General features: G+C 47.0%; 71 protein-coding genes and 1 tRNA gene (1 of these 72 cut by a window edge). 63 read left to right on the top strand and 9 right to left on the bottom strand.

The window, feature by feature from the left end:
- Positions 1–81 precede the first annotated feature (81 nt).
- Genes WHS43_06735 through pyrF form a run of 19 tightly spaced genes read left to right on the top strand, consistent with a single transcriptional unit; the run spans position 82 to position 14800 of the window.
- The gene (locus tag WHS43_06735) at positions 82–459 is read left to right on the top strand and encodes a hypothetical protein (protein ID MEJ5339334.1); all 378 of its coding nucleotides are present in this window, start codon (positions 82–84) and stop codon (positions 457–459) included.
- A gap of 3 nt (positions 460–462) precedes the next feature.
- On the top strand, positions 463–1590 hold the full coding sequence (gene tgt / locus WHS43_06740) for a tRNA guanosine(34) transglycosylase Tgt (GenBank protein MEJ5339335.1): 1128 nt from the start codon (positions 463–465) through the stop codon (positions 1588–1590).
- Positions 1541–3340 carry a hypothetical protein gene (locus tag WHS43_06745; protein MEJ5339336.1) on the top strand — a complete coding sequence of 600 codons (1800 nt, stop codon included), beginning with the start codon at positions 1541–1543 and terminating at the stop codon, positions 3338–3340. Before tgt ends, WHS43_06745 begins: the two co-directional genes overlap by 50 nt.
- Positions 3341–3345: 5 nt before the next feature.
- Positions 3346–3717 (top strand): flagellar basal body rod protein FlgB, encoded by a 372-nt coding sequence (gene flgB / locus WHS43_06750; protein MEJ5339337.1) that lies wholly within the window; start codon positions 3346–3348, stop codon positions 3715–3717.
- Complete coding sequence (gene flgC / locus WHS43_06755; GenBank protein ID MEJ5339338.1) at positions 3714–4127, top strand: flagellar basal body rod protein FlgC; 414 nt, start codon at positions 3714–3716, stop codon at positions 4125–4127. Before flgB ends, flgC begins: the two co-directional genes overlap by 4 nt.
- Positions 4118–4399, top strand: a complete 282-nt coding sequence (fliE, locus tag WHS43_06760; GenBank protein MEJ5339339.1) for a flagellar hook-basal body complex protein FliE — start codon at positions 4118–4120, stop codon at positions 4397–4399. Before flgC ends, fliE begins: the two co-directional genes overlap by 10 nt.
- Before the next feature lie 3 nt (positions 4400–4402).
- Positions 4403–5908, top strand: a complete 1506-nt coding sequence (gene fliF, locus WHS43_06765; protein ID MEJ5339340.1) for a flagellar basal-body MS-ring/collar protein FliF — start codon at positions 4403–4405, stop codon at positions 5906–5908.
- Positions 5909–5910: 2 nt separating this feature from the next.
- A complete protein-coding gene (locus WHS43_06770) occupies positions 5911–6870 on the top strand; it encodes a FliM/FliN family flagellar motor switch protein (protein ID MEJ5339341.1) in 960 nt (319 codons plus the stop codon).
- A 1-nt stretch (position 6871) separates the two neighbouring features.
- Positions 6872–7249 carry a flagellar motor switch protein FliN gene (gene fliN, locus WHS43_06775; protein MEJ5339342.1) on the top strand — a complete coding sequence of 126 codons (378 nt, stop codon included), beginning with the start codon at positions 6872–6874 and terminating at the stop codon, positions 7247–7249.
- Positions 7250–7272: 23 nt separating this feature from the next.
- Positions 7273–7827, top strand: coding sequence for a protein phosphatase CheZ (locus tag WHS43_06780; GenBank protein MEJ5339343.1), 555 nt, complete (start codon positions 7273–7275; stop codon positions 7825–7827).
- Between the two features lie 10 nt (positions 7828–7837).
- Entirely contained in the window at positions 7838–8227 is a 390-nt protein-coding gene (locus WHS43_06785; protein ID MEJ5339344.1) for a chemotaxis response regulator CheY, read from the top strand.
- 3 nt (positions 8228–8230) lie between these two features.
- Positions 8231–9154 (top strand): methyl-accepting chemotaxis protein, encoded by a 924-nt coding sequence (locus tag WHS43_06790; protein ID MEJ5339345.1) that lies wholly within the window; start codon positions 8231–8233, stop codon positions 9152–9154.
- Positions 9154–9939, top strand: a complete 786-nt coding sequence (locus WHS43_06795) for a protein-glutamate O-methyltransferase CheR (protein ID MEJ5339346.1) — start codon at positions 9154–9156, stop codon at positions 9937–9939. Before WHS43_06790 ends, WHS43_06795 begins: the two co-directional genes overlap by 1 nt.
- Complete coding sequence (gene cheB / locus WHS43_06800) at positions 9936–10967, top strand: chemotaxis-specific protein-glutamate methyltransferase CheB (protein MEJ5339347.1); 1032 nt, start codon at positions 9936–9938, stop codon at positions 10965–10967. The genes WHS43_06795 and cheB overlap by 4 nt, the downstream gene beginning before the upstream one ends.
- Positions 10968–11468, top strand: coding sequence for a thioredoxin family protein (locus WHS43_06805; protein ID MEJ5339348.1), 501 nt, complete (start codon positions 10968–10970; stop codon positions 11466–11468).
- The gene (locus WHS43_06810) at positions 11465–12667 is read left to right on the top strand and encodes a TolC family protein (GenBank protein MEJ5339349.1); all 1203 of its coding nucleotides are present in this window, start codon (positions 11465–11467) and stop codon (positions 12665–12667) included. The genes WHS43_06805 and WHS43_06810 overlap by 4 nt, the downstream gene beginning before the upstream one ends.
- 23 nt (positions 12668–12690) lie before the next feature.
- The gene (locus WHS43_06815; protein ID MEJ5339350.1) at positions 12691–13527 is read left to right on the top strand and encodes a cytochrome c biogenesis protein CcdA; all 837 of its coding nucleotides are present in this window, start codon (positions 12691–12693) and stop codon (positions 13525–13527) included.
- A complete protein-coding gene (hisH, locus tag WHS43_06820) occupies positions 13528–14136 on the top strand; it encodes an imidazole glycerol phosphate synthase subunit HisH (protein ID MEJ5339351.1) in 609 nt (202 codons plus the stop codon).
- A complete protein-coding gene (pyrF, locus tag WHS43_06825) occupies positions 14129–14800 on the top strand; it encodes an orotidine-5'-phosphate decarboxylase (protein ID MEJ5339352.1) in 672 nt (223 codons plus the stop codon). The genes hisH and pyrF overlap by 8 nt, the downstream gene beginning before the upstream one ends.
- A 2-nt stretch (positions 14801–14802) precedes the next feature.
- Here pyrF and queC read toward each other — a convergent pair whose 3' ends face one another.
- Positions 14803–15456: a 7-cyano-7-deazaguanine synthase QueC gene (gene queC, locus WHS43_06830; protein ID MEJ5339353.1), complete on the bottom strand. Its 654-nt coding sequence runs from the start codon at positions 15454–15456 to the stop codon at positions 14803–14805.
- A gap of 7 nt (positions 15457–15463) precedes the next feature.
- Positions 15464–15547, bottom strand: a tRNA-Leu gene (locus WHS43_06835).
- Positions 15548–15926: 379 nt separating this feature from the next.
- On the opposite strand from WHS43_06835, the gene WHS43_06840 reads away from it, so the two are divergent.
- Genes WHS43_06840 through WHS43_06975 form a run of 28 tightly spaced genes read left to right on the top strand, consistent with a single transcriptional unit; the run spans position 15927 to position 32664 of the window.
- Entirely contained in the window at positions 15927–16931 is a 1005-nt protein-coding gene (locus tag WHS43_06840; GenBank protein MEJ5339354.1) for a hypothetical protein, read from the top strand.
- Positions 16928–18313 carry a helix-turn-helix domain-containing protein gene (locus WHS43_06845; protein MEJ5339355.1) on the top strand — a complete coding sequence of 462 codons (1386 nt, stop codon included), beginning with the start codon at positions 16928–16930 and terminating at the stop codon, positions 18311–18313. The genes WHS43_06840 and WHS43_06845 overlap by 4 nt, the downstream gene beginning before the upstream one ends.
- Before the next feature lie 3 nt (positions 18314–18316).
- Positions 18317–19006 carry an ATP-binding protein gene (locus WHS43_06850; GenBank protein ID MEJ5339356.1) on the top strand — a complete coding sequence of 230 codons (690 nt, stop codon included), beginning with the start codon at positions 18317–18319 and terminating at the stop codon, positions 19004–19006.
- A 2-nt stretch (positions 19007–19008) separates the two neighbouring features.
- Entirely contained in the window at positions 19009–19554 is a 546-nt protein-coding gene (locus WHS43_06855) for a hypothetical protein (GenBank protein MEJ5339357.1), read from the top strand.
- Positions 19541–20047: a hypothetical protein gene (locus WHS43_06860; GenBank protein ID MEJ5339358.1), complete on the top strand. Its 507-nt coding sequence runs from the start codon at positions 19541–19543 to the stop codon at positions 20045–20047. The genes WHS43_06855 and WHS43_06860 overlap by 14 nt, the downstream gene beginning before the upstream one ends.
- A gap of 23 nt (positions 20048–20070) precedes the next feature.
- Positions 20071–20289 (top strand): hypothetical protein, encoded by a 219-nt coding sequence (locus WHS43_06865; protein ID MEJ5339359.1) that lies wholly within the window; start codon positions 20071–20073, stop codon positions 20287–20289.
- The gene (locus tag WHS43_06870; GenBank protein ID MEJ5339360.1) at positions 20274–20972 is read left to right on the top strand and encodes a hypothetical protein; all 699 of its coding nucleotides are present in this window, start codon (positions 20274–20276) and stop codon (positions 20970–20972) included. Before WHS43_06865 ends, WHS43_06870 begins: the two co-directional genes overlap by 16 nt.
- Positions 20973–20999: 27 nt before the next feature.
- Positions 21000–21356, top strand: a complete 357-nt coding sequence (locus tag WHS43_06875) for a helix-turn-helix domain-containing protein (GenBank protein MEJ5339361.1) — start codon at positions 21000–21002, stop codon at positions 21354–21356.
- Between the two features lie 32 nt (positions 21357–21388).
- The gene (locus WHS43_06880; GenBank protein MEJ5339362.1) at positions 21389–21679 is read left to right on the top strand and encodes a Holliday junction resolvase; all 291 of its coding nucleotides are present in this window, start codon (positions 21389–21391) and stop codon (positions 21677–21679) included.
- A complete protein-coding gene (locus WHS43_06885) occupies positions 21664–21963 on the top strand; it encodes a hypothetical protein (GenBank protein MEJ5339363.1) in 300 nt (99 codons plus the stop codon). Before WHS43_06880 ends, WHS43_06885 begins: the two co-directional genes overlap by 16 nt.
- Position 21964: 1 nt before the next feature.
- Entirely contained in the window at positions 21965–22255 is a 291-nt protein-coding gene (locus tag WHS43_06890; GenBank protein MEJ5339364.1) for a hypothetical protein, read from the top strand.
- A complete protein-coding gene (locus tag WHS43_06895; GenBank protein ID MEJ5339365.1) occupies positions 22252–22749 on the top strand; it encodes a phage protein Gp27 family protein in 498 nt (165 codons plus the stop codon). The genes WHS43_06890 and WHS43_06895 overlap by 4 nt, the downstream gene beginning before the upstream one ends.
- Positions 22739–24040 (top strand): terminase family protein, encoded by a 1302-nt coding sequence (locus WHS43_06900; protein MEJ5339366.1) that lies wholly within the window; start codon positions 22739–22741, stop codon positions 24038–24040. The genes WHS43_06895 and WHS43_06900 overlap by 11 nt, the downstream gene beginning before the upstream one ends.
- Positions 24021–25226, top strand: coding sequence for a hypothetical protein (locus tag WHS43_06905; protein MEJ5339367.1), 1206 nt, complete (start codon positions 24021–24023; stop codon positions 25224–25226). Before WHS43_06900 ends, WHS43_06905 begins: the two co-directional genes overlap by 20 nt.
- The gene (locus WHS43_06910) at positions 25226–26536 is read left to right on the top strand and encodes a minor capsid protein (protein MEJ5339368.1); all 1311 of its coding nucleotides are present in this window, start codon (positions 25226–25228) and stop codon (positions 26534–26536) included. The genes WHS43_06905 and WHS43_06910 overlap by 1 nt, the downstream gene beginning before the upstream one ends.
- The gene (locus WHS43_06915) at positions 26482–26847 is read left to right on the top strand and encodes a hypothetical protein (protein ID MEJ5339369.1); all 366 of its coding nucleotides are present in this window, start codon (positions 26482–26484) and stop codon (positions 26845–26847) included. The genes WHS43_06910 and WHS43_06915 overlap by 55 nt, the downstream gene beginning before the upstream one ends.
- A gap of 45 nt (positions 26848–26892) precedes the next feature.
- Entirely contained in the window at positions 26893–27579 is a 687-nt protein-coding gene (locus WHS43_06920; GenBank protein MEJ5339370.1) for a hypothetical protein, read from the top strand.
- A 2-nt stretch (positions 27580–27581) separates the two neighbouring features.
- A complete protein-coding gene (locus WHS43_06925; protein MEJ5339371.1) occupies positions 27582–27995 on the top strand; it encodes a hypothetical protein in 414 nt (137 codons plus the stop codon).
- Positions 27992–28888: a N4-gp56 family major capsid protein gene (locus tag WHS43_06930; protein MEJ5339372.1), complete on the top strand. Its 897-nt coding sequence runs from the start codon at positions 27992–27994 to the stop codon at positions 28886–28888. Before WHS43_06925 ends, WHS43_06930 begins: the two co-directional genes overlap by 4 nt.
- Positions 28888–29076 (top strand): hypothetical protein, encoded by a 189-nt coding sequence (locus WHS43_06935; protein MEJ5339373.1) that lies wholly within the window; start codon positions 28888–28890, stop codon positions 29074–29076. Before WHS43_06930 ends, WHS43_06935 begins: the two co-directional genes overlap by 1 nt.
- On the top strand, positions 29033–29341 hold the full coding sequence (locus WHS43_06940) for a hypothetical protein (GenBank protein ID MEJ5339374.1): 309 nt from the start codon (positions 29033–29035) through the stop codon (positions 29339–29341). Before WHS43_06935 ends, WHS43_06940 begins: the two co-directional genes overlap by 44 nt.
- Entirely contained in the window at positions 29326–29754 is a 429-nt protein-coding gene (locus tag WHS43_06945) for an HK97-gp10 family putative phage morphogenesis protein (protein MEJ5339375.1), read from the top strand. The genes WHS43_06940 and WHS43_06945 overlap by 16 nt, the downstream gene beginning before the upstream one ends.
- Complete coding sequence (locus WHS43_06950) at positions 29754–30197, top strand: hypothetical protein (protein ID MEJ5339376.1); 444 nt, start codon at positions 29754–29756, stop codon at positions 30195–30197. Before WHS43_06945 ends, WHS43_06950 begins: the two co-directional genes overlap by 1 nt.
- 2 nt (positions 30198–30199) lie before the next feature.
- Complete coding sequence (locus WHS43_06955; protein ID MEJ5339377.1) at positions 30200–30379, top strand: hypothetical protein; 180 nt, start codon at positions 30200–30202, stop codon at positions 30377–30379.
- Positions 30372–31637 (top strand): phage tail sheath subtilisin-like domain-containing protein, encoded by a 1266-nt coding sequence (locus tag WHS43_06960; protein MEJ5339378.1) that lies wholly within the window; start codon positions 30372–30374, stop codon positions 31635–31637. Before WHS43_06955 ends, WHS43_06960 begins: the two co-directional genes overlap by 8 nt.
- A 3-nt stretch (positions 31638–31640) precedes the next feature.
- Entirely contained in the window at positions 31641–31895 is a 255-nt protein-coding gene (locus tag WHS43_06965; GenBank protein MEJ5339379.1) for a hypothetical protein, read from the top strand.
- Positions 31892–32404, top strand: coding sequence for a phage major tail tube protein (locus WHS43_06970; protein ID MEJ5339380.1), 513 nt, complete (start codon positions 31892–31894; stop codon positions 32402–32404). Before WHS43_06965 ends, WHS43_06970 begins: the two co-directional genes overlap by 4 nt.
- A gap of 2 nt (positions 32405–32406) precedes the next feature.
- Entirely contained in the window at positions 32407–32664 is a 258-nt protein-coding gene (locus WHS43_06975) for a hypothetical protein (protein ID MEJ5339381.1), read from the top strand.
- Between the two features lie 12 nt (positions 32665–32676).
- Here the strand turns inward: WHS43_06975 and WHS43_06980 are convergent, their stop codons facing one another.
- Positions 32677–32922 (bottom strand): hypothetical protein, encoded by a 246-nt coding sequence (locus WHS43_06980; protein MEJ5339382.1) that lies wholly within the window; start codon positions 32920–32922, stop codon positions 32677–32679.
- Between the two features lie 29 nt (positions 32923–32951).
- Here WHS43_06980 and WHS43_06985 point away from each other — a divergent pair, with 29 nt between their 5' ends.
- The 7 genes from WHS43_06985 to WHS43_07015 all read left to right on the top strand — a co-directional run bounded on the left by WHS43_06985 (position 32952) and on the right by WHS43_07015 (position 38903).
- Positions 32952–35114: a phage tail tape measure protein gene (locus WHS43_06985; protein MEJ5339383.1), complete on the top strand. Its 2163-nt coding sequence runs from the start codon at positions 32952–32954 to the stop codon at positions 35112–35114.
- Positions 35114–35605: a phage tail protein gene (locus tag WHS43_06990; protein ID MEJ5339384.1), complete on the top strand. Its 492-nt coding sequence runs from the start codon at positions 35114–35116 to the stop codon at positions 35603–35605. Before WHS43_06985 ends, WHS43_06990 begins: the two co-directional genes overlap by 1 nt.
- Positions 35602–35808 (top strand): tail protein X, encoded by a 207-nt coding sequence (locus tag WHS43_06995; GenBank protein MEJ5339385.1) that lies wholly within the window; start codon positions 35602–35604, stop codon positions 35806–35808. Before WHS43_06990 ends, WHS43_06995 begins: the two co-directional genes overlap by 4 nt.
- Positions 35793–36785, top strand: coding sequence for a hypothetical protein (locus WHS43_07000; protein ID MEJ5339386.1), 993 nt, complete (start codon positions 35793–35795; stop codon positions 36783–36785). The genes WHS43_06995 and WHS43_07000 overlap by 16 nt, the downstream gene beginning before the upstream one ends.
- The gene (locus tag WHS43_07005; protein MEJ5339387.1) at positions 36782–37225 is read left to right on the top strand and encodes a phage baseplate assembly protein V; all 444 of its coding nucleotides are present in this window, start codon (positions 36782–36784) and stop codon (positions 37223–37225) included. Before WHS43_07000 ends, WHS43_07005 begins: the two co-directional genes overlap by 4 nt.
- Positions 37226–37228: 3 nt before the next feature.
- Complete coding sequence (locus WHS43_07010) at positions 37229–37933, top strand: hypothetical protein (GenBank protein MEJ5339388.1); 705 nt, start codon at positions 37229–37231, stop codon at positions 37931–37933.
- Positions 37934–38549: 616 nt separating this feature from the next.
- Positions 38550–38903, top strand: coding sequence for a nucleotidyltransferase domain-containing protein (locus WHS43_07015; protein MEJ5339389.1), 354 nt, complete (start codon positions 38550–38552; stop codon positions 38901–38903).
- On the opposite strand, the gene WHS43_07020 is transcribed toward WHS43_07015, so the two are convergent.
- Genes WHS43_07020 through obgE form a run of 3 tightly spaced genes read right to left on the bottom strand, consistent with a single transcriptional unit; the run spans position 38900 to position 41697 of the window.
- Positions 38900–39769, bottom strand: coding sequence for an AEC family transporter (locus WHS43_07020; protein MEJ5339390.1), 870 nt, complete (start codon positions 39767–39769; stop codon positions 38900–38902). The genes WHS43_07015 and WHS43_07020 overlap by 4 nt on opposite strands.
- On the bottom strand, positions 39762–40697 hold the full coding sequence (locus WHS43_07025; GenBank protein MEJ5339391.1) for a DNA double-strand break repair nuclease NurA: 936 nt from the start codon (positions 40695–40697) through the stop codon (positions 39762–39764). Before WHS43_07025 ends, WHS43_07020 begins: the two co-directional genes overlap by 8 nt.
- Positions 40630–41697 carry a GTPase ObgE gene (gene obgE / locus WHS43_07030; protein ID MEJ5339392.1) on the bottom strand — a complete coding sequence of 356 codons (1068 nt, stop codon included), beginning with the start codon at positions 41695–41697 and terminating at the stop codon, positions 40630–40632. The genes WHS43_07025 and obgE overlap by 68 nt, the downstream gene beginning before the upstream one ends.
- A 22-nt stretch (positions 41698–41719) precedes the next feature.
- Between obgE and uvsE the strand changes: the two genes are divergently transcribed.
- From uvsE to WHS43_07065, 7 genes are all read left to right on the top strand, one after another.
- Complete coding sequence (uvsE, locus tag WHS43_07035; GenBank protein ID MEJ5339393.1) at positions 41720–42607, top strand: UV DNA damage repair endonuclease UvsE; 888 nt, start codon at positions 41720–41722, stop codon at positions 42605–42607.
- Complete coding sequence (gene uvrC, locus WHS43_07040) at positions 42594–44279, top strand: excinuclease ABC subunit UvrC (GenBank protein ID MEJ5339394.1); 1686 nt, start codon at positions 42594–42596, stop codon at positions 44277–44279. Before uvsE ends, uvrC begins: the two co-directional genes overlap by 14 nt.
- A 46-nt stretch (positions 44280–44325) precedes the next feature.
- Positions 44326–46302, top strand: a complete 1977-nt coding sequence (locus tag WHS43_07045; GenBank protein MEJ5339395.1) for an aconitate hydratase — start codon at positions 44326–44328, stop codon at positions 46300–46302.
- A 6-nt stretch (positions 46303–46308) separates the two neighbouring features.
- Positions 46309–46755, top strand: a complete 447-nt coding sequence (locus WHS43_07050) for a hypothetical protein (GenBank protein ID MEJ5339396.1) — start codon at positions 46309–46311, stop codon at positions 46753–46755.
- A 10-nt stretch (positions 46756–46765) separates the two neighbouring features.
- Positions 46766–47770, top strand: a complete 1005-nt coding sequence (locus tag WHS43_07055) for a malate dehydrogenase (protein MEJ5339397.1) — start codon at positions 46766–46768, stop codon at positions 47768–47770.
- Positions 47751–48596, top strand: coding sequence for a fumarate hydratase (locus WHS43_07060; GenBank protein ID MEJ5339398.1), 846 nt, complete (start codon positions 47751–47753; stop codon positions 48594–48596). Before WHS43_07055 ends, WHS43_07060 begins: the two co-directional genes overlap by 20 nt.
- Before the next feature lie 143 nt (positions 48597–48739).
- Positions 48740–49576 (top strand): DUF4382 domain-containing protein, encoded by an 837-nt coding sequence (locus tag WHS43_07065; GenBank protein MEJ5339399.1) that lies wholly within the window; start codon positions 48740–48742, stop codon positions 49574–49576.
- A 36-nt stretch (positions 49577–49612) separates the two neighbouring features.
- Here the strand turns inward: WHS43_07065 and WHS43_07070 are convergent, their stop codons facing one another.
- Together WHS43_07070 and WHS43_07075 are read right to left on the bottom strand one after the other, a co-directional pair.
- On the bottom strand, positions 49613–50482 hold the full coding sequence (locus WHS43_07070) for a hypothetical protein (protein ID MEJ5339400.1): 870 nt from the start codon (positions 50480–50482) through the stop codon (positions 49613–49615).
- 76 nt (positions 50483–50558) lie between these two features.
- Positions 50559–51593 carry a CoA-binding protein gene (locus WHS43_07075; protein MEJ5339401.1) on the bottom strand — a complete coding sequence of 345 codons (1035 nt, stop codon included), beginning with the start codon at positions 51591–51593 and terminating at the stop codon, positions 50559–50561.
- A 34-nt stretch (positions 51594–51627) separates the two neighbouring features.
- On the opposite strand from WHS43_07075, the gene WHS43_07080 reads away from it, so the two are divergent.
- Both WHS43_07080 and argF read left to right on the top strand, forming a co-directional pair.
- Complete coding sequence (locus WHS43_07080) at positions 51628–52047, top strand: lytic transglycosylase domain-containing protein (protein ID MEJ5339402.1); 420 nt, start codon at positions 51628–51630, stop codon at positions 52045–52047.
- 5 nt (positions 52048–52052) lie between these two features.
- Entirely contained in the window at positions 52053–52970 is a 918-nt protein-coding gene (argF, locus tag WHS43_07085) for an ornithine carbamoyltransferase (GenBank protein MEJ5339403.1), read from the top strand.
- On the opposite strand, the gene glmS is transcribed toward argF, so the two are convergent.
- Positions 52957–53893, bottom strand: partial view of a glutamine--fructose-6-phosphate transaminase (isomerizing) gene (gene glmS / locus WHS43_07090; protein MEJ5339404.1) — the 3' portion only. It continues 842 nt past the right edge of the window; 937 of the gene's 1779 nt are visible here — the last part of the coding sequence; the start codon falls outside the window, past its right edge — the gene reads right to left on this strand; the stop codon is at positions 52957–52959. The two genes, argF and glmS, sit on opposite strands and share 14 nt — an antisense overlap.

Consider the following 53893-nt stretch of genomic DNA (forward strand, 5'->3'; position numbering starts at 1 on the left):
CATGGCGGTAATTTCTTACAATCTCCATAGGCTCTGGAGTGCAGGGATGCTATAACTTGCAACTTGCGTTATAATATTCTTATGGTCGGCACGCTGCCACCGGAAGTGGTGATGAAACTCCAGGAAAAGCTCGGCAGAGAGGAAGCCCTTGAGTTTATAAAAGCCCTTGATGAAAGCCTGAAAGAACTCAGCCTTCAGAGAAAGATTGAGCTCAAAGAAGAACTCACAAAAGAGCTCGTCACAAAGGCTGACCTCAGAGAAGAGATAGCCAAACTCAGAGAAGAGATAGCAAGACTTGAGGGTCAGATTGCTGAAGTGAGGGCAGAAACATCCTCTATAAAGTCCGAAATAAAGAGGCTTGAAAGCTACATAAAGATAGTCATCGTCCTGTTTCTAATAGCCATAGCCCTGTACAGTCCGGTGTTCTTTGAGCTTGTAAAGATGCTTGTTAAAATCTAAGGCATGTTTTCCTTCAGAATAATAAAATCTGATGGCAGTGCAAGGCTTGGCGAGCTTATAACTCCTCGCGGGAAAATAGAAACGCCTGTCTTCATGCCCGTTGGCACACAGGGGACTGTAAAGGCGATACTTCACAAAGACCTTCTGGATATAGGCACTCAGATTATTCTGGGTAACACATACCACCTCTATCTCAGACCAGGTGTGGAGGTTATAAAAGAGGCGGGGGGGCTTCATGCCTTTATAGGGTGGGGCAGACCCATTCTCACTGACAGTGGGGGCTTTCAGGTCTTTTCCCTTTCAAAAGGGAGGGGTGATGGAAGGTCAAGGGTCAGAGTGAGCGACGAAGGCGTGGAGTTCAGAGACCATATTGCGGGTGACCTTCATTTTTTTACTCCTGAAAGGGTTGTAGAGATTCAGGAAGCCTTTGGCTCTGACATAATGATGCCGCTTGATGAGTGTGTGGAGCATCCCACCACCTACGCCTATGCAAAGGTTGCCCTTGAAAGGACAATAAACTGGCTTGACAGGAGTATAAGGGCCAAGAGGAGAGATGACCAGGTGCTCTTTGGAATAGTTCAGGGAGCCTTCTTTGAGGAATTGAGGGTGGAATCCGCCCTGAGAACTGTGGAAAGAGGCCTTTTGGGTTACGCCATAGGAGGGCTCTCTGTGGGTGAACCCAAAGAAGTCATGTATGCGATGACGGAGATAGTATGCCAGCACCTTCCTTGGGAAAAGCCCAGATATCTCATGGGAGTTGGTATGCCGGAGGATATAGTGGAGGCGGTTGCAAGGGGTGTGGACATGTTTGACTGCGTGGCGCCAACACGCATGGCGAGAACTGGGACGCTCTTTACTTCAACGGGTAAGATAAACATACGCAACGAGAGGTATAAAAAGGACTTTTCACCCCCAGACCCAGAGTGTGACTGCTACACCTGCAGAAACTTTACCAGAGCATACCTGAGACACCTTTTCAATGCAGAGGAAATATCAGCATACATACTCAACACCATACACAATCTCCGCTACTATCACAGGCTAATGGAGAAGGTAAGAAGGTCCATAAAGGAGGGCAGGTTTGAGGAATTCAGAAGTTCATGGCACAGGTCCTATAGCTTACAGGCCTGACTTTCTTGCAAAGAAAGTTCTTGTCCTTATGATGGTTTTCCTGCTTTCCTTTTCTACAGAAATGGAGAAGGAAAATATAAGATTGGCTCAGACATACTTTTACAGAGGATACATAGAATACGAACAGGGTAATTACGGGGATGCAATAGCGGAGTTCAGCAGGTCCTTTCTTATGGACAGGCAGGGATACTATGGTGAGCTCTCTTACCTTTACATTGGCATATCTTATGCTAAACTCTCCTACAGAAAGGGCAGAAGGGAAGGAATTCTCTCCGCCATAGCTTATCTCAACATGTATCCTTACTACTACAAGAAGCCCACCTACCTTTTCCTTCAGCGTGAGTTTATAGGCGATGCGTATATTTTCATGGGTTTTTACCCCAGGGCAAAAGATGTATTTTTGAGCCTCTACAGAGATACTGCCAGGGATGACTACCTGCTGAAGTTTCTTTACGCCGATTCCCTTTCTGGTGGCCAAAATAGCCAGCTTCTTAACAGGATAGACCCAGAGGCACTCGTAGAAAAAAAATACTTTTATCACCTCGTTAAGGGCTTCTATGCCTTTAACGCAGGCAACTACTCAGAAGCACTGAAGGAATTATCTGAAGCTCGCAACCTCAACAGGTATCTGGAAGAGGAGCCTGAGTTTCTATACAGGTATGCGGTAAGCAGTTTTATGAAGGAAAACTGGAGAAGTGCAATCTTTTACTTTGAACAGCTTGATAGAAAGGATATATACAGGAAATACTCTGACTCTGTCAATTACTATCTTGCTCTCATATACCTCTTAAACAGAAACTATGCGGATGCAAAGAAGAGGATTGAAAACCTCACAGAATCAAAGACTCTAAAAACAAGCCTTCTTCTCTCCCAGCTATGGCTTTTTCCAGAGTTTCTTGAAAAGTATGATAGAGATTTCAGGAACTACAGAAAGATTCTAAAGGACATAGCCTGGACTTATCTGAACAGCGTATACTCGATTCCAGCCTTTCTTGGCATATACTACTACTCTCTGAAGGAAGGAAAGTTAGAGGACAGAGACCTTTTAAGGTTGAAAAGGCTCACACTGCCTGGGGATATTGTCTTTGAGGACATTAGGGTGAAGTTAGAGCCCATGTTGTCCACTCTGCAGAGCCTTATGTCAGAGGTAAATCCCTATGGTAAGGAGGCAAACTTTCTGATAGAGCTATACGGCGTAAACCCTGAAAATTATGCTCTCCTCTTTGGATACGAGAAACTGGCAAGGGCTGTGGTTTACACGGGAGACCTGAAGCTCAGAGACATCCCTGCAAAGCTGGAGGAACCACTGAGAAGCTTTCTCCTGGGTCAGATTTTACTTCTTGAGGGGTCAGAGGAGGGACTGAAGATGGTTGAGTCCTCGCTTGGAAGGCTGACAGGTGAGGACAGGATGGAAGCTCTCTTTATAAAGGGCATATACAGGAAAGACATAAAACTTCTTGAGGAGTTTCTTTCTCAGGAGCTTTCAGAGAGGCTTGCACCCTACTCAGAGCCTGCCCTTCTGGAGCTGGGTGATTTTTACTACACAAGAGGGCAGTATGAAAGGGCAAAGCTTTACTATCGGAGATATCTGGAGAAAGCTCAGGAGGGAGACCTTTACTGGCTTGTTGCCTACAGACTTGCAAAAGCTGGTGAGTTGACAGGGGATGTGGAGACAATAAACTGGGTTGTAAAAAAGGCTGAGGGGAAAGATAATATTATAAGCAGGGTTATAATTATTTTCTGGGGGTGAAGAAGATGGATATTTTTAAGGGAGCGGACAAGGTGATACCTTTTCTGAACTATGCATGGAAAAGGCACAAGGTAATCCTCAGCAACATAGCCAACTCAGACACCCCCAACTACAGGACAAAGGATGTGGCTTTCAACCTTGAAGAGGGCGGCAATCTGAAAACCACACAACCACGCCATATAAAACCCGCGGCTTCTGGAGATTTTAAAGTCTTTGAAGTCAGGAAAAGGCTTGTGGGTAACGACCTGAACGATGTAAGCGTGGAGGAAGAAATGGCAAAGCTCAGCCAGAACAGGATAGCCTATGAGGTTTACATGCGTTTTGCTACAGGAAGCCTTGAAAAGCTGAACAATGTGATAAGGGAGGGAAGACAATGATGGACCTTTTCAGAACCTTTGATGTGTCCGCAAGTGGAATGCAGGCTCAGAGAATAAGGTTCAATACCGTTGCCAGCAACCTGGCTAACTTTGAATCCTACAGAATCACAGGTGAACCCTTTAGAAAGTTAGAGCCTGTCTTTGAAGCGGTTGAAAGGGAAGAGGATATTCAAAAAGGGCGGGTGCCTGTGAGGATCAGGGAAATAAGGGAGTCTGATGAGCCCTTCAGGGTTGTCTTTGACCCCACAAACCCAAGAGCGGACGCAGAGGGATTTGTTAGGCTTCCCAATGTGGAGCTTGTTAAGGAGATGGCAGATATGATATCCGCCATGAGAAGCTACGAGGCGAACCTCAACGCCTTCAGGACTACAAGAGAGATTGCACAGAGGACGCTTGAGCTATGGAGATAAGAGCTGTAGATGGACTTTTAAAGCAGAGACTGAGCCCGCAGAGGGGTGAAAGGGGGGATTTTCTGCAGGAGCTTGGCAGGTTTGTTCAGTGGGTCAATAAAGAGCAGCAGAAGTCTGACAGCATAAGGGAAGCAGTCCTCAGGGGTGCTGAGATTCCACTCCATCAGATGGTTATAGAGTTTGAGAAGGCGAGAACTGCCCTTAACCTTCTTATTCAGGTCAGGAACAAGCTCCTTGAAGCCTTCCAGGAGCTAAACAGAATGCAGGTTTAAAATATGGCGGACATAAGGGAAACGTTAAACAACCTGAAGGACAGATTTACAGCACTCTCTACCGCCCAGAAAATAACCCTCATAGCTGTGCCAGTCCTCGTTCTGGGTGCTCTCATAGCCATAGCAACCCTCGCCACAAAGCCCAGCTATACTGTTCTCTATTCCGGTCTCTCTCAGGAAGACATGTCTGCAGTCATGGCTGAGCTTGATAAGGAGGGACTGAGTTATAAAGTGGGACAGGATGGAAGGAGCATACTGGTTCCAGAAAAGCAGGCAAGGGATATAAGGCTAAAGCTGGCGGCTAAGGGCATACCCAGCAAGGGGATAGTGGGGTATGAGGTCTTTGACAAAACGGGCATAGGAGTCTCAGATTTTCAGAATCAGGTAAACTTCAAGAGGGCTGTGGAGGGTGAGCTCTCAAGGACAATTCTGAGGATGGCGGGCATTGATGATGTGAGGGTAAGCATAGGCATGCCACAGAAGTCCATATTTCTAAGGGAGGAAGAAGAACCAACTGCAAGCGTCTTTATAAAGCTAAAGCCGGGTCATGAACTTACTCCAGAACAGGTAAAGGCAATAAGGAACCTTGTTTCTGCAAGCGTTCCGAGGTTAAAGCCCAAAAACGTGGTGGTGGTGGATGATAAGGGCAGGGACCTTACAGCCATGCTGGAGGATGCGGAGGACTTTGCAAGAGATAGAGAGTTGAGGCTCAGGACTGAGTTTGAAAGGAGGCTTGAGAGGGAGGTGCAGAGAGCTCTTGAAGAGGCTTTAGGCTTTGGTTCTGTAAAAGTTAAAGTCTCTGCAGACCTTGACTTTACAAAAAGAGAACAGAAAGAGGAAATTTACGACCCGGACATGACCGCTGTTGTCAGCCAGCAGAAGAAAAAGGAGAGAACCACCACCGGAGGGGTTGCAGGCGTCCCAGGTGCACAGGCAAACATACCACCAGGCACCGGTGCTGCAGCTGGGGCAGGTCAGGTGCTCACAGAGAGGAGCGAGACCATAACCAACTATGAGGTGAGTAAAAAGGAGGTTTACAGCGTTGACCCGCTTATAAAAGTCAGAAGGCTCAGCGTGGGAGTTCTTGTGGATTCAAACATAAAAAACCTTGACCTTGAAAAGGTTAAAAGAATAGTGTCTGCATCCGCGGGGATAGACCCTCAGAGGGGTGATGTGATAACCGTTGAAGCAATACCATTCCAGAAGCCACCCTTTGAAAAACCTGCACCGGATTACGAAGGGTATATAAAGCTCGGACTTCTTGCTCTTCTGGTAATTGTGATGAGTATAGTATCCCTGCTCATCTTGAGGAAAATCCTCAAGAAGAAGGAAGTTACCACGGTTCCTGCCCTGCCCGGAGTGCCAGCCCTTGAAGTTATAGAGGGTGCTGAGGAGATAAGAATGAAGGCGGAAAAGGTCGAAGCTGTGGAAGCGATTGTCAAAACTGCTAGGGAAGAACCAGAAAAGGTGGCAAAGATAATCAAAGGATGGTTAAGGAGTAAAGGTTAGATATGGCAGATGAGCTTCTCAGTCAGGAGGAAATAAACCTACTTCTCAAAACCCTTGGCAAGGAGGAGGAGAAAAAGGTTGAGGTAGAGGAGGAAAGGGTAAGACCCCTTGACCTTTCCCTTTTTGAACACATATCAGCCGGGAGAATCCCTGGTCTTGAGCTCATACTTGAAAGATGGATAAATGGACTGAGAAGGGGTCTTGCATCCCTGGTGGTCACCATCCCAAGCCTGTTTAAAGAAAGCCTGAGCACAACCAGGTTTGGAGAATTTACCACAAGACTACCAGTGCCCTGTGCCATAGGTCTTTTTAACATTGAACCCTTAAGGGGAACGTGCCTTCTGGCAATAGACCCCAAGCTAATATACATTGTGGTGAGCAGTGTATTTGGTGGTAGTGCAAAGCCTTACAAGATAGAGGGAAGGGATTTTACGCGTATAGAGACGAAACTGATTCAGAGGCTTCTGAACATATGCTACCAGGAGCTGGAGATAGCGTGGAGCACGATTATGGATGTGAAGATAAACCCTGTTGGCATAGAGACAAATCCAGCTCTTCTGACCATGTATCGTGCAAAGGAGAAGTTCATACTTCTGAAACTGGCAGTGGTGATAGAGGGCAACGAAGGACACATTCAGCTGGCAATACCGGAAAGTTCCATAGCACCTTACAGGGATATGTTAAAGGGGTCGGCAGATATAAAGAACAGAGAGCTTGAGGGAACCATTTTCAAAAGCTTTCAGAGAGTCCCATTAAGCATTGAAGTGGTCCTTGGAAGGGTAAACCTTAGCTTCAGGGAAGTGCTGGAACTGAAGGAAGGTGACCTGATAACCCTTGACAAACCTCTCAGGGAGGCTCTTGAGGTGAGAGTCCAGGGCAAGCCCAAGCTTCTGGCTTTTCTTGGTCAGCTCGGCAGCAAAAAGGCAATAAAGATATACGGACATCTTGAAAAGGAGGACTGACATGGAAGATGAGAAACAGGAGAACCTGGCAGACATGTGGGCGGAGGCTCTGAAAGAGCAGGAAGAGGCATCAAAGGGCTATCAACAGGAGCAGAAAGAAGAAACAGAAGTTGAGGTGTCCGACAGGCTAAGAAAGTTTCTGGACATACCTCTTCAGGTTGAGGTGATCGTTGGTTCGGCAACTCTGACACTGGGTGAGCTCCTTCACCTTACACCAGGCTCCGTGGTGGAGCTTGAGCAGAACGTGGAGACCCCAGTAGACATAAAGGTAAACGGAAAGCTGATAGCAAAGGGGGAAATAGTCATAGTGGAAGACAGGTTCGGAGTCAGGATAATTGACATAATAGCAAGGGAAGAGAGGATAAAGAAAGTTGTATAATACGAGGGGGAAGAGAAATGGCTATGGAAGATGTTAGACAGCTTGTCAGGGAGTTGCTGGAGGAGGTAAAGAGCCTTGAGGCAAAGCTGGATGAAGTTGTAAAGCCCCTTGAGGAGACGTCAAGCACCCTTCCCATGGCAAGCGGTAGTCTGGAGGATGTAATAAGGTTTACAGAACAGAGCGTTCATCAGATAATGAGCATAATAAACGAGCTTATGAAGGAGCTAGAGAGGGTTCAGGAAGACGTGGACTTCCTTCTGAGCCTAAACCCTGTGAGTGGTATAAGGTCAAGGCTTGAAAGCATAAGGGAGAGGTCAAAAAAGCTCTCTGAGCTTCTACTCCAGGTCATAACCCTCATGTCTTTTCAGGACCTTGCCAGTCAACAGATAAAAAAGGTAATAGAGGCTCTGGAGGATATGAAAAAAACCATACTGAAAATCGTGCTTTCTTCCATAGAGGCTTCCTCTCTTTCCAGCGAACAGAAGGAAAAAATCGTGGGCAAGGCTACGGAAATGCTCACGGGTGATAGAATATATCAGGAGGATGTGGATAGACTTCTTGAAGAGCTCGGGCTTTAGGAGGTAAAGCATGCCGCCGAAGGAGGCAAGGTTTCTCGTGGTTGATGATATGAGCACCATGAGGAAGATAATAAGGACAATACTCAACCAGCTCGGTTATACAAGCGTGGAGGAGGCAGAGAACGGCAAGGAAGCCCTTGCAAAGCTGAGAGGGGGTAACTACGACTTTGTGCTTCTTGACTGGAACATGCCAGAAATGGATGGCCTCGAGACCTTAAAGCAGATTAGGGCAGAAGAAAAGCTCAAAGGAATACCCGTTATAATGGTGACAGCAGAGGCAAAGAAGGAGAACGTGCTTGCGGCCATTCAGGCTGGAGCAAACAACTATGTGGTAAAACCCTTTACACCAGAGACTCTTAAAGAAAAGATAGAGAAGGTCTGGACTGCCATAAAGGGTTAGAAGATGTTTTGGAAGAGAGAAAAGGAAGAGGAAAGGCTGAAGGATGAACTGGAAAAACTCAAAAGGAAAGCCGCCCTCTATGAACTTGCCCTTAACCATGTTTCAGAAGGCGTAAGGGTGGAGCTGGATGGGGAGGTAATTTTTGAAAAAGGACCAGAGGGTGAAGAGGTAAAAATTTCTGAAGGTGTCAGCATATTCAGGAAGGTAGAAGAAAGAAAGCAAGCAGAAGAGTTCCTTCCAGACCTTACGGAGACACTTAATCCTATCCTTGAAAGGGCTCAACACATGAGGGAAACCTTTGAAGAGACTCTTAAGGAGTTTGAGGACGTTTACAGAACACTTATAAATGGGCTTGAGCTCATAGGATACATGTTTAAGAAGCTGGAAGAAGAAACTCAGGACATGTACAACATGAAACAACTGACCGACGAGCTAAGAGAGAAATCAAAATACATAGAAAACATAACAAGAATAATAGAAGGCATATCAGAGCAGACAAACCTCCTTGCCCTCAATGCTTCCATAGAGGCTGCAAGAGCCGGGGAACAGGGAAGGGGCTTTGCGGTGGTGGCGGACGAGGTGAGAAGGCTTGCAGAACAGGTGGGTAAAATGGCAGGCTCTGTGGGTCAAACGGTTCAGGATGTGGTGAATACCATACAGGAGGGATACAGGAACACGGAGCTGGTTCATGAGGACTTTGAAAAGGTCAGAGAGGCTGTGGAAAGGATAAGGGAAATGCTTCACAGAATTGCTTCAAGTATGGAGGAGACATCTGCGAGTATGAGGGAAATATCCACAAACATGGAAAGCCTTGAAGAGATAGGCAACAACAACGCTACAGCTTCTGAGGAGGTGCTCTCAAGAATGGTGGAGTTAACGAGAAGGGTGGAGGAGACCAGAAGGAAAATAGAAGAACTGAGAGGTTGATGGATTTTTCAGAGGTTTTAAGGCTCATAGAAAAGAGGACAGGTATGATGGTCTCAGCGAGTAGATTAACCAGGTTAAAAAGACTATACGAGAAAAACAGAGAGCTTTTTATGAAGCTGGAATCTGCGGACGTGAGGGAAGACAGCTGGCAGAGAGTTATAGATGCTATAAGCGTGCAGGAAACCTATTTTTACAGAGACGGGGAAGTTTTTGAATGCATAAAAAACTCCATATTTCCTGAGATTTTTAAAAGGCTCATGGAGGATGTAAAAATATGGTCTGCGGGGTGTGCCACAGGTGAGGAAGCCTATACCATTGCCATGCTTGCAGTGGAGTATCTGGGTATGATGGGTTATAGGGTGCAGGACATCAGAGGTAAACTCACAGTTCTTGGAACTGACCTGTCTGTAAACGCTATTCAAACCGCAACAAAGGGAGTATACAAGGATACACCAATGGGCTCTTTTAGAAAAAGCCCCTCAAACCTTCTGAAATACTTTGAGGTAAAGGAGGGAGGCTATTATCATGTAAAGGAGGAAATAAAAAGGCTTGTGGAATTCCGTTTTCATAACCTGATGGACGAGCCACCCTTAAGGGATGCAGACCTGGTAGTTTGTAGAAATGTGCTTATATACTTCAGCGATGAGGCAAGGGAGAGGGCGTATGACAATCTCACAAAGGCTATGAAGAAGGGGGGTTTTCTGGTAATGGGTCCTCTGGATAACCCAGACAGAGGGCTTGAAAGGCAGGTCTGTGAAAGGCTTATCTACTTCTACAAGCCATGAACAGGATAAGGGTTCTTATCGTTGACGATTCCAAATTTATAAGGATGGCCCTAAGGAAGGCCCTTGAGGGGGCTGAAGATGTGGAGATTTTAGGAGAGGCAAGGGATGGGGAGGAAGCTGTAAGGTTTGCCCGTCAGCTCAAGCCTGACCTTATAACCATGGATATCGTAATGCCGGGCATGGACGGCATAACTGCAATAAGGGAGATACTGAGTTTTATGAATGTTCCGATAATAGTCATAAGCGACCATACCACTCAGGGTGCAAAGGTGACTTTTGAAGCCCTTGACGCTGGTGCCGTTGACTTTATACCAAAAGGCTCAAAGGAGCTAAAGCTGGACCTTTCAAGGCTAAGTAAAGAGCTGATTGAAAAGATAAGGATATACGCAAGGAAGGAAGGTTTTTCAAAGAAGGTCTTTTCCACAGAAATAAAGAGGGAGAAACCATCCCCGCCTGGTGGGTCGGTTGACATGGTGGGAGTTGCATCTTCCACAGGGGGTCCAAAGGTGCTACCAGTGCTACTGAAAAGCATGGGTCCACTACCAGTTCCCGTTTTGATAGCTCAGCATATACCAAAGACCTTCAGCGCAAGTCTTGCGGACTGGCTGTCAAAAGAAACCCAGCTCGTGGTAAAGGAGGGCTATGATGGAATGGAACTGAGGGGGGAGCTTTTTGTAGTCCTGCCTGGTGGTAGCAACGGCCTTGTAGAAAGGCATGGAAGCAGTTATGTTTTGAGAGTTAATAACGAGCCAGACACTATAATAAAGCCTTCTGCGGATGTGCTCTTTAAGAGCATGGCTGAGGTAGCGAGAAATCCCATTGCTCTCATCCTCACTGGCATGGGGAGCGATGGAACCGAAGGTGCCAAAGAACTTATAAGGAGAGGATTTACCGTAATCGTTCAGGAGCCCTCCACATGTGTTGTCTGTGGTATGCCTTGTTCTGCCATAGAGGCTGGGGCTTATACTTATATAATGGCGGTGGAAAATATGGGTAAGAAGGTGAAAGAGCTGTGCGGAGGTGCTTAAATGCGAGCTCTTATGGCTTTAGCTTTACTTCTTATACCCCTGACAATTTTCTCCGCAGAAGCTATACCCTTTTTAAAGCCCTCCTTCCTTAACCTCAAAGAGGACTTTGAAGATGCAAGGAAGGAGAACAAGCTCCTTTTCATCATGTTCCATCAAGAGGGTTGTCCCTTCTGTGACAAGATGAGAAGAGTGACCTTTCAGGAGAGGAGGGTTCAGGAATATTTTACAAAGCACTTCTACATGGTTGAGATAGATATAAGAGGAGCAAATGAGGTAGTGGACCTGGATGGCAAAAAGCTCACAGAAAGGCAGTTTTCCCTGAAGCATGGCGTCAGACTGACTCCCGTATTTATGTTCTTTGACCAGGAAGGCAGGGTGGTGGCAAAGGTGCCCGGCTACATAGAGCCTCAGGAATTTATACTCATAGGTAGGTATGTGGTAGAAGGACATTACAGAAACAAGAATCTGGTGCAGTTCCTGAGAGAAAACAAGGGAAGATGATAGCCCTGATGATACTCTTCTTATGTGGTCTTTCCTTCTCTCAGGAAGTAATAACCCTTGATTACAAAAAGGTGTATGAGCTTGCACTCAAAAACAACAGGGAGCTTCAGAGGCTAAGGCATCAGATAAATGCCCTTGACATAGACTATCAGCTGGCACAGAAATACTACCTTCCAGTAATCTACGCCGGAGCATCTCTGCTCTATGACTTTGATAAGAGGGACACAAAGACAGATGTGAACCTTACAGTAATAAGCACCCTCTACGAGTTCCAGCGGACAAAGTCAAGGATAGAGCTCTCAAAAATAAGGAGAGATGTGGCACAGCTTATGCTACAGCAACTAAACATGGATATACAGCTGAGGATAATAAGGCTCTTTGTAGAAGCCCATCTATACAGGAAACTTACCGAAGTAAAGAGGGAAGAGATGGCAATAGCCTATGTGCGTTTCGACAGGGCGAGGGAGAGAAGGGAACTAGGGCTCGCCACAGACCACGAAGTTTTCAGGCTTGAAAGCATCTACAGGGAAAAGAGGGCAGAACTCTTCTATGCACAGCATATGTATAACCATACCCTTCTTCAGATAAAGGAGCTTGCGGGCATACCTTACGAAACATTAATTCAACTTGAGGACCTTCCCTCAAAGAATTTGGAAAGGCTCTTGGAACCTTTCCCGGAACTAATGAAGGAGGCGCTCCAGAGAAACACGAGCCTGAGAGTAAAGGACTTAGAGCTTAAAGGTTATGAAGAAGACATAAGAGTTGCAAAACAGGTAATATCACCAAGGCTTAACCTGAGAATATCCACAGACAGGAGCGGGATTGAGCTTTTCACACCCATCTACGACGCAGGCAGGCAATACAGAGTTGACTATTTTTCCTCACTGAAGAGGTCTGCCCAGGCTGAAAGAGAGAGCATTGAGGCAAACATTAGGCTGATATTTTCCTCCGCACCCTACGAGTGGGAGTTCCTCAAAGCCAGACTTACCGAAGCTCTCACAAAGGACAGGTATGCTGAGGAGAACCTTACCCTTAGAAGGTCTGAATACGAGCTGGAGCTTGCCTTTGACCTTGGCTATGCCATGGCAGAGAAAAGCGAGGCGGAAAGACAGGTTATGGAAGCCCGCTACAGATTGATACTCTTCTGGGCAAAGCTCCTGAGCCTTGCGGGGCATGAGCCCTTCAGGGTTCTGGAGTAATATATTTATGATGGAGGTTTGTTATGAATGAAGTATCTCTCTTTATAGCCTTTACCGCAGGACTGCTATCTTTTCTTTCTCCCTGCGTTCTGCCCATAATCCCAGGGTATATATCTTACATATCAGGTATTGGAGCACAGGAAATAAGGGAAAGAGGTGGCTTTAGCCAGAAAGCATTTATTGCCTCTGTCCTTTTTGTTGTGGGCTTTTCTGTTGTTTTTACGCTGATGGGAGCAACCGCCACGGGTATAGGCGGGCTGCTGAGAGAGTATCAGGATTACATAGCAAGGATTGGAGGTGGTCTTGTAGTGTTCTTTGGTCTGCACTTTGCAGGGGTTTTGCTGAGACCAAACTTTCTGAAAGAGCTCGCAGGCGTGTCTGCCCTCATACTTGCCCTGTTCTTTCTTGGTATAATGCCTCAAAAAATTCTCTTTGACCTTCTTGGTATTATACTGATAGTTGCCTTTCTTTACTTCTTTGGACTACATGAAACACTATACAGACAGCTCAGAAGGGAAATGAAAGGCAGTGTTTCTGGCTTTGGTGCCCTTCTCGTGGGGATGCTCTTTGCCTTTGGATGGAGTCCATGCATAGGTCCGGTGCTTGGCTCAATCCTGCTCTACGCAAGCCAGCAGGAAACTGCACTTCAGGGTGCAAGCCTGCTCTTTGCCTACTCCATGGGTATGGGTATTCCATTCCTTGTTGCTGGCGGTCTTCTCTCAGCCTTTCTTGGTTTTGTAAAAAGCTTTGGAAAGTTTTTCGGTATAGTGGAGGTTGTGGGTGGAGTGCTTCTTGTGCTTCTGGGCCTTTTGCTCACTACTGGCAAGCTGGCGGAGATATCCCTTCTGTTGGGTGCTTAGATGCTCCTTCTCGTTGACTACGGAATGGGAAACCTCAGGAGCGTTTCAAAAGCCCTTGAAAAGGTGGGCTTTAGCGTTAAGATAAGCTCGGAGCCTGAGGATGTAAAAAGTGCGGACATTCTCGTCCTTCCGGGGGTGGGTGCCTTCAGGGATGCTATGGAAAACCTCAGAAGGCTTGGGCTTCTGAAGGAAATACTCAGGCACATAGAGAAGGGAAAGCCCTACATGGGCATATGCCTTGGACTTCAGCTACTCTTTGAGAGAAGCTACGAGTTTGGAGAGACTGAGGGCTTTGGGGTTCTTGAGGGTGAGGTAGTTCTTCTGCCCACAAAGGTCAAGGTGCCACACATAGGATGGAATCAGCTCTGGAAAAGGAAGCACTCTGATATACTTGAGGGTATAAGAGAAGGAGAATACTTTTACTTTGTTCATTCATACCATGTTTTACCAAGAAGGAGTGATGTGGTGCTCACCACTACCGATTACGGTGTTGACTTTGTCTCCTCCGTGGAGTATGCAAACATCTTTGCAGTCCAGTTTCATCCAGAAAAAAGTCAGAAGGCAGGGCTAAGGCTTCTTGAAAACTTCAGAAGGAGATTTTATGGCTAGGCTGTGCGTGGCTCTCGATACAAACCTTCAGCAGGCTAAAGACCTTGTAAAGGCTCTCAGGGGCTATCCGGTTATCTTCAAGGTAGGCTACAAACTCTTCATCTGCCATCACAGGGCCATAACGGACAGCATAAAGGAGGAGGGCTTTGAGCTCTTCCTTGACCTCAAGCTACACGATATTCCCAACACTGTAAAGGAAGGGGTCCTCTCTGCAAAGGACCTGGGTGCAGACTATCTGACCCTTCATGCCTCCTCTGGCAGGCAGGCTCTCAGGTCTGCAGTGGAGGTAAAAGGGAGGCTGAAACTGCTCGGGGTAACACTGTTGACGAGCCTTGGGGAAGAGGATTTCAGGGACATTGGACTTTGCAGGAGCAGAGAGGAGCAGGTCTTGCAAATGGCAGAGCTTGCCCTCGATGAAGGTCTTGATGGAATAGTCTGTTCTGGTAAGGAGGTAGGCTATCTCAAGGAAAAGATACTCAAACCTTTTCTTGCGGTTGTGCCCGGTGTGAGGCTTGAGGGCGAGCCTGCCGAGGACCAGAAGAGGGTGGTAAGCCTTGAAGAGGCCCTGCAGGCTGGTGCTGACATTATAGTTATGGGAAGGAGCATACTGAGGGCGGACAACCCGGTGAAGAGGGTTGACGAAATACTTCTCAGGCTCACATAGAATTAGCAGAGCACACCTGCCAGTCTCAAAGCCTCTTCCCTCTGCAGGCATGTGGCACAGACCCCGCAGGGCGGCTCCGTTCCCATGTAGCAGGAGTAGGTCTTTTCAAAGGGAACTCCAAGCTCTTTTCCAAGCCTTGCTATGTCTGCTTTGCTCATTCCCAGAAAGGGTGCGTATACATGAATTCTTCTCCTTGTCTTTGCCACATGGGCTGAGCCTGCGTTTATGGCTGATTCCATGGCAGCTATAAACTCCGGTCTGCAGTCGGGATAGGGGGTGTCAAGAGCATGCACCCCTATGGCTATGTGCTCTATCCCAAGGCTGTCGGCAAAAGAGCTGGCAATAGCGAGAAAGACCAGATTTCTCATGGGCACGTTAGTGGCGGGCACCTCTTGAGTGTATTCTCCTCTCGGCACCTCGGGTCCTCCCTCAAGCAGGGCTGAACCCTTTATCAGTCTGTAGTGGGGCACTTCTACGATGATATGCTCCCTCACCCCTGCAAGCCATCCCAGCTCCTCTGCGTATTTGAGCTCTACCCTGTGTCTCTGTCCGTAGTCAAAAGAAAGGGCATAGACCTCTTCAAACTCCTTTCTGCACAGCCACAGGAGTGTGGCACTGTCCATCCCACCAGACAGGAGAACTATAACCTTTTTCATAGCTCTATGCCGGAGGCGGGAGTCGAACCCGCACGCCCTCACGGGCGGGGGATTTTGAATCCCCTGCGTCTGCCAGTTCCGCCACTCCGGCTGAGGATAAAATTATATGCCATGGAAAGATGTAATTTTGCAGAAATTCTGCAACAACCCCCCTCTCTCAGAGCCTTAATTATAAAGCACTTGACGAATTTCTGAAAAATTTTTTGAGGGTGTTTTTAAAGTTTTTCAGAAATTCTGCAACACTCCCGCATTTTCTGAAAGCCTTGCTATTCCTTACTTTTCTGCTTTCTATGACTTTTTTAGGTCTGGCAGATTATATTAACAATCTCAAAGAATACAAAAAATTCTCGTCGCAAGAAAAATTTGTATTCTCCCTCCCCCCACCAACCCCCCCTCGCATTCTCAAAGATTATGCAAAATTGCAATCATTGCAAAAATGCATATTCTCCTTCCCACCCTCCCGTGAAGTTTTGAAGCTCTTCTCAGACTGGCTTGAGACTATAACTCCAGAGGACAGAGACCTTATCAGAAAGTTTGAAAGCTTTGTGCGTCAGAAAGCACAGGAAGAAGGCTTTGAGATAGAAGGTGAGCCAGCCCGAGTTCTTGCCGAGCTTGTAAAAGATACCAGCGAGACTATGCGAAGGCTATTAGATGCAGGGGTTGACAGCTGGGAAGTAGCAGAAAAAGCCCTGACAGGGCTTCAGTTCATGCAAGAGTTGTCAGCAAGGGCAAAGAGAGTATGGCTGGAAAAGGCTAAAAGAAAATGGGAGGAGCTAAGGCAAGAGCAACACAGGAAGAGGATACTGGAAGAGTTAATCCTGCAAAAAGCAGAGGAGACTTTAAAAGATTACAGATACATTTTCTCAAGCTGGAATAATCTGGCACACGAGCTAAGACGCTACAACGAGCTTAGGGAGGTGGTGGAGAGTGATATAAGAGAGGTTCTCATAAAGCATGCGGACAGGCTAACGGAAATATATAACCAAGTCCCCGAAGTTCCAGAGGAAGTATTTTGGGGGCTTGTGGAGGATGTTCTGGAGGACTGGACAACAAGGACGGTAAGCTTTGAGGAAGCAAGGGAAGAACTATATAAGAGAGGATACAGACTGCCATACAGCCTTTACTCGCAGTATGTAGCAAAAAGAAATAAACAATTAGAAGCCGTATCTTCTTCACCCCCCTCCTCCTCTGAATTGGCAGGCTCCCAGCCTGCCCTTTCTACAGAGCCTGACTGGTCTGATTGGGGCGGTCCAGAGTGGAAGGAAGCAGAATCATCTAAAAGCAAGAAGTCTCAGAAGCCAGAGAAAGGTTTTGACCTCAATAAGGAAATAGACGAAGCCATAGAGCTTGCAGCCACGGCTCTTGCAGTATATCTAACGAAGCTCTCTCCAGACGAATGGGAGGAATACGTGTGGAAGCCCTTTACTGAGAAGATGATGTCGCTTTTAGAAAGTGTAAGAAGGAGACACAGATGAAGCTAAGGGCAATACAACTTTACCTGCAGGGTTTTTCTGTATCACAGATAGCAAAACTCCTGAAGCACAACAGGGCAACGATATACAGATGGATAAAAGGCTTGCCACAGAAGAGGAGGGGAAGACAGAGGAAAGTGCGTGAGATACCAAACGAGCTTATAGAGAAGCTTAAAGCCTTGCTGCTTGATGTTAACGAAGAAAAAGGCAGGAAAAGGACGCATTCTCTCAGACGAATATACCACCTTCTGGAGCTTGATTTAAGGCTTGTAGGCATAAACTCTCTTGCAAGTTTTTACAGGCTTGTGGAAGACTTCGTAAAAAGTGAGTGGGGAAGTTGGGAAAGGTTAGAAGTTGCAAGGAGGGGAATTAAGGAAGCTCCGAAGGTTTCGAAGGGTAAAGTGCAAAGAGAAAAGGGCTTGGTGGAGATAGACGCAACGGGCTATGTGTTTGCAGGAAAGCAATGCTCTATCCTCTTTGCTCTTGAGCTTTACTCCATGAGGATTTTGGGCTTTTACACGGTAGAAAACAAAGAAAAGAATGCCACGCACTACAACAAAGCCTTCTCCAGTCTCGATGTTGCTAAGTTTATGTTTCAGTTGTTTTTAAGACACGGCGTCCCCAAGGCAGTAAAAACGGACAATGAAAAAATTCCTACCTCTGAACATATCACAAGGGCTTTGAAAGAACTCGGAGTTGAAATTCGCAGGACAAAGCCTTATCAGGCAAACCAGAAGCTTATAGAACGGGTCATCAGAGAGCTAAAAGACATAGCAAGAACTATCAAAGCAGGGAGTATAAACGACCTGATAAGTCTTGCGATAAACACATACAACCGCACTGCACACAACTTTGAACACTTCCAGAAGCCAGTTGCACCTGCAGAGGTTGAATTGCAAGGATTTAGTGAGGTAGACGAAGGCAGACTTCGCAAAGCCTTTGCAGAGAGGTTTGAGAGGACAATTCGCAATCACACCATCACAATAGACAACCTGAGATATGAGTTTTACTTACCGCAGGAAGAAAAAGAGCTTGGCAGAGATAAGAACGCTCCCAGAGTCATATGTCTGCGGGACATAGAGGACATAACAAAGCTTGAGGTGTATGCTTCCTCGGGAGAGTTTCTCGGCTATGCAAGACTTGTATCAACCGAACTGCCTTCACTTGACCCAGTGGAATACAAACAGCATAAGCAGAAAAGTAAGAGGGTGGAGAAGAGGGAGGAGAAGCTACGGGAGGAACTTCGTGAGTTACAGGAAGCCCGTATATCTGAGACGCAAGAGGAAGACATTCTTTGCTTGCTATCAAGCCCTGCTCCAGAGCCTGAGCCTCAAGGGGTTCAGGAAGAGGAGTGGGACATTCTAAAAATTTACGAAGGAGGGTAAAACATGGTGCATGCAGAACAGGTTTTAAGAGGAGTAGTTAACACGCTCAGGCAGATAAGAGAGCAAACAGGCTCACCCGTGCATGCCCTCGTATGGGGTGTATGGGGCAACGGCAAGACTTTTTCTGCAAAAGCTATTGCAAGAGAAAACAGAGATGTGTTTTACTACAAAGTGCCAGCCGAGGAAATTACAGCGAGCAAACTGGTAAAAGGCATAAGCCTTGCCTGCGGGGCTGGTATGAGGCAGACGAAGGAGGCTACTCTTGACCTGTTAAAGTTCACCATAGCCACACTACAAATCAAGCCAATCGTCGTTATAGATGAAGCACAGAGGGGTTTAAAAAGAGCATTGCTCCTGAACGAGCTAAAAGACCTTGCAGAAGACACAGACACACATCTTAGCTACATTTTCCTCGGAGACCAGAGCCTGCCAAAGGTTGTGCAGTCTACTCCTCATAGCATATACAGGAGAGTGGTTATCAGAAAGGAGCTTGAGCAGATAACAAAAGAGACAATAGAGCATGCACTGAGAGAGAAGAAAGTAAGCGGAGATGTGGAGGTTTTCTACAAACTCGCGAAGGACAGAGGCTGGACAACTCTGGATATCTATTTTATCGCAAGCATCCTTCAGAAGCTAAAGGCGGAAGCTACAGAGGAAAACATCATAAAAGCATCAAAAACCCTCGGGAGGTAGGCATGTATACGGACGGCATGGTCTGGGCTGAAATGCTGAAGTTAAAAGTCTTCAGACCTGAGGACGTTGTAAATTCTCTCAATCCGCCACCTGGCCCGATGAGAAAGTGGGTAAAGCAGAAAGTCCACTCTCTCATATCCGCACAGGTGAGAGATGGGCTTTTAAGGCGTATTGTAGAAAACCCGCCCGTTTTTGCTACACTGCATGCGGAAGAGGAAGATATACAGAGAATTATGAAATCCTGCCAGGTGTGTGGGAAGTTTTTCATCCCAAACCGTTCGGACAATCTGTATTGCTCCCCCACCTGCAGAATGCAGGTAAAGCAGGAAAGAACAAGGCGTATAAGAAAGGCCAGGGGCGTAGGAACAATAAAGAAAAAGTGGACGCAGGAGGAGATAAAAAGGCTTGAAGAACTGGTCCACCGCCCTGCAAAGCCAGGGGAGATAAGAATGGCGGCAGATGAACTTGGCAGAAGCATCGAGGCAGTAAGGAGCAAGCTTAAGGAACTAAAACGCTCAGAAGGAGGTGAAAAACATGCGCAAGTGTAAAACTCTACTGAGACAACTTGAGCAAGTTCTTGAAAGCAAAACAGGGCAAGAAGCTTACAAAAGGCTCACGAAGATAGTTGAGGAACTGAGGCAATATATCCAATTTCACGAGGAGAGGGCAGAACGGTATGGCAAAAGCATACAACATCTTATGGGGTGGTATATAAAGTTGTGGAACGGCACTCCTCCAGAAAGCTTTGGCTATAGCAAATGGCAGGATAGGGTAGGCAAAGCATTAAGGGAGTTGATACAGATATACGAACAAAACGGACTTGGGGTAGAGGACATAAAAAAGGATTACGAAGAGTTTAGAAGACTAAAAGAAGGCTATCTAAAAGGGGACGGCTCTATAACATGGTTCAGAACAGTCCTGCCAAGAATAAAACGGACACACCGAGAAAGTGGAAAGTGGGTATCCCCAGAAAACACTCGGGGGCTTGACTACTACATGGATGACATAGATGACATGCCCGACTGGGCAGAGGAGGGGTAAGGATGAGAGCTAATAGGCAGGAGATGATAGAGCTGGCTAAAAGAATTCACAGGACACTTGACAGTATAGAAGAAATGTTGAGAGAGGAGTTTGGGGATGACTATGCAATACTGAAAACGGTTGTTCTAAGACTTACAGCACTGAGGGGTAAAGCTGGGGCAGAGCGAGTTAGCACAAAACAATCTGCTCTGAAAACTGCGCAACAACTAAAAGAGGAGGTAAAGGAATGGTTAGGGCGGTAAAAAACAGAGAAGAGCTTGAAAAACTCTATAAAGGCAGGCCAGTGGTTTCAATAAGAGAAGAGGAGTATTTCTTCTGGATAGAGTTGAAAAACGGCAAAGGCACATATCTGGAAAAAGTGCTTAAAGTCCTCAGTCTTGAAACTATACAGAAAATCCTTCTTGGGCTTGGCTTTCCACCCAGAGTAGTAAAAAAACTGCAAGAGACAAAAAAGACAGACCTCACGGAGTTTTGCCTGAAAACCCTGCATGCGGGCGGGGTAATTCTTACTGGACCTGCAGGAACAGGCAAAACGCATGCGATTATTTATGCCATCGCACAGCTGCTAAGGAAATACAGGGTAAAAAACCCGCTCTACATCTCCTGTCCAGATATGCAGGACTTTAAAGCCCTGCGTGAGGCATACAGAGAGGCGGACATGATTATATTAGATGATGTTAGCAAATTTCTGAGAGATTTTCACCTTGACTTCGTGAGAGAGGTTATATATCACGCCTATAACGAAGAAAAAAGGCTTGCGATAATAAGCAACCTGGATATAAAAGACCTGTTTGGCTTGCTTGCAGAAGAGCCGATAATTTCCAGACTGAGAGAGGTGTGTGTGTTGAGGAGGGTGGAGGGCGCTGATTTACGCTTAAAACCAAAATCTCATAAAGGAACTGTGAAATCCTTGCATGATACTTAACAGGAAATCGCTAACTTTGAAAATAAGATGACAGAAGTTCTTTACAGTATACAAGAAGTTGCAGCCTTACTAAAGGTTTCACCACGCACGGTATACTCCTGGGTTGATGCCGGCTATCTAAACGCCATTAAGCTCCCATCCGGCACACTGAGAATAAAACAAAGCGACCTCGCAACTTTCATAAGAAACAATCTCACGCAAGACGAGACAATCCCGCAAAGGTTGAGAAGACCAAGCAGGTCTATGCTAAAACAGGCAGACCTGAATTCTGTAATAGTTTCCTCTTTAAAACATGAACTCAAAACCCTACAGGAAATAAACAACTTACAGCTTTTGAAATTTAAGCTCTCTCAGATAATTCACAGCCTTGAAATTCTTGCTTGAAAGCCTCTCGTAGCTTCTGCAATATTAAAGCCATGTCCTACGCAAAAGGAGCACGTATAGAAAGAGAAATAAAAGCTCTGTTTGAGCAGGCGGGCTTTCAGGTAGTAAGGTCCGCAGGTTCGCACACAGACACAGACTTATATATATATAATAAGGAAATAGGTATCTCTCTCGGGGTTCAGGTCAAGGCTCGCAAATCCCTGCAGGTCTACGCCTGGCTTTCTTCTGCAGACGCCCTTGTGCTAAAGGCAGACAGAAAAGAGCCTCTTATTGTCATGCCTCTGAAAACCTTTCTGGAGGTAGTCAAGTGGAGACAGCGGTAATAAACTCAGTAGTCAGACTAATATCTGAGGAAGCTCTGGCTCTGGTGGTTTTGCTTGCGCTAATCTTTCAGCTTTTCTACATGAACAAGGCGATAGAGCGGGTGGAAAAGGCGGTAAGCAGGCTAAAAGAGGATATAGAGGCTTTAGAGCGAAAAAAGGTAGACAAGGAGGTTCACCTTCAGGATGTGTCCGGGTGGAGGTGGGAAATACAGAGATTGGAAGAGCGGATGGAGAAATTCTTCGACAGACTCACCGAGCTTATACAACTTCTGAAGGAGAAATAAGATGAGAGGCAGAATAACTGCTCTAAGAGGAAGAATTTTACAGCTTCTAAAACAAAACATTGCAGGACTGGACAGGGATGGCATAGTGCATGTGTTTTATCAGTATTACAAAGTCTCTGAGATAGAGGAAGCCCTGCACTATCTGGAAGGCAAGGGCTATCTACAAGCAGAAGAGGTTAAGCTAAAGCCTTATATGAGCTACAAGGTTTACAGAATAACTCCAAGGGGTATCGACCTCCTTGACGGCATAGAGACAGATAAAGGTGTAGCTGTGCCACAGGAGGAGGAATGATGGCACGCAGAAGCAAGGCAGACCTGCTGGACATCATACAGTATATCATTCACCTTTACCACAAAGAAAAAAGAACTATCAGAGAAATAGAAGCAATTCTGAAGTCAGAGGGCTACAACATCTCTAAAAGCGCGATACATCGCACACTGAGAAGCTATGCGGACACAGCAAAAGAGCTTATGGAAATACAATCGGAAGTCAAAGCAGTGCTTGAGGCGGCAAAAGAAAACCCCGCAACCGATAGTCTTGAAGTCATAACCAACATCATTGCAGCCCGACTTCTACGGTTTGTCAAGGACATAGAAGCTCTTGAGTTTGATGACCCGACAGAGCTTATCGCATCACTATATAAACTTTCAGTCTCAGCAGAAAAACTGCAGAGGTATCGGGAAGAGAGACTGAAAAAAGCCATGCAGGAAGTAGAAAAGTCTGAAAAGCAAAACTGGAACAAGGAAGAAGTCCTGAAGCTTTTGAGAGAAGTCTATGAAGGCTGAAAGCATTCTGCTACCATATCAGAGGATTGCACTGCAGGGCATTGAAACAAGAAGGTTTTCTGTCCTCATGTGGGCTCGTCAGACAGGGAAGTCCTTTCTTGTGTCCTACTATGCGATAAAAAGAGCGGTGGAGTTTGTTAACCACAGAGTCGTGGTCATAAGCCCCTCCGAGAGACAGTCTAAAGAGCTTTTAGACAAAGTAAAAATGCATGTGCAAGCTCTCAAGCTTGCAAAAGTGGACTTCTTTGAAGATACGCAGACTTTTCAGCTCGAAGCTCGATTCCCAAACGGCTCGAAAGTGATTGCCCTCCCCTCTAAACCGGAAACTGTGAGGGGCTTCACTGGAGATGTTATCATGGACGAGACCGCCTTTTTTGAAAAAGGCTTTGAAGTATATCAGGCAGTCTTTCCCACCATAACGAGGAACCAACGCTATAAACTCATAGCCATATCCACACCCCGCACAAAGAAAGACCTCTTTTATCACCTGTGGCAGACCGCACAGGAAGACCCTGCATGGTTTAGCTACAGGCTTACAATCCATGACGCAGTTCAAAACGGGCTTGCTATAGACCCTGAGGAACTCAGGAGGGGCATAAAAAATGAACTCGCATGGAAGTCCGAATATCTTTGTGAGTTTATAGACGACGAAGATGTGCTTTTGCCTTATGAGGTTATTCAGTCCTGTGAGGAAGAAAACATAGAAGTTGACGACCTGAGACTTCTCAGAGGCGATGTTTTTGTGGGTGTAGACATTGGAAGGCGCAGAGACCTCACGGTGATAAGCATTCTTGAAAAGCTTGGCTCCGTTTTCTACTTGAGAAGGCTTGAGATTTTGCGTAATGTCTCATTTTCAGAGCAGTTCAAAGTCATAGACCACATAGCCAGTTTTGCCAGAAGGCTTGCTATAGATGAAACTGGTATAGGCATGCAGCTGGCAGAAGAACTTGCCCGTCGCTGGGGCGAGGCAAAGGTGCAGAGAGTCTACTTTACAGCGAGAGTAAAAGAGGAGCTGGCAGAAAGACTAAGACATGCCTTTATAGACAAAATCATAAGAATTCCTCCGGATAATGACCTGAGAGAAGACCTTCATTCAGTCAAAAGGCTTGTGTCAGACAGTGGCAATATAAGATATGAAGGCAATACGGAAGACGGACACGCAGACAGGTTCTGGGCTCTCGCTCTTGCTTTGCACGCAGGAAAAGAAGAAACAAAGGAAATAAGCCCTCTTGTCTTTTACAGCCCCGAGAAAACTGTAAAGAGGTGGTGGCATGTTGAAAGAGTTATTTGAAAAGCTTAAAGACGCACTCAAGAAAAAGGATGCAGGAAGGCTCAGTGTAGAGCCAGTCAGTGTGCTTTTGCCACAGACAAAAGACATACGCTCAAGACTTGTGGACCCACGGTTTCCACGGACTGCCCTGTATGAGATAGAAAGGGCGGTTTTCACTAATCCCGTATTGTCCCAGGTTCATAACCTCGTCATAAACCTTGCCAACACGGGACACACAGTGGAAACCGATAGAGAAGAGCTAAAGGAAGAGATAACGAGACTCGCAGAAACACTTAATATGGACGCTTTTATAAATACCCTTTTCAGTCAGATAATCCTCTACGGGTGCATATCCGCAGAAATCGTTGTCTCGGACAAAGTAGATGCTGTGCAAAAACTCGTCCGTGTCCATCCTTCTACAATTTACTTTGCCTACGACCAGGAGAAAGACCTGTGGAAACCCTACCAGATGGTGTCAGACAAGCTTGTTGAGCTAAACCCTCACACCTACATGTATATACCACTCCTCACGGTGGATGGCTCCCCCTACGGCATACCTCCCATGCTTGCAAGCCTGCCTCTTCTGGACACTACAGACGCTCTTATCACAGAACTCAAAAGCCTTGCCAACAAGCTTGGGCTGATAGGCTTTCTGGATATAACTTTCCCACAACTACAGAGAAGTCCATCGGAGACCGAGGCAGAGTATCAAGAAAGAGCTCGCAAATTCCTGCAGGATACTGCACAGGACATTGCAGAAAACATCTCAAAGGGTGTGCTTTTGCATTTTGAAGGCACACAGGTAGAGTTCAAAGAAGTGTCTGCCAGTGCAGGAGGGCTAAAAGAGGTTTTGCAGACCATAGAAAAGTGGCTCATAGAAGGAGCAAAAGGACAGCCTGCACTGCTTGGCTTTTCAGAAGGCTACACAGAAACATGGGCAACTGTAAGCCTGCACATTTTTGTATCTCAGCTTAAGAACTATCAGAGACTTGTAGAGCGTTTTCTTGAGTATGTTTACAAGCTACACCTCACACTTAGAGGCTATGATGTTAGTGATGTGAATGTGTCCTTTGCTGAGCCTCCTGACTTCAGAGCAAAGGAGGAGGAAGAGGTGATAAAACTCAGAGCAGAAAGCATTGCCACATTGCTGCAAGCAGGAGTCATCTCAGCTGAAGAAGCAAGAAAGCTTCTGGAAGAGGTGCTCTGATGGATGCTTACAGACCAGACCCTGATATAGAGAGAATTCTCAAGCTTGTCCTGCCGAGCCTTAATGCAGGCTTTAAGTCCGCTCTTGAGTATATGCTTGAGCGGAGCAAATACTTTGTAAGCTTTCAGGACTTTGCAAACATGCTACTTATAAAGCTCGAAGAGCAAATGAGGCTGCCAGAAGGCGTTAAGGCAAAGCTTTTGCAAGAACTTGAGGACATATACAGAAAAGAAGTTTCACGCATGCCCCTCAACATACTTGCACGCACACAGCCGGGCTTTTATGACTTTACAGAAAAAGACCACAGAGCCATAGAATACGCCCTGAGACTGCATGACTTTTATCTTGGCAAGTTCTTTCAAGGGGACAGAGAGTTAAGAAAAAGAGTTCTGGACTGGATGAGTGCCTACTACTTAGAGCAGGGCAACCCCATAGGCAGAGGTCAAAAGGGCGTGAAGGAGTTTCTCAGACAGTTCAGGAGCTACATACAACCTCAGACCGAATGGAAGGCAAGACAGATAATAGACACCTCAGTCAACTTCCTTAGAAACGCAGGCAGAATCTACACATTACAAAAGGCCCGAATCTCATACTACAGGTGGGATGCAGTAAACGACAGGCTCACATGCAGAATATGCCGGTCAATGGACGGTAGAGTTTTCAGGACCGAGGAGGCGGTAAGAGCGCTGGACATGCTTGTCTCCACTCAAGACCCAGAACTTATAAGAGACCTCAAGCCCTTCATAAACACAGTGCAGAAAGGAACAAGTGCAGGCATCCCAGGAAAGCTCCCACCCATCCACCCACACTGCAGGTGTGTGGTAGTCGCACAGACAGAAGAAGTAGAGGTAAAAATCCCTGCCAGTGTGGAGCCTATTGGCAAAGACAGTCCTGGACAGAGAGAGCTTCTTAAGGAGTATAGCTCGCTTACAAGAGCGGAGATAAACAACAGGATAAGGGCGCATTTGGGAAGTGAGTGGGCACGTCCACCTGCAGATGCCACAGATAAACAAATACTGAAATATCTTGGTGAGTTTGTCCAGAAGCACTATCATGACCATGCGCAGGAGGTAGGTGTAAGTTCTCTGGAAGAGTATAAAAACTTAGCCTACGACATCATAAAAAAGCCAGATAAGGTATTTGTGGAAAGAAGATTTGGTCAGGACTACTTTGTCTTTTACAGAGGCAATATTAAGGTGGTATGCTCTGACGCAAACCTTTCTATAAATTCAATGTATAAGGAAGAGGTGGACAGATGGATAGAGAGAGTGCAAAAGAACTTCCAGTCGGCCATAATCAGGCTCATTTAGAGCTTATAGGCTTTTATGAGTTTAGCCTCCGCTATCCTGAAACAATACCCTCAGCCTACTGTCATCACAACTACCATATAACCGCAGACACAAGGACAAGGATACACGAACTTGGGTTAGACCATATGGTAAAGGAGCTTGACATCAAGCTTTTGAAAGGACTGAAGAAATTTGGACCACCCGCCTACATGGAAAAGGACAAAAACAAGCCCCTTGAATACTGGTGGTGGCATCTGGATAAAATAGCCACAAAAGAATATCCTGCAGAGCTACTGCCAGAACACCTCAGAGAAATCTACGAGAGCCTTTGAAATCCTTGCTTGATAGCATGCTACTGAAAGCTTAGCATGTAGTGTATGCTTTTGACCCTGGCTTTCAAGCCTGAAAGCGTGGAAGAGACAGAGGGCTACATAGAGTTCACAGTGCGTGCTATTTCTGCTGACACACCTATACAGAGTGCAAAAGGTGAGTTTTATTTTCCCTCGGAACTTCTCATAAAAAAGCAGGCAGACCTGATTGGCAAGCCTCTGCTTTTAGACCACGAGTGGAAGGTGGACAAAATTGTTGGTGTTGTAGTTCATAGCTGGTTTGATGACAGTCAGAAGGCTTTGATGGCAAGGGTGAGGGTAACAAAAGAAGGCAATGAAAGGCTCGTCAGTCTTATAAAAATGTCTCCAAGCCCCATCAAGTCTGTGTCCATAGGTGCGGTGCTCACAAAAGAAAAAGACAAGGTGGTAGATATAGAGTTTAAAGAGCTTTCACTGGTCTTTGAAGGCGCAGACCCCAACGCAAGACTGCTTTCCAAGTATGAAGACATCACGCTTTCCACCGCTGAATGGTGGGATGACCCAGAGCTAAGAGACAAAGCTCCTCAGGACTACTTTTTAGACCCCTCTTCTCGCAGGTATCCATACAAAACATGGGAAGGGAAGATTTCCTGTGAGAGACTTAAGGCTGCTATGCAACTGTCAAGCCTTCATGGACACAGGCAGATTTACGACAGAGCAAAAAGGCTTTATGAAAAACACTGTCAAGGAGGTTAAATATGGAGAAGCTCACAAAAGAAGTTATACTGACGCTCAGCAAAGAAGAGCTTCAGGAGACTGTGGAGACTCTGCAGGCTAAACTGGAGCTTGCGGAGAAAGAAAAACAAGAGCTAAAAGAGCTTGCAGAGCTTGGCAAGAAGTATTACGAACATCTCAAAGCAGAAGCGGTCAGGCTTGTGCGTGCCGTAGATGGAGACAACGCACCCCTTCTCAAGCTCATAGACAGAGCGGATGCGGACACTCTCAAGGCTGTAGTTGATGATTATCAAGAAAGAGCAAAAGAAAAGTTCAGAAGCTCTTCAGTCCAGCAGTCTCAAGAGCCAGAAACGTTCTCAAAAGACTGGCTTGAGAAAGCTGACTATCAGGAGCTTTTAAAGCTCAGAACAAAACTCTATGAGGAGGTCCAAAAATGAGCACAGTAAGCAGGACTACACACCCCGAGCTTTTCCCTCTTTACTACGAGAGGAAGTTGCTTGAGTATGTAAAAGCCAACCTCGTTGCGCTAAAGTTCGGACAGAAAAGAAGCCTGCCTGCTAACTCGGGCAGAACCATAGAGTTCTACAGGGCAAACCCCAAGCCTGTTATCACCACTCCCATAACCGACCAGCCCACACCTCAGGCAACCGCCCTTCCTAACCTCACTCCTATACAGGTCACCGTGCAGGAATACGGAGACAGCATAGACCTGTATGAGTTTGCAGACCTCACTTCTTTTGTTCCCCTTGTGGACTATGCCACTGACATCCTTGCAGACCAGGCGCAGAGAAGCCTTGACACCATAGCCATGAACGAGCTTGTGTCAGGAACAAATGTTTTATACGCAGGAGGAGTAAACGCAAGGTCTGAGCTTACAGGCATACAAAAACTCTCCAAGACAGAAATAAGAAAAGCGGTAAACCTACTGCAGAGAGAAAACATCCCACCATTTGAAGACGGCTACTATGTATGCCTCATACATCCAGACAAAATCCTTGACCTCTTTACAGACAGTGAACTACTACAACTCGCCAGCGCCAACATGTCCGCCTTTGAAAAAGGCTTTGTAGGACAGTTTGCAGGTGTAAAGTTTTATGTGTCCACTACACTGCCAACTGTTTCAAACGGAGGAACGCCACCTGCAACGGTCTACCAGACCCTTGTCCTCGGCAAAGATGCCTATGGCATAGTTGACCTGGATGGCACGTCTCTGAGGATGGTGCAGACTAACGTGGACAGGCTTGGAAGAGTGAAGACGCTGGGCTGGAAGGCATACTTTGCGATAAAGCGTCTGTATGAGCCTGCGATAGTAAGGGTTGAGAGCAACTGATGAAAGTCAGAGTTTTCAGACCACAAGAGGTGCGGATAAACGGCAGGCTCTACAGAGTGCAGGAAGGAGTGCAGGAGCTTGAAGAGCATGTAGCAGAGCTTTTGATGAACCTATCCCTCGCAGAAAGACTTGAGGAGAAGACGGATGATAAGCGTGCAAGAGGTAAGAGAGTTTCTCAAGCAAGCTGACATATCCGAAGAGCTCATCCAGAAAGCAATAAACAGAGCCTACGGCAGATTTGTAAAACTGACAAACAGTGCCCCAGACCCACAGAAAGAAGAACACAGACAAGCTCTCATATACCTCGCAGTGCTTGAGCTTGCCCCACACATAAACCTCTACTATAGAGGGCAAGGAAACACTGAGATAGTCAGAACTAAGGAGCTCGCAGGAGAAGTAGAAAGGCTTTTGAACATAACCCCGAAGGGGGCAATGGTATGGAAGGAGATATAAGAAGACTTGAAAGCTACATGCAAGAACTGCCACAGAGGATAAGACAATCGGTAAGACTCGCCCTTGAGAGAGCAGGAGCAGAGGGAGTTAGCAAGCTTTCAGAACTTTTCAAAACAGAAGGTAAGTCTCTTAGCGTAGAATGGCCTCCTCTCAAAGAAAAATACCTGCGCTGGAAGCTCAAGAAAGGCTTTTCAGAGAAAGTCCTGCACAGGACAACCACGCTCAGACAGAGCTTTAACTCGAAAGTGAATGACTACTCTGCAACAATAGGCACTCCAGTCAAGTATGCCATATACCACGAGTATGGCACAAAGAAAATGCCCGCAAGACCCTTTATGAAGCCTGTGGCAGAGTATCTGTCTGGTAAAGCCCTATCGAGGATTTTCAGAAGTGCCTTTGAGGAGGCTCTCTGATGTGGCAGAAGATTGAAAACGGCATTGTGCAGGCTATAAAGAACCTCGGCTTTGAAAATGTTCAGCTATGGTCTGGCAAGCCTGAAGACCTGCTTAAAAGACCTGCCACATATCCAGCCCTGAGAGTTGTAATAGAAAAACATGAGCTTACCCCTCTTGACCTTTTCAACGCTGGCTTTGAAAGCGTCTTTGACCTTTCTGTGCTTGTCTTTTTCAGAAGCCTCAGAGATGACGGCACGGGAGCATACGCAATAATAGACAGGCTATACAGGCTGAATAACACAGTAATAGAAGGCTATAAGCTTATGCCTGCAGGGGCCAAGCTTTTGCTTACGGACACCTCTGAGTTTGTCTTTCAAGTTTCCTTCAGAGCAGAAGGCAGAGAAGTGCTCTATAGCGAAGAGGAAGTGCTTACAAGAAGAATAGACTTTGAGGAGGTATAGAGATGAAAAAAAGCTACAGAGTCTTGAAAGCGGACTTCCCTTTGCCTGTGCAGGATATTCTGCTCAGCACAGGCATGCTTGTAGAGCTTGAAGAGACAGAGCAGGTGAAATCTTTGCTTGAAATGGGAGTGCTAAAGGAAGAAAATACAAAGAGGTCAAAGAAGGAGGCGTCAAATGGCTGATTTTCTGCATGGTGTTGAGACAATCCTGCTCACAAAAGGACCAGTTCCTGTAAGAGAGGTAAAGTCCGCAGTAGTCTTTCTGGTTGGCACTGCACCCGTGCATACCACAGTGCCACAGGGCATGTCAGAAGAGGACTGGTATGAGCAAGTTGTAAACAGTCCCCTTCTTATCCTTTCAAGAGAAGACGGAGCAAAATACTTTGGACAGCCTACGCCCGGATACACCATACCATATGCCCTTGATGCCATCTTTGACCACGGAGGCACAGTAATCATAGCGGTAAATGTCTTTGACCCGAGAGTGCACAAGAATGCCAGCGGTCAGCCAGACCCTTCTGCAGTCCAGCCTTCTGATGTAATAGGCTCTGTAAGCTCAACAGGCAGGAGGACAGGACTTCAACTTGTGGATACTCTCTTTTCTCAGTTCGGCTTTACCGCAAAACTTATAATTGCACCGGGCTTTTCCACAATACCAGCAGTTGCCACGGAGATGATAGCAAAAGCAAACCTGAAATCAGTCAGAGCTATGGCACTGATAGATGCACCAGTAGGCTACACAGTCCAGCAGGCAATAAACGCAAGAGGAGCAGGAGGGATACTTAACTATTCGGATTATAGAGCGGTAATATGCTACCCGCACGTGAAAGTGTGGGATACAACTAAAAACACAGAAAGGCTTGAGCCGCTATCCGCAAGGCTTGCAGGAGTTATCGCAAGAACAGACCATGAGAAAGGCTACTGGTGGTCGCCTTCCAACCAGGAACTGCAGGGAATAATAGGGATAGAAAGACAAATAACCGCCTCTGTCAACGACCCAAACACAGAAGCCAACCAGCTAAACGCAGCTGGCATAGTCACCGTCTTTAACAACTTCGGCACAGGCTACCGTGTATGGGGCAACAGGTCTTCCGCCTTTCCATCAAAGACAGACCCACTGAACTTTATAAACATTCAGAGAACTGCAGACATAATCGCAGAAAGCCTCGAATACTATGCCCTGCAATGGCTTGATAAACCAGTGCAGGTGGCAATAGATGGTGTCCTTTCTGGAGTTAACGCTTTCATCAGAACCCTTGTAGGCAGAGGAGCACTGGTGGATGGATACTGCTACTTCCCAAAGGACAAAAACCCACCCAGTGAACTTGCCAGCGGACACCTCACCTTTGCCTACCATATAATGCCACCACCACCAGCAGAAAGGATAACCTTCCTCGAGGTTATAGACATAGACCTTCTCAAGAAAGTAGTCGGAGGTTAAAACATGGTTGAGTTAAAGGCAAGGCTTTACGACATAGGAGAGGAGCTTGAAGCTCTCAGAAGGGAAAGAGAGGAGCTCATAAAGAGCATAAAAGAGAAGGCTTATGTCCTTGACCCACAAAGCTTCCTGCCCACCCTGACCGCAAAGACCGCAGAACTTCAGGAGCTTAACTCAAGGCTTCTCCAGAACCTTTATAGAAGCTCAGAGCTATTGAAAGAACAATCAGAACTAAAAGCAAAACTGGGGGTGCTCTCATGATCAGCATCAACAGAGTCACAAACGCAAGGGTATGGATAGACGGCACAGACTTCATAGCCCGTGCAGAGGAGGTAGACCTTCCAAAGGTAAAGTATAAAACCACAGAGCTGAAGGCTCTTGGGCTTGTGGGAGAAACAGAGCTACATACCATAGTGGACAAGATGGAGGCACGCATAAAGTTTAACAGCGTATACCCTGACTTCATAGCTTACGCATCAGACCCCACAAAAGTGCACACGGTGATAGTAAGAGCGACTGTGCAGGTTTACGACCAGCACGGCGTGACCGTCAAACCACTCAGAGCAGAGATAAAAGGCTACTTCAAAGAGTTTGACACAGGCAAGTTAAAAAAAGGCGACAATGCAGAGGCGGAGGCAAGTATGGCAGTCATCTACTACAAGCTTGAGGTAGATGACAAAGAGATCTACGAGATAGATGTGTTTAACAACATCCTCAAAGTCAACGGCGAGGACAAGCTATCTGAATACAGACAGGCTCTTGGAGGTTAAGCATGGAGATAAAGCTTTCTGACGGGAGAACCGCAAGGATAAAAGAAGGGAAAGGTAAAGACCTTTTCTGGGCTATGGAGCATGCCAATAGCCAGAACGAGATAATAAAACTGCTAACTGTAAGGCTTGTGGAGATAGATGGCAAACCCATGAGCGAGGATGAGCTTGAAAACATGCCCATAGCAGACGCCCTTACACTGCTCAACGAGGTGGGAAAACTGGTAAGCCCTTTCCAAGCCCAAAAGCCATCCTCAGCATGATGAAACACGGCTTTAGCTATGAGGAGCTTTGTAGGATGCGGATATCTCAGCTCTCCTTCTGGCTACGTAGTCTTGAACAATTTTACGAAGAGCTCTCTGCTGACGACGATGATTGACAAAGCGCAGAATTCCCCACACAGCAAGGTAAACCAGAAAGGCAAAGAGCAGAACATAGAAAAGAGGTGCAAGCAGGACATAGAGGGCAAAAAAGGCGGGGAAGAGAAAATAAAGAAGTGCTACCAGTCCAAGCCAGACCATACATATAACATATTCCACTGAGGCAGGAAATGGAAAGCTTTGCCATTGCTATAAGCCTGCAACTTGTGGACAACGCTACCAGAGGACTTTTCCAGGCGACGCAGGCGGTCAGAGAACTGGCAAAAAACGTAGAGCAGACAAAAGGCAAATTCAGAGAACTGCAGGAAAGCATACATAACTTCAGCGAGAAACTTGAGGACATCTCTCTCAAGTCTGCGCAGGCAGTAGCCATGCCTCTGGCAACTCTTACGAAGGCTATGAACTCCTTTGAGGAGCTTGAAGATGCACGGGTGCGTATGGAAGTTGCTTTTATGACAAAAACGGGACTGCCTGAAGAGTTAGAAAAAATAACAAAGCAGGTGGAAAAACTCGGAGCTGAACTGCCGGGTGCCACAAAGGATTTTTATGAAATGTCTACCGCGCTTAAATCTGGAGGGCTTTCCGCAAAAGACATCGCAGGAGGGATACTGGAAGGCACTGCAAAGGCATGGGTGCTTTTCAAGGACGAAGCAGACCCCAGAAAGATGGCAGACATGGCAACAAAGTTTGCAAACGCTTTCAAAATAGACCCAAAGCAGTTTACTCAATTCATAGACCAACTACAGAGACTAAAATTTGCATCAGGGATGGAGCTTTCTGATATAGCCTACTCAACAAAATACTTCTCGAACTACCTGCAACAACTTGGAATAACAGGCATGAAAGCGGTAGATCTCATGTTTCCCCTGCTCGGCACGCTTAGGCAGGTAGGACTGGAGGGTGAGACCGCAGGAACTGCCATAGCAGGCATGTTTAAAGGAATAATGAGCTTTGACGAAAATGTGCAAAAACTGAAGGGTGTGCAGATTTCCCTTCGGGCAAAAGACTTCATGACAGAAGAGGGCTTTAAGCTTGAAGAGTTTCTTATTGCCTTAAGACAAGAGCTTGAGAAAGTGCAAGACCCACTCAAGAGGATGCAAGTGATGAAACAACTCTTTGACGACGAAGGTATGCGTGCAGTGTCCGCCTTGCTTGCAAAGAACAAAGAAGAAGCTCTGGCTTACCTCGAAGCCCTAAAAAACACTATGGACCCTGAAGAATATCAAAAACTTAGAAAGCAGATAGAAGAAGGAGGCTTTACAGGAATTGAGGGCATGCGCAAGGCAATGGACGAACAGGCAAGCCTTCAGGACAGAATAAACAAAACCATGAACACGTGGAAAAACGTCAAAGAGTCCTTCTTTGGCACCCTTGAGAGCCTTATGGGAGTGGCAGGCTCTCTCTTTGCAGAGCCTCTCAAAAATATATTTGACACCATCAACAACAACGTGCTTGGGCCAATAATAGAATGGATACAGAAAAACCAGAGCCTTGCAAAAGCCATAGCCTACCCCATAGCAGGGCTTGCGGTGTTCGGAGCTGTAATAGGGACAGTCTCTTTAGTGCTTGCCTCTTTTCTCAAGCTCATAAGCTTTTCCATGGGCATCCTGTCTGTTGTAGGAACTGTGATTAAAGCACTTGCAATAGCCTTCAACGTGCTGAAAGGAGCAATCCTCTTTGCAAGAGTTGCTATGCTATCTCTCGTAGCCTTTAACCCAGTTGGACTTGCAATAATAGCCATAGTCTCTGCCCTTGCCGGCATCGCATGGCTTCTGTGGAAAAACTGGGACAGAGTGACAAGACTTTTGACATCAGCATGGAACTGGCTTAAACAAAACTGGCAGAGACTCGCAAGCTTTTTAATGTCTGTAAACCCCTTCTATCAGATAATCGTAGCGGTTAACAATCTTGTGAAAAAGCTCTTTGGGGTTAACCTCTTTGATGCAGGTGCAAGGCTTGTCAGCACACTATGGCAGGGCATAAAATCACTATCAAACAAGCCAGTGGAAGCCTTCAGAGAAATCGTGCAGAAGATAAGAAACATGCTACCATTCAGCCCGGCAAAGGAAGGACCACTCAGAGACATTCACAGGATAAGGCTTGTGGAGACCATAGCAGAGAGTATAAAACCCACGCCACTTGTGAATGCTATGAGACACACACTTCAGAGCGCCACAGGCATATCAGGAAAGCCCGCTATGGCATCCTCAGGAAACTTCCACATAAACATCACCATAAACGCACATAGCAAAGACGTTGCCATTGAGCTGGAAAAACAGATAAGAGAAGTCCTCAGACGCATAGAAAACGAACACTTCAGGAGGAGATACTAATGCAATACGGCTCACTTGGAGATGTGATTTTTGAAGTGCATCAATACTACGCACACACAGAAGACAATAGTTACATCTATGCACGACCCCAGACCATACAACCACCGTCCACAACGCAATGGTTTGGTAAAGAGCTCAGAAAAATAAACCTCAAGCTCAAGCTCCACTGGATGTTGGGAGACCCTCAGTCTGCATACCAGAAGCTCAAAGAACTTGCAGAAAAAGGCGAGCCCCAGAAACTCATAATAGCCCAGCAAGTGCTCGGAGAATTTGTTATAGACCGTATAAGCGCAGAATACACGCAGACCAACGTGCATGGACAACCTGTAGCTATAGAACTTACCCTGGAGCTTACCGAATTTACAAAGAAAGAGCTACAAAAAACACAGAACGCAAGAAGACAACAAGCCAGACAAAAGAAAACCAATAGCCAGACACAGACCAGACAACAACCTAAAGCCCTAATCACCAGAGAAGGAGCCACAAAATGAGATACATCACAAAAGATGGAGACAGATGGGATTTGATAGCATACAGGCTCTATGGAGACCCATATGTCTATGATGCTCTCCTGCTATACAACCCACAATACAGCCACATGCCAGTGCTTCCAGCGGGCATAGAGTTAACAGTGCCAGAGCTTGAATATGAAGAAGATATTACCGAGGTAGCACCGCCATGGCAGACAGATTAGTGCCACAGCCATATCTGTATGTGGAGTTAAATAACACAGATATCACCACACATATAACACCCTTTCTCATTTCTTTCAGATATATTGACAACGACGGACTACAAAAGCAAGAGAGCGATGACATAGAGATAGAACTGCATGACCCAGAAGGCTTTTTCAGAGAAAATCCACCAGCAAGAGGCTCAGCCCTGAAAGTCAAATTCGGCTACACAGATAGGATCAGAAACGCAGGCGTGTTTTTCATAGACAGCTACACCTACTCAGTCAGCAGAGATGGAGACACATTTACCATCAAAGCCCTTGCAAAAGATGTAAAATCAAGTTATCGCACCATAAAGACAACCGCCTTTGAGAACAAAACCCTAAAACAAATAGCAGAAGAGATAGCCCAGAGACACGGCTACAGTCTACACTTCAAGGGCGAGGACATTCAATTCACCAGGCTTACTCAGAACCAAAAAAGAGACCTTGAGTTTCTCGCAGAACTCTGCAGGCTCTACGGTAAAACATGTAAAGTATCAAACAAAAGGCTTGTGATAATAGATCCTGAAGAGCCGGTAGGCATCTACAAACTCACCAGAGACAACATCATCTCTGCCAGCTTTGAAGTCTCAAGCCTGTATGAACAAACCTCTGAAGTAATCTATCTTGACCCGAATAAGAAAGAGACAACACAGGACAAAAAACAGAGTAAAGTCAAAAGTGGAGACACACAGAAGATAAACCGGAGAGTAGAGAACCAGAGACAGGCAGAGACCATAGCCAAAAAGCAAGCAACACTCAATGACATGAAAGAACTACAGGCAAGGGTAGAGTGCGTAGGCATTCCAGAACTTCACGCAGGAGAATGGGTGGAAATATCTGGCTTTGGTAGATTTGACAGACAGTATTACATCCAATGTGCCACACACACGATTACCAGAGATGGCTATATTACAGAATTAGAGCTATTACTTGCACCTGGAGAGAAAAAATGATAAGAGTTGGCAAGGTAGTGGAAGTTGACGACAAAAACGCAAAAGTCAGAGTGCAGATAGAAGACGCAGATGCAGTCATAACCTACTGGCTCCCAGTAGTCCATCAAAAGACACAACACGACAAACACTACTGGCTACCAGATATAGGCGAGCTTGTTGTCTGTGGCTTTTATGAAGACGACTGGGATACGGGCTTTGTGCTTGGAAGCATCTACAACGACAAAGATAAACCACCTTCACAAACAAGAGACAAGTTTGTAATAGAGTTTAAAGACGGCACAAGGATAGAGTATGACAGAACTTCACACAACCTCAAGATACACGTCACCGGCAAGGTAGAGATAAAAGCTACAGAAGTTGTTGTCACAGGAGAAACCGTAACAGTAGTCGCAGGAGAGACTACAAAAATAGCTGGCAGTGAAATTACAATAGGAGGTTAAGAGATGCTTAAAATAAACGTAGACGCAGAAACAAAAAATATAAAGCCCTCGGGAAACAGTAAACTTGGAGAGGATGGCAGAAGGTGGGATACGGTCTTCTGTCATCATATAGACTGCAACGCATTGTCAATCATGTCAACAATACTTCCAATACCGCAAGCAACGCTTGGTTTAGAAAATAACAGATGGGAGGCGCTTTACACAAAGGTGGTGTCTGCTGAAAATGTGCAAGCGGATAGCCTGCAGAGTCGGGAGGTTTCCACAGAAAACATATCAGGTCAGCAGATACAAACTCAAACGATTATATGTGAAAGTATGCAGACAGACACAGCATCGATAGATAACATTAGCTCACAGACAGCATCGATAGATAACATTAGCTCACAGAACGTATCTTCAAGCAATATTACCGCACAGACACTTTCTGTAAACAATATTACCGCACAGACACTTTCTGTAAACAATCTTAATGCAAGTAGCTCACTGTCTTCATCCAACATCAATACCACGAACATAAATGTGTCGTATGAAGCTCATATATATAGCTGTATAGTGCACTACTATTTCAGATCACCTCATATCGTGTTTCCAAACGGCTGGAGTATAGCCCCCTCTGGCAACGGTCTGGCTTTCTATGACTCAAGTGGTTATGCTGTTCTTATAGTAAGAAATGACGGCATATGGTTCAACGGTCAGAAAATAAAATAGCAGATGGGGTCGGATTTTTGACCACAGAGCCTCACGAGAGGGTGGGAGGGAGAATATGCATTTTTGCAATGATTGTAATTTTGCATAATCTTTGAGAATGCGAGAGGGGGGGTTGGTGGGGGGAGGGAAAATACAAATTTGTCGCATTGTGCGACTTTTTTGTATTCTTTGAGATTGTTAATATAATCTGCCAGAGACAGCCTCACTTTCTAAAATCCTTGAGAGACAAAGCTTTTGTGAAATTGTTAATATAATCTGCCAGACCTAAAAAAGTCATAGAAAGCAGAAAAGTAAGGAATAGCAAGGCTTTCAGAAAATGCGGGAGTGTTGCAGAATTTCTGAAAAACTCCACTTCTAAAAACAACGGAAAAACCTATACTTAGAAATATACTTGCAACACCCCCACACACTCTCAAAATTTTTCAAAAATTCTGCAACAGCCTCAGCAGATTATATTAACATTGCTTTCAAGTGCTTGATAATTAAGGCTTTCCCGCTATGTCCCATTATGTCCCGCTATGTCCCGCAAACAAGAGGGTTGTTGCAGAATTTCTGCAAAATTACAGTGCACCTTACGAACATTTCACAGAAAGGCAGGCAAGGGAGGCAATAGAGCATGCCAGTAAGATCCTTGAGTTCGTCCGTCATCAGATGGGTCTCTAAAGAAGAGGTTGAGAAGGCTCTCAGAGAATGGGCTCATAAGGTGAGGTCAGAGCACCCAGAGGTGCTCAGGGTGGGATACTTTGGTTCTTATGCGAGGGGAAACTGGGGAGTAGGAAGCGATGTGGACCTTCTGCTTGTGGTCTCTGAAAGCAAAGAGCCCTTCATCAGAAGACCTCTCGCCTTTGATACCACAGAGCTTCCAGTTCCGGCTGACCTGCTGGTTTACACAGAAGGAGAGCTGGACAAACTGAAAGACACAAGGTTTTACAGAGAAGTTCTTCAGAAGGAGGTGGTGTGGCTCTTTTAGAGCCTCTGTAGAAGGTAGGCCCACAGGGGCACGCCCAAAAAGCTAACTATAATTCCCAGTCCTGCGCTGGCAAAGGCGAGGTTGTGGTTAAGACCGTATTTCAGGACCAGCACGCTGGCGGTTATCATGGTGGGCATGGCGGACTCAAGCACTGAGACCCTGTAGGCGGTCTCGCTCAGTGGAAAAAACTTCAGCACAAGAAGGGCAAAGAGGGGAGAAAGGAGCATTTTAGTGCCCATGGCAATCCCAAGAAGTTTCAGGTCTCTGCCCATGCGTGAAAACTCAAGAGATAGGCCTAGGGAAAAGAGGACAACAGGAAGCAAAGATGCCACAGAAAAGTCCACAAACTTCCACAGGGACGCAGGCAAATCATAGCCTCTCAGGGCAAAGCCAGAAATAAGCCCCAGAAAGGGCGGGAAAAGGACTATAGACTTTATGTCAACCTTTCCGCTCACTATGAGAAAGCCCACAGAGGATACAGCCAGAAAAGAACCCACGCTGTCGTATATGACCGCATACTTGAGACCTTCCTCTCCAAAGTATGAAAAGCTGTAGGGATATCCCAGAAAGGCTGTGTTCCCAAAGGCGGAGACCATCATAAGAGTTCTCAGGTTGACTCCATCAAGCCTCATCAATCTGCCAAGCGCGTAAGAAGAAAGAAGGCAAAAGGCTATCACAAGCCATGCACCAGCTCCCACAAGGAACACCTCTCTGGAGAGCCCCAGGCTGTGGGCGGTCTTGAAGCTAAGAAGTGGAAGGGCAAAGTAAAGCACGTAGTTGACCAGAACCCTTGAGTGCTCCTCTGAAAAAAGCCCAAGCCTTTTGAGCGTGTAGGCAAGGCTCACAGTCAAAAAGACCTCAAGCATAGAAAAAGCTCTCTATCTGCCTCCTTATTATGCGGTAGGGTCCGAGGTGAAGCCTGAGAAACTTCTCAAGTCTTCCTATGGGCAGGAGGTTCTGGGGTGACCTTCTGTCCTGAAAGGACTGACTGGCAAAGAGGGGAAGAACCCCTGCCGAGAGGTCTGCAAGTCTTTTCACCTCGTCAAAGTCTCTTCTAAAGACTTCTACTCTGGCAAGTCCATGTATTCCCTCGTGCTCACTGAGCTTTACATACCATGTGTATTTATCCACCTTTTCTTTCTCTTCCTGCTTCTGCTGGTAATGAGTCTTTATTATGGGGCTCCTCTGCCCTGGGCGGAGGGAGTAAAGAAGAGGTAGGTAGGAGCTTTCCATGTAAAGTCTCTTCATGCCCTTTACAAAACCAAGAAAGGGAGTGTTCTTCAACCTGTAGCTAAGCGTGCCATCACACACCACAAGGCTGTCCTGAACCCTTTTGTAAACATGAAGAGCCAGTTTTGCCTCAAGCTCTTCCTTCATGTATCTGTTTACTTCCACAGATATCTCACCTTCAACAGGGTATGGTCTGAAGCCGAGCACTTCTTGCAGGAGGGCACCCTTTTTGTGGACCAGTAGCCTCTCTATTTTGCTAAGTAAAAGGGCTTCTCTCAGCAGGTTCATTCTTCCGTATTCTATCCTCAAGGCACCTGCACCCAGTGATAGAAAGGCACCTTCGAAGCTCTCTCCCGTTTCTTCGTCTCTTATGTAGGCAAGGCACTCTGTGCGTCTCACACCATCTATAAACACAAGGCTGAAGCTCTCAGGCAAATAGCCCTCATATACCTTTGGCTCCTCTGCAAAGTCGGCAAACTGTTCTGACTCCTCCATCTCAACTGGTTCCACCTCCTGCGGTTGCTGGGGGCTCAGGGATACTCTGTATTTTCCCAGAACTTTCATATTCCATATCCTCCAGATTTTTGCCTATCAGGTATTTTAGCTCATTGAGGTTCTCACCGGTCACAGCAGATATGGCTATGAAGGGATAGCCCTTTTTTTCAAATTCCCTTCTGAGAATATCAAGGTAAGACCGGTCCGAAAGACCATCTACTTTGGTTCCCACCACCAGCTGCGGCTTTTTCATGAGCTCAGGGCTGTAATTCTCCATCTCTTTGCAGACGGCTTCAAAAGCCCTTATGGGGTCTTCGGTCCTTCCATCCGATATGTCCACAAGGTGAAGCAGTAGCCTCGTCCTTTCTATGTGTCTGAGAAACTCATGACCCAGCCCCCTGCCCTGACTTGCACCCTCTATCAGACCGGGAATGTCTGCCAGCACCACATGCCTTTCCTCGTCCAGATCCATCACACCGAGCACCGGAGACAGGGTAGTGAAGGGATAGTCTGCTATCTTCGGTCTTGCCCTTGTGAGCTTTGAGATGAGGGTGGATTTGCCTGCATTGGGAAGGCCCACCAGACCTACATCCGCTATGAGCTTTAGCTCAAGGACAAGCCATCTTTCTTCTCCCCTTCCCCCCTTCTCTGCATACCTTGGCGTCTGGTTTGTGGGAGTGGCAAAGTGGGCATTGCCCCTTCCACCCCTTCCACCTTTTGCCACCACGCACCTCTGCCCGTCCATGAGGAGGTCGCAGAGCACCTGCCCCGTCTCCGCATCCATCACCACGGTGCCTACGGGCACCTCTATTATCAGGTCTTCTCCGTCCCTTCCCTTCTGATTTTTACCCCTGCCGTGCTCCCCTCGCTGGGCCTTAAAGTGTGCCTGAAACTTAAAGTCATACAGAGTGTGCTTTCTGGAAGTGGCAAGCAGAACCACATCTCCACCCTTCCCGCCATCGCCACCCGCCGGTCCTCCAAAGGGTCTGTATTTTTCCCTCAGAAAGGCGACCGCTCCATTGCCACCATCTCCTGCCTTAACGTGAATTTTCACCCTGTCAACGAACATAGGGAAAAAGTATAATTCCCCTGTGTTTGAACTCAACGGTTTTAGAGTTGGCTTTTTCTGCTCCACCGCAGATGGAAAGATAACCACCAACAGAAAGTTCAGGCTTGCAAACCTGAGCTACGAGAGGGTAATGGATGCTGTGGAGAAAAACCTTGAAGACTTCAAAAGGCTTCTTGACCTCTCCCTGTCTCTCGGCTGTGGTATATTCAGGCTTGGCTCGGATATAGTGCCCTTTGCCTCCCACCCCTTCTTCAAAAGGGAGTGGCTAAAGCCCATAGGGGAAAGGCTGGAGGAGTTCTCAGAGGTTTTAGAGGAATACCCAATAAGAATAACCATGCACCCGGGGCAGTTTGTGGTGCTGAGCTCTCCAAGAAAAGAGGTGGTGGATGCATCACTGAGGGAGCTGGAGTATCACTTTTGGCTTCTTGATAGGCTGGGGGTTGGAGAGGAGGGTGTGGTGGTAGCTCATGTGGGTGGAGTATACGGCAGTAAGGAGGAAAGTCTGCACAGGTTTAGAAGGCTTTTGAGGGAAAACCCCTGGCTCCACAGGAGGCTCGCCGTTGAAAACGACGAGAGGCACTACACGGTGAGAGACCTTCTGGATGCAGAGCTTGGACTGCCCATAGTCTTTGACTACTATCATCACACCCTCAACCCCTCAGAGTTTGACCCTCAGGAGGTGCTCAGTAGCTGGAGGGGGCGAGTGCCTGAGTTTCACCTCTCTTCCAGACCTGAGGGGAAACACCGCTTTGGCGAGCACGGCGACTGGGTCAGGCTTGAGGACTTTCTCAGCCTTGTGCACATGTTTGGTGGCAACAGGATTGACCTTGTGCTGGAGGCAAAGCAGAAGGAGAGGGCAGTGGAAAAGCTCCTGAGAGAGCTATATATTTACTCTGATGCTGAGCCTTGAAGAGCTCCAGAAAGCTCCCGAAAAGCCTGGTGTATACATCTTTAAGAAGGGAAAAAAGCCCATATACATAGGAAAGGCAAAAAGCCTGAGAGACAGACTTGTCCAGCACTACAGACTGGCGGAGAAGGACAGCAAAGAAAGAGCCATAATAGAGAACTCTACCAGTGTGGAGTGGGTAATAACCAGAAACACCTTTGAAGCCCTCACCCTTGAGGTAGACCTCATACAGCTCCACAAACCCCGATACAACGTGCTACACAAGTATGGAGGCGGATACCCTCTACTTCTCATAACGGAGGATGCCTACCCCACCGTAAGGGTAGTCAGAGGCACAGAACACGCAGGACAGCTCTTTGGACCTTTCTTTAGCGCATCAAAGGCAAAGAGGGTGAAGAGACTTATCCACAGGGTTTTTAAGCTCCGCACCTGCGACCCCATGCCCATAAGAAAAGAGCCCTGCATGGACTATCACCTTGGACTCTGCTCAGCACCCTGCTGTGGTCTTATAGACAGGGACGCTTACAGGCTTTCTGTAAGGTCTGCTGTAGCTCTCCTTTCGGGGGAGGTGAGCGGAGTTCTGGAAGAGCTCTACTGGAGAATAGAGAAGGAAATGCATTCGCTCAACTTTGAAAGGTGTGCCATGTTGAGAGACCAGATACAGGCTCTTGAAAACCTTTCAAAGGGTCAGAAGGTTTCTGGTCTGGCTTATGGCAGTGCAGACATACTATACACCATAGGCAGGGTTCTTGGCATATTCCTCATAAGGTCAGGCAGGCTTGTAGACAAGCAGGTCATAACTCTGGAGAAGGAAGAGGAGCTTGAGGAATTTATCCTTGGTTTTTACTACTCAAGCCCTCTGCCTCAGAGCCTTGTGGTAAACTTTGAGCTCTCTGAGGAAGCCCTCTGGTGGCTATCGCAGAGGGGGAATTTTGAGCTGAAGAGAGATATAGACCAAGAGCTTGAGGAGCTTATTGAGGAAAACCTTGGAGAACACCTTGACCCGGCGGTTCTCAGAGATGAGTTTCACAGAATTCTCAGCATTCCACTGCCCGAGAGGATTGAAGGCTTTGACATATCTCACTTTTACGGAGAATACACTGTGGGCTCCTGCGTGGTGTGGGAGATGGGGGCGATGAACAAAAAGGGCTACAGAAGATACAGGGTCAAGAACTTTGAGGGCATCGACGACTACAGGGCAATGGAGGAGGTGCTCACAAGAAGGGCAAGGAGGCTCAGAGAGGGCGAAGAGAGGATGCCAGACCTCTGGCTGATAGATGGAGGCTACGGACAGCTAAGAGTGGCGGTAAGGGTCAGAGACAGGTTCTCACTTCCCATAAAGGTCTACGCTCTGGCAAAGGAGGAAGAGATTCTTATATCTGAGGAAGGGAAGGAAATAAGGCTATCACAGTATCCTGTTCTCTACAGGGTCTTTGGTCTTATAAGAGACGAAGCCCACCGCTTTGCCCTCACCTACAACAGAAAGTTAAGACTCAGGGAAGGCATCAGCGATGTGTTAGACAGAATAAAGGGCATAGGAGAGGCGAAGAAAAAACTCATATACAGAAACTTTGAAAACCTTTACGAATTTCTGAAAGCTGACGACAGAACACTCAAAAGGTTGGGCATCAATCCCAGTGTCAGACAGGAGGTGGCAAGGTATCTTCAACAGTAGTCAGAAGGTTATAATATAAATCATCACTTTTTGACAGGAGGCACGCATGGCAAAGGGAACGGTGGCTTATAAAATACTTCAGAACCACCTCGTGAGCGGAAGGCTTATCCCCGGAGAGGAGATAGCCATCAAGATAGACCAGACGCTCACTCAGGATGCCACGGGTACCATGGCATACCTGCAGTTTGAGGCAATGGGAGTGGACAGGGTAAAGACAGAGCTTTCTGTAAGCTACATAGACCACAACATGCTCCAGACGGACTTTAAAAATCCCGATGACCACAAGTATCTCATGAGCGTGGCAAAACGCTACGGCATATGGCTTTCAAAGCCCGGCAACGGCATATGCCATCAGGTGCATGTGGAGCGATTTGCAAAGCCCGGCAAAACCCTGCTTGGCTCAGATTCGCATACACCCACCTCCGGTGGTGTGGGTATGATTGCCATAGGTGCAGGGGGACTTGATGTGGCTGCCGCCATGGCAGGTGAGCCTTTTTACCTGAAAATGCCGAAAATAGTAGGTGTAAAGCTAACGGGTAAGATGCCCCCATGGGTTACTGCAAAGGACATAATCCTTGAACTTCTGAGGAGACTTACCGTCAAAGGTGGAGTGGGAAAGATTTTTGAATACTTTGGAGAGGGTATAAAGGAGCTCTCTGTGCCTGAGAGAGCCACCATCACCAACATGGGAGCAGAGCTTGGAGCAACCACATCTCTCTTTCCCTCTGATGAAATTACCAGAGCTTACCTGCGGTCCCAGGGCAGAGAGGGAGACTGGATGGGGCTTCTGCCAGAGCCAGATGCAGAATACGACGAGGTTATTGAGATAAACCTTTCGGAGCTTGAGCCCCTCATAGCCTGTCCACACTCTCCCGACAATGTCCTGCCCGTCAGAGAAGTGGAGGGCACAAAGGTAGACCAGGTGGTCATAGGCTCCTGCACCAACTCTTCCTTTGTGGACCTCACACGGGCAGGGCTAATGCTCAGAGGTAAAAAGGTGCATCCGGACGTGGTATTTGCTGTGGCACCCGGCTCAAAGCAGGCTCTTGAACTCATAACTCAGAACGGGGTGCTTTTGGACTTTCTCAAAGCAGGAGCGAGAATCCTTGAGAGTGCCTGCGGCCCCTGCATAGGCATGGGCTATGCTCCACCAAGCGGGGGTGTTTCTGTGCGTAGCTTTAACAGGAACTTTGAGGGAAGGTCTGGCACGCCCGACGCAAAGGTCTATCTGGCATCTCCAGAGGTATGCGTGGCTGCGGCCATCGCGGGAGAGATAGTAGACCCCAGAAGGCTGGCAGAGAGGGAGGGCATTCAGTGGGTCAGGGTGGAAATGCCCGAAAAGTTCCCATACGGAGATGAAGCCTTTATACCGCCACTACCGGAGGAGGAGGCAAGAGAGGTAGAAATATACAGAGGTCCAAACATAAAGCCCCTTCCGGAGTTTGATGAGATGCCCGAGGGCATAATGGGAGAGGTAAGCCTTATAGTGGGGGACAACATCACCACAGACCACATCATGCCTGCAGGTGCAAAGATACTTCCTCTCAGGTCTAACATATACGCCATAAGCGAGTATGTGTATCACTATGTGGACCCGGAGTTCGTCTCAAGGGCAAAGAAGGTAAGGGATGAGAAGGGCAAGGCTAGCATCATAGTGGGCGGAGAAAACTACGGACAGGGCTCTTCCAGAGAGCATGCGGCTCTGGCTCCCAGATTCCTTGGGGTGCGTGCGGTCATTGCCAAGTCCTTTGCAAGAATTCACCACGCAAACCTTGTAAACTTTGGCATAGTGCCCCTTGAGTTTGTGGATAAGGAAGATTACAACAAGTTCTCCCTTGGAGACGAGATAGAAATTCCAGAAATTGCAGAAAGGCTCAGGGCTGGGAAGGAAGTTTTGGTCATAAACAGGGCCACGGGAGAAGAGATAGTGTGCAGATACAACCTTACCCCAAAACAGGTGTCCGTGCTTCTGGCAGGAGGGCTTCTTAACTGGATAAAGAACAAGCAAAAGGTGGAGGTATAACCTGCTGTGAAGGTGTGGTTTATTGCCTTGACAATTTGCCTTGCGTCGGTGGTGCAATCAAAAGAGGTGCCTTTTACTCTTGAAGACAGGGACAGGCTTATTCAAATAGAAACTGAGCTGAAAGCCCTGAGTAAGAGCGTTGATGTAAGGTTTGATGAAGCTAATAGGAGAGTAGATACAAGGTTTGATGAAACCAACAAGAGAATAGACGAGATAAACCGTAAAATAGACATGCTTTTTAACTTTCTGTGGATAATCAGTGGGGTTTTTACCACTATAACGGTTGCCACTATCGGCTTTGCCATATGGGACAGAAGGACTGCTATTAAACCTCTTGATGATAGAGTTAGAAAAATTGAAGATAAGGAGAAGGTTTTCATTGATGCACTGAAAAAGCTGGCAGAGAGGGACAGGGAACTTTTTGAACTTCTAAAAAAATACAACCTTTTGTAGGAGGTAGGCTATGAAACTGCGTAAGGTAGTTTCTGTTGTAGGTGCTGGGAATGTGGGGGAGCACACTGCCAGTCTTCTGGCTCTGAGGGGTCATGTGGACGTGCGCATGTTTGACCTGCCAAAGAGGGATGGGGAAAAGGTCATTGAACCAGTTAAGGGTAAAGCACTCGATATTCAGCAGATGCTTTCCGCTCTCAACATAGATGGAAGAGTGGAGGGCTATTCAGTCTCCCCCGAAGGTGAAGGCTATGAAGCTCTCAAAGACAGCGACCTTGTGGTGATAACCGCAGGCTTTCCGAGGCGTCCGGGCATGTCCAGAGAGGACCTCCTGGACAGAAACATATCCATCCTCTCTGTTATAGCCAGCAAGATAAAGGAGTATGCACCAGAAGCCATAGTTATCGTGGTCACAAACCCAGTGGACCTCATGACCTACGCCGTCTACAGAATACTTGGCTTTGAGAAAAACAGGGTGATGGGTATGGCTGGCGTGCTTGACTCTGCACGTTTCAAAACCTTTATATCAAAGGAGATAAGAATATCACCCCAGGATATAAACGCCTATGTGATAGGCGGACACGGCGATGAGATGGTTCCTCTTATATCCATCTCCAACGTGGGAGGAATACCTTTAAAGGATATGCTTCCAAGGGAGAAGATTCAGGAACTTATAAAAAGGACACAGTTTGGCGGGGGTGAGATAGTGGACCTTATGGGAACATCTGCCTATCACGCACCCGCTGCATCCATAGTGGAGATGGTGGAAGCCATAGTGACCGACAACAAGAGAATCCTTCCCTGTTCTGTATACCTTGATGGTGAGGTGGGGCAGTATTACGAGGCGGAGGGGCTGTGCGTGGGTGTGCCAGTAAAACTTGGCAACAACGGAGCCGAAGAAATCATTAAAATACCCATGATAGAGGAAGAGCGTAATATGTGGAAGAAGTCTGTGGAGTCCGTAAGGAAGAACATAGCAATCGTGGAGGAGCTTTTAAATGCGAGAAGTGCACTATGAGCAGATAGTTGAAGCTGTCAGGCGTATTGCCATAAAGGCAAACTATGAGCTTCCTGAAGATGTGGAGCTCGCCTACCAGTCCGCACTCAGGAGGGAAGAGTCTGAGCTGGGGCGTGAGGTCCTTCAGCAGATTCTCCTCAACATAAGGGCTGCCAGGGAAGAGCAAGCAGCTTACTGTCAGGATACGGGTGTGGCAGTGGTCTTTGTAGAACTTGGACAGGAGGTGCATGTGGTGGGTGGCTCTCTTGAGGACGCCATAAACGAAGGAGTAAGAAAGGCTTACACAGAGGGGTATCTCAGGGCTTCCATGGTCTACGACCCCGTTTTTGAAAGGAAGAACACAAGGGACAACACGCCTGCGGTAATTCATTACAGGGTTGTGCCGGGAGACAGGCTAAAGCTCACCTTTGCACCAAAGGGTGCAGGCTCGGAAAACACCTCAAGGCTCGCCATGCTAAAGCCCGCCGACGGCTGGGAGGGCGTAAAGAGGTTTGTTCTTGAGACGGTCAAACTGGCGGGACCCAACGCCTGCCCACCCTTCACCGTGGGTATTGGTATAGGGGGCACTTTTGAATACTGTGCCCTTCTGGCAAAGAAGGCACTTTTAAGACCGGTGGGAGAAAGGAGCTCAGACCCGGTGGCAAGAAGGATAGAAGAGGAACTCATAGAGGAGATTAATAAGATAGGCTGGGGACCCATGGGCTTTGGTGGAACGGTTACTGCGGTGGATGTAAAGGTGGAACTCTACCCCTGCCATATAGCCTCCCTACCGGTGGCAGTCAACATCCAGTGCCACGCAAGCAGGCACGCAGAGATAGAGCTGTGAAGTATATTCTTATTCTGGCTTTTATAGGTCTAATAACCGTGCTTTTTTTGAGTGGGATGGCTTTCAGAATGTTGAGGAGGAGGATTTCATAAAGATTTCAGATTTAGAGCGTAGATTAAAACACTCATTAGAGGAGGGTTAAAATGAAAGGTTTGTGGCTGAAAGCTTTTGTTTCCTTTGCTTCGTACAGTCTTATATCCTCATGTGGTGGGGGTGGGGGAGGTTCGCCCACCATTAGAGCTGACCTCTACATTACAGACGCTCAGGAGAATACCTATCAATCGGTGATTGTCAGGATTTATGAAATCAACCTCTGCTCAGACAACGCATGCCAGAGCAAGATAAACCTGTTTACAAACCAGCAAGGCGTGGAAATTGACCTGAAGAGGCTTGAGAACGTCATGCAATACCTGAACACAGGGGATATACCACAGGGCACATACAACAGGCTTGAAGTGATACTTGACAAGAATCTCAGTGTAGATAATAACCCTGCACAGTTTAATTCAATAAGCCAGACAAATAAACCTAACACCGTTTACTGCCACGCTGATAATAAATGCCACATAAGGTTTAACGGCATAGTTCAGCCTTTTTCAGTGGGAAAGTTTGCTGTGGATTTTGACCTCAAACAATTTCAGATAAATCAGAATACAAGTCCATGGACTGTTACTGACCTTCTTATGAAACCCCTCACTCCTGCGGAGGTGGGTAATAGGGGTTTTGTTCTTTTTCTGACGGTCAATAGCATGGGAAATGACAGTTTTACAGGTTCCTGGATGAGTCGCACTTATACAGTTAGCTTAAATCAGAGCACTACCTGCAGTATAAACCATACCTTTTACTCCGGACAGCAGTGTTTGCAGCACCTACAGAGAGACATGTGTTATATGGTCAGGGTGCGTCAGGATCCTTCAGCTTACACCTCCCTGATAGCTTCTGATATTTCATCCGCACCTCAAAGACTCTGTGTAAGATGAAAGGACCCGCCTCAACGGCGGGCTCGACTAGATATTTCAGGGCATGGGGCAGGGTATCTGTATTGCCACCTTCAAGTGTATGCCGTAGTATGGATAGTAAGGTACTGTCGCAGTCCAGGACTGGCCTGTTGCGTTGTATTTGAACTCAAACTGACCCGGAGCTGGGTTTCTTGCGGGAGGAGTGGTGCTATAGCCTTGTATGTGGAGGCTTTCATTCCATAGACCACCATACTCATCACCATAGGCAAAATAGACACCAGCGTTGAGCTGTATCCTTATGTCCACATAACCCGCAGAAGCTGAGGGTGATATGGTTACAGTCCCCACGTTAATGGTCTGTGCTGCAAGGAGATTGTATGTCTGAGTTCCACCAGTATAGTATACATACATTGCCCAGTTGCCTTTTGTAACGTACCTTGTCCCCTGAGCCCAGGCTGTTTCTATCTGATAGCAGGCTCTTGGCATAGGGTTCCAGCAAAAGGTTATGTGGCTTATTTCAAAGGGTCTGCCAGTTCTCGGATTTATAGGAGACATGAGGTTTGTGTCATAGAATACTTGCGGGTCATATTTGTAGATGTTTGCATAAGTACCACCCTTTACTATAACTGCGCCTATTGAGTTTGGAGAGGCAGACCAGTCAAAACCTGTTCCGCTATAGTTGGAAATGGTTATGTTGTTTGAATGACTGTCGGGAAAAGTAGCAGTGTATGTGCCGTTAGCTGGAGGGTCAATCTTATATGAATACACGTAAGGTATACCAGTATATGCGGTTGCCTGCTGACACTCAAAGCCTGCGTTACCAGATTTCCAGTCTGGCACAACTATGGGCTCAACAGATGCAGCATAAACAGCACCCCCAAATACATAGGCTAATACCATAACTAATGCGTAAAATAACTTTCTCATGGTTACACCTCCTAAAGTTTAATCTAATGGAGGTTGGAGTCTAGGCAATCCCCTTCACGAAAATTTCACGAAGGACTCACCCTCTAAACTGACATGTTTCCTCATCAATGGTAGAATACAGTGGCTTTACCCTTCCCTCTGGCGTTGTGTCCTCAAAGTCTCTGGGAACCCCCAGCTCCTCTATGCAGTGCACAAGGTCGTGGTAGAACTCCGCCACCTTTACAAGCCCTGTTATCTTGCCCACCTCGTTGAAAGCCCTTATCTTATCAGTAGCCTTGCCCTTGCCCCTTTCCACTATGGCACCTGCGTGTCCAAAGGAAACACCTTCCAGCTTTTCCTGAAACCTCCCTGCCACAAAGGCTGCGACGGGCTTGTTCCACCTGCCCTCTTTCCAGAGCCTCAGTATGGTCTCTGCCGCCTGCTCCTCGTAGGAACCTCCCACCTCACCCTGAATTATTACACCTTTAACGTTGGGGTCATCCGCTATGTTCTCAAGGGCGTCCGCAAAGGTGGTGCAGGATATGACATCTCCACCCAGAGCAAGAGCCATGTAAACTCCCCATCCCCTGCGCTTGAACATCTCGGCAGTGGTTGTGGTCAGACCTCCGGATTTTGAGAGTATCACAAGACCACCCTTCTCATAGGCTATGGAAGGGTTTTTGCCACCTATGGCTCCGATTCTTGCAGGAACCCAAGGGATCATACAACCAAGGGATGTGGGACCCACTATGATTGTTCCCCTCTCCTTAGCGTAGTGGTAGAAATACACCGTATCCCTTATGGGCACGTGCTCGGTAATTATGAATATGACCCTTATGCCCGCATCAACCAGCTCTATTACTGCGTCCTTGACAGAAGCTGGCGGCACGTATACTATGCCTGTGTTTATCTCCGGATGCCTATGCAGAGCCTCTCTTACTGTGTTGTATACGGGCTTGCCCGCCACCTCAGAGCCACCCTTACCGGGAGTGACGCCCGCCACCACAAAGCCCGGGTAGAGGGCTTCAGACTCCGCCACCACCTGAGAAGCTTCTCTTCCGGTTATACCCATTACTATTATTCTCGTTTTGTCGTTGAGGTAAACAGTGCCCACATTCCAGTTTTTTTCCATTTTTTTAACCTCCACAAAATTGTATGATTATTATATGCTACTTCTGGTCTTTCTGCTTCTGTTGTCCTCCAGCTCCTTTGCCTTCTTCCACTGCTTTTTTGATGCGGGCAAAAGGTATGGCCTTGACCCCGTGCTTCTTATATCTATAGCCAGTGCGGAGAGCAACTTCAATCCGAGGGCTATAAATGTAAACACAAACGGGACGAGAGATTACGGCATCATGCAGATAAACTCCTTCTGGCTTGAGAGATACAGGATACCCAGAGAGTGGATTTTTGAACCCTGCTACAACATTCACTTCGGTGCCATGGTGCTAAGAAGGTGTATGGATATCCATTCCAACATCTCCCTAGCAGTGGACTGCTACAACAAGGGAAGCAAGGCGAAGGGGCACGGTGCCTATGTGGAGAGGGTTTTCAGGAATTACAAAAAATACTACACTATGTTAAAATAGGTGAGATGAAAAGGAACTTTGTGGACCTCTGGGAGATAAGTCCTGAGGAAGGGTGGAGCATACTTCAGGATGCTCTTAACATAAAGAGGGGGTTTGACAGAGAAAAATATCTCCAGGGAAGGAACATAGCCCTCTACTTTACTAAGCCCTCTACAAGGACCAGGGTCTCCTTTGAAGTAGCCATAGCACAGCTTGGTGGAAACTCCATATTCCTCCATGAGGAGAGCCTTCAGGTTTCAAGGGGTGAGGACCTGAGGGATACTGCAAGAACCCTTTCAAGGTATCTGGATGGAGTTGTGATAAGGACTGACTCTCACAAAAAGCTGGAGGAGTTTGCCAGACATTCAGAGGTGCCCGTCATAAATGCCCTCACAGACATGGCACATCCCTGCCAGATACTGAGTGATATATTTACCCTTTATGAGACCTTTGGGGAAGACATGCAGAGTATAAAGATAGCCTACGTGGGAGATGGAAACAACGTATGCAACACATGGCTGGTGGGTGCAGGACTTTTTGGTCTGAAACTCTTCGTGGCAACGCCTGAGGGTTATGAGCCCAGCAGTCTATACTATCAGGCTGGTGAAGACCTCTGCAGGATAACAGGGGGAAGCATATACCTGACAACCAATCCTATGGAAGCAGTGAAGGATGCCCATGTGGTCTACACAGACGTGTGGGTGAGTATGAACCAGGACAGAAAGGAGGAAAAGCTCCAGGCTCTAAGACCTTATCAGGTAAACGCCCAGCTCCTCTCCTACGCAAGACCCGATGTGAAAGTAATGCACTGTCTGCCCGCAAGAAAGGGAGAGGAGATTACAGAAGAGCTCTTTGAGGCTTATGCTGACTTTATCTTCACACAGGCAGAAAACAGATTACACACTCAGAAGGCGCTTCTGAAGTTTCTCTTCACTCCACAGTGACCGTCTTTGCAAGGTTTCTGGGCTGATCCACATCAAGCCCAAGATAGTCTGCTATGTAGTAGGCAAAAAGCTGAAGGGGAATTACGGTGAGGAAGGGTGTAAAGTCCCCTTCCACTGCCGGCACCTCCAGCAGGCTCTCGCAGAGCTCTTTTAGCTTTGTATCTCCCCCAAAGCCTACCCCTATGACTCTGCCCTTTCTTGCCAGAACCTCCTCTATGTTGGAGATGGTCTTCTCGTATACCCTGTCTCTTGGAGCTATGGCAACCACAGGCATGCGTTCGTCTATGAGTGCTATGGGTCCGTGCTTCATCTCTCCTGCTGGGTAGCCTTCCGCATGTATGTAGGATATCTCCTTGAGCTTGAGAGCTCCTTCAAGGGCGATGGGATAGCTGAGATACCTGCCCAGGTATATGGCATTCTTGTAGTCCGCATACTTGAGGGCTGTTTCTCTGACCTTTTCTGAGTCTGAAAGTATCTCCTCCACAAGGTGGGGCACTTTGAGGAGGTTTTCCATGAGCTTCTCTCTCTTTTCTGAATGGCTGACCGCAAGTGCATACAGGACGGCGAGCTGCGCGGTAAAGGTTTTTGTTGCTGCAACCCCTATCTCCGGTCCTGCGTGAGTATACAGGCTATAGTCAGACTCCCTATCAAGGGCACTGCCTATCACGTTTACTATAGAGAGAAGGGTTGCACCCTTTTCCTTCATGGCAAGGGAAGAAAAGCGGGTGTCTGCGGTCTCTCCCGACTGGGAGATGGCAATAAGAAGGTCTCCCTCTCCCACAGGGCTGTCTGAGTATCTCAGCTCTGAGGCATACACCAGCTCAACGGGCACTCCTGCGTATTTCTCAATCCAGTATTTGCCTACAAGTCCGGCGTGGTAAGAGGTTCCGCAGGCAACCACCAGAACTCTCCTGTAGTCTCTG

The organism is Aquificaceae bacterium (assembly GCA_037481935.1).
GTDB lineage: Bacteria > Aquificota > Aquificia > Aquificales > Aquificaceae > Pampinifervens.

Excerpts from the sequence above, each read along its gene's own strand:
- WHS43_06925 (MEJ5339371.1), top strand. The coding sequence starts at position 27,582 with ATGGAGAAGCTCACAAAAGAAGTTATACTGACGCTCAGCAAAGAAGAG.
- WHS43_06900 (MEJ5339366.1), top strand. The coding sequence starts at position 22,739 with ATGAAGGCTGAAAGCATTCTGCTACCATATCAGAGGATTGCACTGCAG.
- WHS43_06870 (MEJ5339360.1), top strand. The coding sequence starts at position 20,274 with ATGGTTAGGGCGGTAAAAAACAGAGAAGAGCTTGAAAAACTCTATAAA.
- fliF (MEJ5339340.1), top strand. The coding sequence starts at position 4,403 with ATGGCGGACATAAGGGAAACGTTAAACAACCTGAAGGACAGATTTACA.
- WHS43_06935 (MEJ5339373.1), top strand. The coding sequence starts at position 28,888 with ATGAAAGTCAGAGTTTTCAGACCACAAGAGGTGCGGATAAACGGCAGG.
- WHS43_06770 (MEJ5339341.1), top strand. The coding sequence starts at position 5,911 with ATGGCAGATGAGCTTCTCAGTCAGGAGGAAATAAACCTACTTCTCAAA.
- WHS43_06795 (MEJ5339346.1), top strand. The coding sequence starts at position 9,154 with ATGGATTTTTCAGAGGTTTTAAGGCTCATAGAAAAGAGGACAGGTATG.
- WHS43_06805 (MEJ5339348.1), top strand. The coding sequence starts at position 10,968 with ATGCGAGCTCTTATGGCTTTAGCTTTACTTCTTATACCCCTGACAATT.
- WHS43_07075 (MEJ5339401.1), bottom strand. The coding sequence starts at position 51,593 with ATGGAAAAAAACTGGAATGTGGGCACTGTTTACCTCAACGACAAAACG.
- fliE (MEJ5339339.1), top strand. The coding sequence starts at position 4,118 with ATGGAGATAAGAGCTGTAGATGGACTTTTAAAGCAGAGACTGAGCCCG.
- tgt (MEJ5339335.1), top strand. The coding sequence starts at position 463 with ATGTTTTCCTTCAGAATAATAAAATCTGATGGCAGTGCAAGGCTTGGC.
- WHS43_06875 (MEJ5339361.1), top strand. The coding sequence starts at position 21,000 with ATGACAGAAGTTCTTTACAGTATACAAGAAGTTGCAGCCTTACTAAAG.
- WHS43_06985 (MEJ5339383.1), top strand. The coding sequence starts at position 32,952 with ATGGAAAGCTTTGCCATTGCTATAAGCCTGCAACTTGTGGACAACGCT.
- WHS43_06735 (MEJ5339334.1), top strand. The coding sequence starts at position 82 with ATGGTCGGCACGCTGCCACCGGAAGTGGTGATGAAACTCCAGGAAAAG.
- WHS43_06970 (MEJ5339380.1), top strand. The coding sequence starts at position 31,892 with ATGATCAGCATCAACAGAGTCACAAACGCAAGGGTATGGATAGACGGC.
- WHS43_06995 (MEJ5339385.1), top strand. The coding sequence starts at position 35,602 with ATGAGATACATCACAAAAGATGGAGACAGATGGGATTTGATAGCATAC.
- WHS43_06790 (MEJ5339345.1), top strand. The coding sequence starts at position 8,231 with ATGTTTTGGAAGAGAGAAAAGGAAGAGGAAAGGCTGAAGGATGAACTG.
- WHS43_06915 (MEJ5339369.1), top strand. The coding sequence starts at position 26,482 with ATGGATAGAGAGAGTGCAAAAGAACTTCCAGTCGGCCATAATCAGGCT.
- WHS43_06845 (MEJ5339355.1), top strand. The coding sequence starts at position 16,928 with ATGAAGCTAAGGGCAATACAACTTTACCTGCAGGGTTTTTCTGTATCA.
- WHS43_07045 (MEJ5339395.1), top strand. The coding sequence starts at position 44,326 with ATGGCAAAGGGAACGGTGGCTTATAAAATACTTCAGAACCACCTCGTG.
- WHS43_06980 (MEJ5339382.1), bottom strand. The coding sequence starts at position 32,922 with ATGGTCTGGCTTGGACTGGTAGCACTTCTTTATTTTCTCTTCCCCGCC.
- argF (MEJ5339403.1), top strand. The coding sequence starts at position 52,053 with ATGAAAAGGAACTTTGTGGACCTCTGGGAGATAAGTCCTGAGGAAGGG.
- WHS43_06950 (MEJ5339376.1), top strand. The coding sequence starts at position 29,754 with ATGTGGCAGAAGATTGAAAACGGCATTGTGCAGGCTATAAAGAACCTC.
- queC (MEJ5339353.1), bottom strand. The coding sequence starts at position 15,456 with ATGAAAAAGGTTATAGTTCTCCTGTCTGGTGGGATGGACAGTGCCACA.
- WHS43_07015 (MEJ5339389.1), top strand. The coding sequence starts at position 38,550 with ATGCCAGTAAGATCCTTGAGTTCGTCCGTCATCAGATGGGTCTCTAAA.
- WHS43_06880 (MEJ5339362.1), top strand. The coding sequence starts at position 21,389 with ATGTCCTACGCAAAAGGAGCACGTATAGAAAGAGAAATAAAAGCTCTG.
- WHS43_06895 (MEJ5339365.1), top strand. The coding sequence starts at position 22,252 with ATGATGGCACGCAGAAGCAAGGCAGACCTGCTGGACATCATACAGTAT.
- WHS43_07060 (MEJ5339398.1), top strand. The coding sequence starts at position 47,751 with ATGCGAGAAGTGCACTATGAGCAGATAGTTGAAGCTGTCAGGCGTATT.
- WHS43_07055 (MEJ5339397.1), top strand. The coding sequence starts at position 46,766 with ATGAAACTGCGTAAGGTAGTTTCTGTTGTAGGTGCTGGGAATGTGGGG.
- WHS43_07000 (MEJ5339386.1), top strand. The coding sequence starts at position 35,793 with ATGGCAGACAGATTAGTGCCACAGCCATATCTGTATGTGGAGTTAAAT.
- WHS43_06920 (MEJ5339370.1), top strand. The coding sequence starts at position 26,893 with ATGCTTTTGACCCTGGCTTTCAAGCCTGAAAGCGTGGAAGAGACAGAG.
- WHS43_06860 (MEJ5339358.1), top strand. The coding sequence starts at position 19,541 with ATGCGCAAGTGTAAAACTCTACTGAGACAACTTGAGCAAGTTCTTGAA.
- WHS43_06865 (MEJ5339359.1), top strand. The coding sequence starts at position 20,071 with ATGATAGAGCTGGCTAAAAGAATTCACAGGACACTTGACAGTATAGAA.
- WHS43_06855 (MEJ5339357.1), top strand. The coding sequence starts at position 19,009 with ATGTATACGGACGGCATGGTCTGGGCTGAAATGCTGAAGTTAAAAGTC.
- flgC (MEJ5339338.1), top strand. The coding sequence starts at position 3,714 with ATGATGGACCTTTTCAGAACCTTTGATGTGTCCGCAAGTGGAATGCAG.
- WHS43_06945 (MEJ5339375.1), top strand. The coding sequence starts at position 29,326 with ATGGAAGGAGATATAAGAAGACTTGAAAGCTACATGCAAGAACTGCCA.
- WHS43_06780 (MEJ5339343.1), top strand. The coding sequence starts at position 7,273 with ATGGAAGATGTTAGACAGCTTGTCAGGGAGTTGCTGGAGGAGGTAAAG.
- WHS43_07070 (MEJ5339400.1), bottom strand. The coding sequence starts at position 50,482 with ATGAGAAAGTTATTTTACGCATTAGTTATGGTATTAGCCTATGTATTT.
- WHS43_06850 (MEJ5339356.1), top strand. The coding sequence starts at position 18,317 with ATGGTGCATGCAGAACAGGTTTTAAGAGGAGTAGTTAACACGCTCAGG.
- WHS43_06990 (MEJ5339384.1), top strand. The coding sequence starts at position 35,114 with ATGCAATACGGCTCACTTGGAGATGTGATTTTTGAAGTGCATCAATAC.
- pyrF (MEJ5339352.1), top strand. The coding sequence starts at position 14,129 with ATGGCTAGGCTGTGCGTGGCTCTCGATACAAACCTTCAGCAGGCTAAA.
- WHS43_06955 (MEJ5339377.1), top strand. The coding sequence starts at position 30,200 with ATGAAAAAAAGCTACAGAGTCTTGAAAGCGGACTTCCCTTTGCCTGTG.
- WHS43_07080 (MEJ5339402.1), top strand. The coding sequence starts at position 51,628 with ATGCTACTTCTGGTCTTTCTGCTTCTGTTGTCCTCCAGCTCCTTTGCC.
- WHS43_06965 (MEJ5339379.1), top strand. The coding sequence starts at position 31,641 with ATGGTTGAGTTAAAGGCAAGGCTTTACGACATAGGAGAGGAGCTTGAA.
- WHS43_06960 (MEJ5339378.1), top strand. The coding sequence starts at position 30,372 with ATGGCTGATTTTCTGCATGGTGTTGAGACAATCCTGCTCACAAAAGGA.
- flgB (MEJ5339337.1), top strand. The coding sequence starts at position 3,346 with ATGGATATTTTTAAGGGAGCGGACAAGGTGATACCTTTTCTGAACTAT.
- cheB (MEJ5339347.1), top strand. The coding sequence starts at position 9,936 with ATGAACAGGATAAGGGTTCTTATCGTTGACGATTCCAAATTTATAAGG.
- uvrC (MEJ5339394.1), top strand. The coding sequence starts at position 42,594 with ATGCTGAGCCTTGAAGAGCTCCAGAAAGCTCCCGAAAAGCCTGGTGTA.
- WHS43_07020 (MEJ5339390.1), bottom strand. The coding sequence starts at position 39,769 with ATGCTTGAGGTCTTTTTGACTGTGAGCCTTGCCTACACGCTCAAAAGG.
- WHS43_06810 (MEJ5339349.1), top strand. The coding sequence starts at position 11,465 with ATGATAGCCCTGATGATACTCTTCTTATGTGGTCTTTCCTTCTCTCAG.
- hisH (MEJ5339351.1), top strand. The coding sequence starts at position 13,528 with ATGCTCCTTCTCGTTGACTACGGAATGGGAAACCTCAGGAGCGTTTCA.
- WHS43_07025 (MEJ5339391.1), bottom strand. The coding sequence starts at position 40,697 with ATGAAAGTTCTGGGAAAATACAGAGTATCCCTGAGCCCCCAGCAACCG.
- WHS43_06890 (MEJ5339364.1), top strand. The coding sequence starts at position 21,965 with ATGAGAGGCAGAATAACTGCTCTAAGAGGAAGAATTTTACAGCTTCTA.
- WHS43_07010 (MEJ5339388.1), top strand. The coding sequence starts at position 37,229 with ATGCTTAAAATAAACGTAGACGCAGAAACAAAAAATATAAAGCCCTCG.
- WHS43_07065 (MEJ5339399.1), top strand. The coding sequence starts at position 48,740 with ATGAAAGGTTTGTGGCTGAAAGCTTTTGTTTCCTTTGCTTCGTACAGT.
- obgE (MEJ5339392.1), bottom strand. The coding sequence starts at position 41,697 with ATGTTCGTTGACAGGGTGAAAATTCACGTTAAGGCAGGAGATGGTGGC.
- WHS43_06785 (MEJ5339344.1), top strand. The coding sequence starts at position 7,838 with ATGCCGCCGAAGGAGGCAAGGTTTCTCGTGGTTGATGATATGAGCACC.
- WHS43_07005 (MEJ5339387.1), top strand. The coding sequence starts at position 36,782 with ATGATAAGAGTTGGCAAGGTAGTGGAAGTTGACGACAAAAACGCAAAA.
- WHS43_06940 (MEJ5339374.1), top strand. The coding sequence starts at position 29,033 with ATGATAAGCGTGCAAGAGGTAAGAGAGTTTCTCAAGCAAGCTGACATA.
- WHS43_06910 (MEJ5339368.1), top strand. The coding sequence starts at position 25,226 with ATGGATGCTTACAGACCAGACCCTGATATAGAGAGAATTCTCAAGCTT.
- WHS43_06975 (MEJ5339381.1), top strand. The coding sequence starts at position 32,407 with ATGGAGATAAAGCTTTCTGACGGGAGAACCGCAAGGATAAAAGAAGGG.
- fliN (MEJ5339342.1), top strand. The coding sequence starts at position 6,872 with ATGGAAGATGAGAAACAGGAGAACCTGGCAGACATGTGGGCGGAGGCT.
- WHS43_06905 (MEJ5339367.1), top strand. The coding sequence starts at position 24,021 with ATGTTGAAAGAGTTATTTGAAAAGCTTAAAGACGCACTCAAGAAAAAG.
- WHS43_06930 (MEJ5339372.1), top strand. The coding sequence starts at position 27,992 with ATGAGCACAGTAAGCAGGACTACACACCCCGAGCTTTTCCCTCTTTAC.
- WHS43_06815 (MEJ5339350.1), top strand. The coding sequence starts at position 12,691 with ATGAATGAAGTATCTCTCTTTATAGCCTTTACCGCAGGACTGCTATCT.